Raw genomic sequence first — 57671 nt, forward strand, 5'->3', positions numbered from 1 at the left:
TCCTGCATCACCGCACGGAGCACTTCGTGCAATCCATCCGGGTTCGAAAGCAAAATGTCTTTGACGGCAGCGCTGGCGGTCTTAACTTCAGTCTTGGTCATGGCGGCGTTCCTTCGCGGGAATCAGTGACGTGAACAATCACCAGCCTGCCATGACCGCCCCCTCTCAGCGAATTTGCAGAACTCTCAGCACACTACCGGCATTGTCCGATTCCGGGGCCCAACCGCCGTTTCTGAAGATTCGAAGGGGCCGTAGATCCGGTCAGGCACTTGGCAGGTTCGCGGTATGCATTGAATTGGCTGATGATGGGTTTGGAGTCGAAGCGAGATGGATCCCACGCACTGCCTTAGAGCTTCATGGAACTACCACCCTCATCCTTGACGGGGGTTTGGCCAAACAGCGAACATCGGCTAGGCCTAAGACGATCGATCGAGGTCGACTCGCGCGACGGCGTAGGCGCCAAGCGAGATGCTTTGATCATCCAGCGGTCTTGCGGAACTTTCCATGAAGTCGGGATCGGTTGCCGCCCGCTCGAACTGCTCGGCGCCGAGAAGAGCAATGCGGGCGCTGCTCGGCGAATCCGAAAGCCGCACAGATTGCGTCTTGGCGGTAAGGTTAGCGACCCACAGGGTCACGCGGCGATCTTTTTCAGCCGCGATCGTCACGACGCCGTCACAGCCGGAAGTTCCTACGGACAGCAAGGTGGCTTCGCCGATCTTTGAGAGACCAGCCAAGACATGGAAAGCGGGATAGACCGTTGGGCCATCCTGCTGGTCATACCATGGCTGCACGAAATCAGCCTTCCTATGGATTTGGCCAAAGGGGCCGGCGAAGTCACCGAACGCGACGGCCTCGATTCCTTCGCGAGCGCAGGCCGCGAAATATCCGACAGTCCAAGCCGCATTGAACAGCCCGCGCTGACGAGGATCAATGCGCGATAGACAGACGCGAGCGTTCGCTTCATTCGGCGCAGTGGATTTTCCGTATGGGTTCTCACGGCAGCCGAGCTGGATGGGACCGATACGCAGTGGCAAGCGTTCCCCCATGAAAGCATGCGCGGAGCGGATTAGATGGGGGATTGCCTGAAGTGTCTCCATCACCGAGACATCATCTGCGGCGTGCACGCTTGGACAGGTGGTGAAGGTCACGTAGTCGAGCGCTTCGGCTGGCGGACGCTTGCGGTTGAGTTCGGTGAAGTAAGCGGCCATGCCGCCGCCCAGCGCGATGCCCGGGAAAGCCCGGCGAGCGGCGGAGTAGCTTTCGTGGAAGCTGGGCATAGTCGGCCACGGTGCTCCCGGCTGTACGGATGTCATGTCCTGCGCCGGAAAGACGGAGACAGCTTCTAGTTTGAGGCCGAGTGAGTGGACAGCATCCGCGACCGGCGCCAATTCGCCGAATGGATCGCGCGTGCCCTTGGTGACAATCTCGAGGACCACGCCAGCGCCGGTCAGCCGTGCGAGCGCGGCGTAGCTTTCTAGTTCGTCCTGGCCGTGTGCGATCCGGAGATCGACCTGGCAGACCATCCACTGCGGAGCCATTCGTCGTAGGAGCTCGGGGGTTTCGAGCGCGTGCTTTGCCTCGTCGGCGGCGACGCCGACGCCAGTGCGGGGCACTCGGCCGACCCGTCCGCCGATGGTCAGGTTGATGAGTGGATTGCGATTTTCAGACGTCCCGGCAGGGAGCGTTCCTGACACGTGAAGCCGGACGGCCTGCGTGAATTTCTGGCCCCTGGGCAGTCTGTAAGGCCACGGGCGACGCAGAGGGCGGACATATGTTTTATAGGAAGCGTCAGACCAATTGCGTTGGTCCTCCATCTCAAAGGCATCACCCTCCATGGTGCATGTCGCCCAGATCCCAGGCGCGATCTCGTGCGACAACGCCCGGATGTCGGTGAACGGACATTTTGGATCGATGTGGTCCGGAAAGAACGATAGCTCGTCGTGACCATCCTCATGCAGCACCTTTATCGGCTTGCCGGCTAAGCCCTCGATCGGATGAAGGACGACGAAGCCGGTCCGATTCGTCAAAAGGTCAGTCTCGGGCTCTGCCTCCGCCACAAACGACAGCGCACCATCGCCACGGCCTGAGACGCGCGCCCGGTAAATCAGGCGGCCGGATGTTGCAGCACATGTTGCACGGTATTCAATGGCGAACGCATCCGGCCTCTCGTCGATCCGGAGATCATCGAGAACGGGGGTACATGTTCCCCAGTTTTCGTCCCGTACAAGAAACGAGATTCCGCGCAAGACCTCGATCGTCCCGACGTGGATGTAACGCAACGCCCCATTGTCGAACGCGACCGACAAGGATCCGGCGCGCAGTGTGCGCAGCGGTGCCTCGAGCTGTTCGGTGCCACACAAGCGGACTGCCAGGGAAGCTGCCGAGGTCAAATTGCGCGCTCCGTCGTGGCGTCGAAGATCGAGGCCCGGTTCATGTTGATGTCGATCGCAAGCTTCTCGCCCGGACGGCTGACATCGTGCGCCTGCAGCTCAGCCATCACGGGCGCGCCGGCCAGTCGGAATGTCGCGTAACTGCGCGAGCCGGTCGGCTGCAGCAGGTCGATCGTTGCCTCATAGCGAAACGTGCCCTGCTCCGGCGTTGCAGTGTGCGCACGAGTGAGGTGTTCTGGCCTCAACCCGAGCAGCACCTGCTGTCCGTCCGCGACGCCCTTCAGCCCCCTGCCGCGCGCTAAAGGCAGCAGTGCATCCGCGAGCCGGATGGCAGCGGCGCCTGCGTCCAAGGCAAGGGTACCTGGCAGGAAGCTCATCCGCGGCGAACCCAGGAACCCAGCGACGAAAGTTGAGGCCGGGTGCTCGAACAACTCGAGTGGCGCGCCCTGCTGCTCTATCAACCCGTCGCGCATCAGCACGATGCGATCAGCCAACGTCATCGCTTCGATCTGGTCATGGGTGACGTAGATCATCGTTGTCGCAATGTCCTGGTGAAGGCGTTTGATTTCGCCGCGCATTTCGTCGCGGAGTTGTGCGTCGAGGTTGGACAGCGGCTCGTCGAACAAAAAGATGCGGGGGTTGCGGACTATGGCGCGGCCGATGGCGACGCGCTGGCGTTGGCCACCGGACAATTGGCGCGGAAAACGCCCCAGCAACGGAGTGATCCCAAGCATGCGTGCCGCCTCGGCCACGCGCACCTCGACCTCTGGCTTCGGCATCTTGCGAGCCTTGAGGCCGAAGCCAATGTTCTTGGCCACGTTCATATGCGGATAGAGCGCATAATCTTGAAACACCATTGCCACGTCGCGATCGCGCGGCCGGAAATCATTAACCACCTCGCCGCCAATCTCGATCGTGCCTTGTGAGCTCTCCTCCAGTCCTGCGATGGTCCTCAGCAGAGTGCTCTTGCCGCAACCGGAGGGCCCAACCAGGACAGTGAACTCGCCGTCGCGGATGTGGAGGTCAATGCCGCGCACGGCATGGAACGCGCCGTAGCGCTTGTGCAAGCCGGTAATTCTGACTTCGGCCATGCCTTCCCTTCCTATCCGCGAACGGCGCCGAGCGTCAGCCCGCGCACGAGATGTCGTTGAGCAAGCACTCCAAGGGCGATCGATGGCACAAGGGAGACGATGGCAAGGGCCGCGGCTTCGCCGTATTGCGCGCCCTGGAAGCCGATGAAGGCGCGGAAGACCGTTGGCAGCGTAAAGGCAGTTCGGCTGGTCAAGATCAGAGCGAAGAAGAACTCCGTCCAGCATGCAATGAAGGCGAAGACAGCCGCCGCGACAATGCCTGGTGCTGCCAGCGGCACGGCAACGCGCCAGAACGCCTCCCATCTCGTGCAGCCATCGACGAGGGCCGCCTCCTCCATCGACTTCGGCATGCCGCGGAAATAAGCAAACATCATCCAAACGGACACCGGCAGCGTGAAGACCGTGTAAGCTATGATCAGCCCGATATGGGTATCGTACAGCCCAACGCCGCGGTAGATAAGGAATACCGGCAGGACAATGCCGATCGGGGGCAGGAAGCGCTGCGACAGCACCCAGAAGGACAGATGCCGGCCGCCCGTGTCGTAGCGCGCCAGACTATAGGCCATCAGCGTGCCTATCAGTGCCGAAAGCACCGTGGCCGAAAGCGAAATAATCAGGCTGTTGATGAGCCCGTCGAGACCACGATAGGCGAACAGCGCAGCTTTGTAGTGGACAAGCGTCGGAGCGGCGGGGAACCAGACAGGCGGTACGGTGAGGTAGTCGTCGCTGGGCTTGATGGAGGTGTTGAACATCCAGTAGAGCGGCCACATCACGAACACCAGGAAGAACCCCAGCAGCAGAATTCGGCCGATCGGCAACGACCGGCGTTTCCTGCGGCGGGCGGGCGCGACGGCGGCCATCAGACCGGTTCTACCTTCAAGAGCCGACGCACCAGCAACGTCACGATGAGCGCCGTAAAGATCAGGAACAGCCAACTTCCTGCTGTTGCCTGCGACAGATGAAACTGCGTGAAGCCGATGGTATAAAGATAATAGGAGGCCGTGTAGGTTTGTGTTCCTGGGCCACCCCCTGTCATGATGAAAATGGTATCGAACATACGGATTGCGTCGAGCAGACGGAAGGTCAGCGCCAGCAGCATCATCGACCCGAGATGCGGGAGCGTGATCGCCCAAAAAACCTGCCAGGCGTTGACGCCGTCGAGTTCTGCCGCCTCATAGAGATTGGGTGGGATTGCGGTCAGCCCGGCGAGCAGGATGACGAACATGAACGGCGTCCACTGCCAGACATCGGCGATGATCAGCGAGACGTAGAGCCACGGGCGCTCCGTCATCCAGCCGATCGTAACCTCCTGCCCCAATAGTTGCGTCAGGACAAAGTTGGTCGGTCCAAAAGGCCGCTGTAAGAGCAGCGTCCAGGCTTGGCCAACGATGACCGGGCTGATGAACAGCGGCACGATCAGGATCGACATGATCACACCGCGGCCCGGAAAGCTGCGCACCATTGTCAGCGCCACCAGGAGGCCGAGAACGAACTCTATAGCGACGCTGATGCCCGACAGCGATGCTGTCAGCAACAGCGACCAACGTGCTACGGGATCGAACACGACCCGCTCGAAGTTCTTCAATCCGACAAAGGCGTGGCCCGGCACCTGGAAGTCGTAGTTGATGAAGGATACCACCAGCGAGAACAGAAGCGGATAGATCGACAGTGCCAATATCAGCAGCACAGCGGGGGCGACCAGCAGCCACTTGAAATGACGGTCAGCCCATTGGGCAAAGGCAGACAGCCGGGGCGGTGCGCCGGCGGCCTTCAAATGGCGGATCGTGGCTGTGGGCTGCATAGGCGTATCCAATCGCCGCTTAGCGGGGAGGTGTTGCGAGCCAAGCGCCCGCAACACCAATTGCTCCAGAGAGTCCGCCTCCCTTCAGAGGGTGACCGCCATGCCAAGTTTTTCCACCGTGTTGTCGGCGGTGGCGCCAGGCAGTTTCAAGAACTCGGTGTAGAAGCCCTTCTGCGAATCCACACCCAGTCGGTCGGTCGTCTCGTTCCACTCGGCGGCCGCCGTTTCAAGCGACGCCTTCGGATCCGCACCAGCCCACACCGCCGTGCACATGCGATCGATGCTCAAGAAGTAGTCCTGCGCGCCTGGCATGATCGGGTCGAGCAGACCGACGTTTGCCGAGTTGTTGAGGTTGGCAAGGTACTCCTTGGCACTCGGGAAGAGCGCGCCGTAGAGCTCGGACTTGAAGTGCGAAATGCGGTACGGGTCGCGTAGCGCGTAGGGCAGCATGCAACGTGCCAGCGAGACGGGTGGCGAGCATACCCACTGCATGAACAGATACGCCGCCTCAGGGTTGGGCGAGTCGGCCGACAGTGCCTTGTTGTAGCCGGTGGCATGTTCCGGATTTCCCGGAACCACGGCATAGCCGACCTTGCCGGCGATCTGGGACTGCGGAATGAAGTTGATTGCCGTGGCCGACTGCGAATAGTTCGCCGCCATACGGCCGCTAGGAGGCCAGGAATAGATCATCGCGACTTTGCCGGTCAGGAAAGCCGCCCACAAGGAGACGGCGTCGAGCTCGTTGTTGCCGGGGATCGAGGCCTTGTTTGCGGCGAGCATGTTTGTCAGCGTCTTGACGCCGGCATCCGAAACCAAACCTGCCTTCATGTCGTCGCCGAAGAGTTTTCCGCCGTTGGCCCGGTACTGCTGCAGAAAGTCGAACTGATTGCCGGGGCTGCCCGCCTTGCGGAAATGTCCCGCGCCATAGACCTTTGGCGCCATCTGGTCGGTGATGAACTGGGCGATCTGGGCATATTCTTCCCATGTCTTGGGCGGCCCAAGCTTGGCGTTGAACTTCGCCTGGTAAGCCTCCATCATTTTCGGATCCTCGAAAATGTCCTTGCGGTAGTAGAGAGCGAACATGTCGCCGTCGTCGAAGAACCCCCAGATCTTGCCCTTGTAGGTCGGCAGCGCCTTGTACAGGGGATGATAGTCCTCGAGGTCTGCCGGGTTCATGTATTTGGCGATGTAGTCGTCTAGCGGGGCGATGACGCCGCCATCGGCAAGCGACGGCGTCCAGGCCGGCGAGATGTCGAGGACGTCATAGGCACCCGAGCCGGCGATGTGCTCGGCGACTGCCTTGGAGTACTGGTCCGGGTTCGACAGCTCGACGACATTCGACTTCATCCCGGTAAGCTGCTCCCACATCGGCCCACTGAAATTGCGCGGGTCGAGTGCCTGCAGGCCAGCCTCGTAGGTCATGTTGAGGGTGACGCCCGAATGCGCCTTGGCCGCCTCCGCCGCGCGAAAGGCGGAACCGTCCGCAGGCCCTTCCTTCGATGCTTTCAGGGCTGCCGCCTGCGCCTGGCCGAGCGGCGACGTGGCGTCCGCCAATTCCAATGTTTGCTGCGCCAGCGCCCAATCGGTCATCATCCCCAGCAGCGGGCCGGACACGGCCAACATGCCGGTCATCTGACCGAAGCGGGTGATGAAAGTTCGGCGGGTGGTTTCGCCGCGCATGAAGGCGTCGACCTCTGCTTCGAGACCTGCCTGAAAGTCACGTTTTTCACGATCGTTCATAGTGCTTGGTCCTCCCATTTTCCTTTTGCTTCACTCGTCCGCCGGCGCAGCGGTCAAGCATTTCCTCCCGTAAGGTCGCCGCAAACAGGCCGCGGCGGCGCGCCGAAAATCAGTGTCCTCCTAGGTTCCAAAGCGGGCGGCGAGCCCAGAGAGCCTGGTCTTCCACAGCTCGCTCGAAAGCACCTCGCGATTGACCACGCCGCGCGGCTCGCGACCGCGCTGCACCTCCATTACCGCTTTGACGTCCGCGGCACCGTTGCCGGCAAAGCACTGGTCGGTCCAGCAAAGCGCGTGCGGCGCCAGGATGACATTGTCGAGTTTGAGGATCACATCGTCTGCCTCGGGAGGCTCTTGTTCCAGCACGTCGAGACCGGCGCCGGCGATGCGGCGCTCCTGCAGTGCTTGCGTCAGCGCTTTCTGGTCGACGATCGGGCCGCGCGCGGTGTTGATCAGGTAAGCTGTCGGCTTCATCAGGGCGATCCGCTCGGCATTGACGATGTGGTGGGTCTGGGGCGACAGGGGGCAACTCACCGACAGCACGTCGGCGCGGCGAAACAGATCCTCCAGCCCTACCAGCTCGACGCCCAGGTCGGCAGCGACCCCCTTGTCGGCAAACGGGTCATGGGCAATGAATTGCATGTCAAAGGGCTTCGCCAAGCGGAAGACCTCGGCACCGATGTTGCCGATGCCCAGCGACCCAAGCGTACGCCCGACGAGGCCGACCCCCATATGTTCGGAGCGCTTCTCAAAACCAACAGACCCTTTGCGGGTGAGCGCGTCCTTTGTCAGCAGCTTGCCGGTCAGCGCCAGGATGAAGGTGATGACGGATACGGCGACGGGCCGTCGCACGCCATCGGGCGTGATGACCAAGGCAATACCGGCTGCGGTGCATGCCTCAACGTCGACAGTGTCGTAGCCGACCCCGAAGCGGGCAACGACGGCCAGGCGGCCGCTCCTGGGGACACTCGTGGCATCGAAACGATGGGCGAGGAGGATCAGCGCATCGAAATCCTCAAGTTGGTCGGCGCGAAGCGGACTGTCTGACTCCAGGAACACCATCTCGACAGCTGTCGCATTGCGCAGCGGCTCCAGATCGAAATCCGGGTAGGTCGGCGAGCCGTCCGGCCTGCGGAAATCACCGGAAAGCGCCACCCTGAATTTCACGCTGTCCATCGTCTCCTCCGCTCCTATTGGCACCCGGCCCGGATCTTGGAAACCGCGTCGGCGATCGCGTCGTGCAGGACCCAAACGTCGCCTGAATAACAAATGAAATCGAAGCCCTGTGCGTAGAACTCGTGTCCCTGGGCGACGTTGGGCACCAAGCGTCCAAGCGATTTGTTGTGCTTCTTGGCGGCGGCAACGATTTTGGCCATTGCAGCAGTGAAAGTGGGGTGGGCGAAGTCGCCAGGAATGCCGAGCGAGACGGACAGATCGAAATGTCCGACCCACAGACAATCGACCCCGTCCAGTCCCGCGATGGCGTCAATGTTCTTGACGCCGTCGGCGGTCTCGATCAGGCAGATGAACGTCGAGCGCTTGTTGGCGGCCTCGAATTTGTCAGCGACCGAGCCCGGACGGTAACGGTCATGAGCGATCTGCAGCGCCACGCCGCGGGCGCCGGCAGGGTGGTATTTCATGGAGTTGATGATGTGCTGCGCCTGTTCGACGCTGCTCACCATCGGCGCGATCAGGCCTTCGGCGCCCATGTCCATGGCGCGGGCGAGGAAATGGTAGTCCTGCGACGGCACACGCACCATGACCGGCAGATCGGCCGCCTCGAAATAACGGATCGCACTCTTCAGCGTTTCCAAGCTAAATCCCGAATGCTCCATGTCGAAAAAGACGAAATCGCAGCCAGCGGACTTCAGGATGTGACCGATTCCCGGCGTGGCGAACTCGGCGACGAGCGTACCGAGCTTGACCCGCCTGTGAGAAGCTAACGCCCTGAGACTTGGCTCCGACATGCACTTCCTCCCGTTCGCCCCAATGGGCCAATCCGCCTATGTTCGCTTCAATGCGTGGCTTCAAGAACGAGGTCGCAGGTCGTCACCAACTTGGTCACGACGAGCGGCGCGCTCTGCGTATTGAATTCGTCGAAATGAGCGGTGCGGCAGTGGTCCTCGAATGCGGCCTCGCTATCGTAAATCTCGTAGAGCACGACCCGATCCAGTTCGCCGCGCGCCTCCGTCACGTCAAAGCGACGACAGCCGGCCTCGGTGCGCATCGAGGCGGTCGCATTGGCGTCGACAAGTTCTCGGAATCTGTCCCGGGCACCAGGCCTCAGGCGGAAATCGACCCAGACGACAAATCCGGTCATCACTTGGGCCTCGCAAGTTGCAGATACCGCTTGGCCACATATTCGAGATGGCTGCGCATGGCCGTCTCTGACGCGTCTGGATCGCGCGCGGCGACGGCCTCGAAGATTTCGCGATGAGCCTGGTAAGCCTTGCGGTCTTCACCATTGGCCAATGTGGTGCGACGCTGTTCGAGCAACCATTCAGCCAAGGCCGCGTGAATAGCTGTAAAGATCCGATTGCGGGTGATTACCGCCAGCACGTAATGGAAGTCTACGTCCGTGCGCTCGAAGCGCGCCAGATCGCCGATCGACTGCCGGTTGAGTTCGAGCGCCTCCTTGAGGCTCTCAATGTCTTCCGGGGTAGCATGCACAGCGGCGTTGCGGGCAAGACCGACCTCGAAAAACAAGCGCGCGCTCTGGAAGTCGTGAACGCCTCCCGGCGCCGAAATCATGTGCCGAGCCGGCCCTGAAAGGGCGTCAATCACGAATTGAGGAGTGGGTCGAGTGACGCGGGCACGCTCCCCCGATTTTACCTCGACAAGGCCCATTTTGCTCAGATGCAGCAGCGCCTCACGGATGGAAGGCCGCCCTACCCCGAACTGCCGCATGAGTTCCCGTTCAGATGGGAGACGGTCGGCTTCGGCCAACTCTCCCTCTCGGATCATCCGTTCGAGGTGCGCTGCCACCTCCTCCGAAAGCTTCCGCTGCTTGATCAGAACTCCGATCATGTGGCATACCTGTTATACCAGTCAGGTACGTTATGATCCCATAGCACCCTTGTCAACGATGTCTAAGCATCCGGTAGCCGAGCCGTTTAATCACTCCGCCGATGTCGAGGCGTCCTTTGCACACGCCTTCAACGTCTTCACCAAGGATATCGGTGACTTGAGGAGCGCGAGCACACTCTGCTCGGTGTTCCGATCGGGGACCGTCTTCGAACCCTGGGTCGGGTGGTCAGTTTCAACTGCGGTGTGGACCGCAGTGAGTGCCACCGGGCCGTGTGCTGGCCGAGACCTACCCAACCGCCTGCTTATGAGCCGCAACATGAGCCCTCGATGGCAAAGTAGACCTCGACCTGAGCAAGACCAGCGAATGGAAGTGGGGTTCACAGCCGAGGCGGAAAACGCGAACTCTCGCTGGTGGACCCATTTGGCAATACGCCTGCTCCATCTCGTAATCTTTTTGCGCCGCCGCAATGCCGCAAAGGAAGGTGGTGTCGGGTCAGTTCTCTCTAGGCTCCAGAGCGCTCGTCACGTTGTGCCCATCCTCGTGCGGTGGGCGGCCGCCGCTTGAGGATGCGCATTTGAAACTGGTTTTCTCAAGATCTTTTAGTCCTGAGGGCCTCAGGCGGGGGCGCTTGCCATTTAGTTATCGTCACCTGCAAATGCCGAACCCGCACTCGACGCCAATCTACGCGCTGGCCAGTTTGCGACATCTGGCTTCGGCGATTCCGCTTTCAGTAGCGACGATCATGCTGGACGGCTGATATGAGGCGCGTTCCCGCCTGGCAGCTTAGGGGCAGCAAGCAGGACGTCGGCTTTCTTGCCTCGACCTGGCCTAAGCAGTCATTCAATTCGTGGCCTCAAGCAGCTCATCCACGCTCCTCCTGAAGCGGCGTGCCATCCAGCCGATCTCGGGCTGATGTGCGTGGACGGCAGTCGTCCTTTGACCACCGCTTCTGGCGGCGCCGATTGGCGAGCCGCCTCGCCATCATTAGCTATGGAACGGAAAAGAAACCATTCAGCATCAGACTACCGCTTTTCGACGCACCTTTTCGAATATGTCGGAACGAGCGCTTGTCGCGCAGCCCACGATGCCCCCCATTGGTGAACCGGTTCCATGAAGAGTCTGACAATACGCCACCGCATCCTCGTCAGTTTCGCAGCCGTTCTGGTGGTCATGTCCGTGATAGCCCTCATCGCGTACGCCTGGTTTCTTCAGGCGGGGGAGGAGGCGACTGAGGTCGAGAAGGGCATCCTTCCGGACCTTTATCACAGTACCGAGATCATGACGGGCCAGATGGCGGCCCATAGTCTGCTTCAGGAATATGCCCTTCAGGACAACCCGTCAGACAGAAGCACGGTTGAAAACGCGATCACGACCAATCGCAACCAGGTGCAGCGGTCGATGGACGACTATGAGGCAACGATCGTCTCCGATATCGACAAGCAGAATTATGCAGCCGTCAAACAACTCGCCAACCAATTCCGTCTGGCTGAAACTGCTGTGCTGGAAACAAGCCGGGCTGCCTTGTCGAAAGGTGAAACTCCCAATGAAAGCCCAGCTATCAAGAACGAAGTAGAGCCGATCTTTGTAAAATTGCAGTCCGCTCTGCAGGCCATGGTTGAGGATCACAGAGGCGAGGCAAACAGCGCGACGCAGCGGATCAGCTCGATCGTCAGAACGGCCGAAGTCGGTTTGAGCGTTGGCTTGTTGATAGCCCTCGGGCTAGCCCTTCTTTTGGGTTACCAGCTGTTTCGCGCCATTACAGGTCCGCTCACCCGTTTGGTCGACGCGGTTCAATTGATGCGGCAAGGCGACTTCAGCGAACGGCTCGATCTGAGGCGCCGAGACGAATTCAGCGTGCTTGCCGACGGCTTCAACGCAATGGCGGACGATCTCACAACCCTCATTGGTCAGGTTCAAAGGTCCAGCATACAGGTCGGCACGTCGATAACTGAGATCGCCGCCACCTCCAAGCAACAGCAGGCAACTGCGACTGAAATCGCAGCGACCACAACAGAAATCCGAGCGACAGCCAAGGAAATCTCCGCCACATCAAACGAACTGGTCCGCACGATGAACGAGGTCTCCACAGTTGCCGAACAAACCGCTGCCGTGGCTGGCGGGGGGCAAGCGGGGCTGACCCGTATGGAAGAAACCATGCAGCAGGTCATGGAAGCGGCTGGCGCGATCAATTCCAAACTGGCGATCCTGAGCGAGAAAGCCGGCAGCATCAATCAGGTGGTGACGACCATCACCAAAGTGGCCGATCAGACGAACCTGTTGTCGCTCAACGCTTCCATCGAGGCGGAGAAGGCAGGCCAATATGGCCGGGGTTTTGCAGTGGTGGCGACGGAAATCCGAAGGCTCGCGGACCAGACAGCTGTCTCCACCTACGATATCGAGCAAATGGTCAAGGACATCCAGTCGGCAGTCGCGGCCGGGGTGATGGGCATGGACAAGTTTTCCGAGCAGGTCCGTCGGGGTATGCAGGACATCCAGCAGGTCGGCGGGCAACTCTTCGAGATCATTCAGCAGGTTCAGGGGCTGGTGCCACGTTTCGAAGTCGCCAATGAAGGCATGCAAGCACAGGCGACCGGCGCGGGGCAGATCAGCGACACGCTAACCCAGCTAAGCGAGGCAGCTCAGCAAACAGTCGAGTCCCTTCAGCAATCGACGCTCGCGATCGACGAGCTCAATCAAGTCTCAGGCGGCATGCGAAGTAGCATATCGAGGTTCAAGCTACGAGCATAGCGAGCCGGCAGTAGGATGTGACAATGCTATTCCTCGCCTTCAGCATGGGTCCGGATCGCTACTTGATCGATGTCCACAAAATTGAAGAGGTGCTGCCCTATATCGACGTGAAAGTTCTTCCGGGTGCGCCAACTGGTGTGGTGGGTTTGGTCAGCTATAACGGAATACCCATCCCCCTGATCGATGTCACCCTTCTTGCGATTGGCCGACCATCGGAGCGCCTGTTGAGCACCCGGATCGTTGTGACGCGCTATCCGGCGGATGATGGCGAGCGACGCCTGCTGGGGCTGATCGCGGAACGGGTGACGGATACGATCGAGCGAGACCCGGCCGATTTCGCGCCGTTCGGACTGGAACCAGGAACCCCGCCCTATCTTGGGCCGGTGGCTTCCGATGGTTCGGAGATCATTCAGTGGGTCAAAGTGGAAGCGCTGCTTTCGGAAGAGATTCGTACCGCTTTGCTCCGCCAGGCGGCAATAGGTGATCAATGACCGGAGCAATAGAAAAGCTCCTGACGGAAACCATTGGACTAGACAGTGCCAGCGTTGGTCCGACAGTGGTTCGTCAGGCGGTCAGAGAACGGATGGAAGCATGCCGGATAACCAACCCTCAGGCCTATAGGGAACACTTGGCCGGTTCCTCGCAGGAGCTGCAGGAGCTGATCAATGCGGTGGTGATCCCAGAGACCTGGTTCTTTCGCGACCGAGAAGCGTTCACGATGCTGGCGCGGCATGCGCGCGCGCACAAGCCTGCTCAGCCGATAAGAATCCTGAGCCTGCCATGTTCAACCGGCGAAGAGGCTTATTCGGTCGCCATGGCCATGTTCGATGCCGGCTTTGAGGCGCATGAGTTCAAGATCGATGGCGTGGACGTCAGCAGCCGCAATATCGCGACGGCTGAACGCGCCATCTATGGCCGCAATTCGTTTCGCGGCAGCCATCTCGAATTCAAGGATCGCTATTTCGAAGCGACCGAGGGCGGGTTGCGGCCTGTTGCTGGGGTGCTGAAACAGGTTCGGTTCATGGTAGGAAACCTGTTCGGTTCTCACGCGCCTTTCGGGCAAGAGGTCTATGACATCCTGCTTTGCCGCAATTTGCTGATCTATTTCAATCGAGAGCTGCAGGATCGCGCATTGATCTGCCTGAAGGACCTGCTGGCCAAAGACGGACTTCTTCTGGTCGGTCCGGCGGAAGCAGCTCTTCCAAGGGTGCATGGCTTTCTTTCCGCTGAATGGCCATTGGCCTTCGCCTTTCTGAAATCGGAGCCCGTCAAGACCACGGCGCCGAAAGTTTCGGCCGCCGTCCCGGTGCGGATGCCAAGCCCTAAGGTCAACAAGAGCGAGCCTCTTCGTCCGTTCCGACCGACAATTGGCAATGAAGGCCGCGGGCAGGCTCCGGCCAAGCCGCTTGCACGCGCCTCGGAAAGCCTCATCGCGGTTGAACGGATCGCCAATGCAGGACGCGTAAAGGAGGCACAGGAGGTCGCCCTGGCGCATCTCAGGGAGTTCGGTCCTTCCGCAGAAATCTTCTACCTGCTGGGCCTCGTCCAGGATGCGGATGGTTCTGCGCCCGAAGCCGCGCAAAGTTATCGCAAGGCGCTCTATCTCGCGCCAAATCATCGAGAAGCTCTTGTCCATCTGGCCTTGCTGCTTAGCAAGCAAGGCGACCATAACGGCGCCGAGGCGCTGGCCGGCCGGCTGGGTCGGGTCCAGAAAAGGAGCGGCAGTTGATGGCGGCTTCGACAAGGATCGCTCAGCCGGTGGAGCAGATCGAAATCAACGACTGCTGGCGGCAAATAGGCGTACGGGGTGACAAGTCATGTCCGCTACTAGAGCAGCATCTCCACTGCCGCAATTGCCCGACCTACAAGAAGATCGCACGACGCCTCCTCGACCGTGCAGCTCCCTCGGCATCTCGCGACGAATGGCCTGACAACGCTGGTCGTGCAGGGATCGATTCGGCAGACAGCGACGCGCTGCAGACGGCCGTTCTCTTCCGTTTGGGGGAGGAATGGCTGGCACTTCCGGTCGGTATTTTTCATGAAGTGGCTGAATCTCGTCGCGTTCATTCACTTCCACATCGCAGGAACAGTGCACTGCTCGGCATTGCGAATGTCCGTGGTGAATTGCTCATTTGCCTTTCCCTGGCCGAATTGCTCGGGATAGACGAGCGCAAGGAAGGGGAACAAGGCACACGAACCAAGGTATTTCGCCGCCTTGTCGTGGTAGGCGAGCGCGACAAGCGGGTTGCTTTTATGGTTGATGAGATCCACGGCTTACATCGGTACCAGGAACGCGACACTCTCGCTGTTCCGGCCATGATTGGCAAGGCACTGTCGGCCGCTACGGTTGCCGTGCTGCCATGGCAAGGACGAGCCGTTGGCTGTCTCGATCCACGACAACTGCTCACGATGCTGGATCGGAGCATCGCATGACAGATGAAGACTTCAGCCAGGTTTCGATGCTCAGCCTCTTCCAGGCCGAACTGGAGACGCAGTCACGGGCTCTAACCTCTGGACTTCTGGCACTCGAACGCGATCCTATCGCCGCCGACGCCCTGGAAGCATGCATGCGTGCCGCGCATTCTCTGAAAGGAGCTGCCCGCATCATCGACCTGATGCCCGCAGTCAAAGTTGCAAATGCGATGGAAGACTGCCTGGTCGCAGCGCAACGCGGGCATCTGAGGGTGCGACGGGAGCATATAGATGCGCTTCTGCAAGGTTCTGACCTTTTGAAATTGATCGCATCGGGATCATCGAGCGAGAGCGCCAACTCAGAAGTCGAAACCTTTCTCGCGAAGTTCGAGGGGTTGTCCCTCCCCCAGGCAAAGCCCGGGCCCCAAGATTCTGCAGCTGATTTCGCAACTCCAGATCATGCCCAGGAGCAACTGGCGACGACCTCTTCAGCGAACCTCCTCGTTGGGGCGGTACCGCAAGCCCACGGCAGCATCGGCTCTGATAGAATGGTTCGGGTGACGGCAGACAGCCTGAACCGATTGCTCGGGCTGGCTGGCGAGTCGCTGATGGAAGCTCGGCGGCTCAGGCCATTCGCTGACGGGCTGCTACGGCTGAAGCGACTTCAATCGGACCTCGCAAGTGCGTTCGACAATCTTCATGCAGTGCTGCCGCCGGTTTCAAACGATGCGGCGGTGGTGGAGGCGCTGGCTGAAGCGCAGCGAAAGCTTCGGTTGAGCCAAGCGTTCCTGGCGGAGCGTTTCGATGAGTTGGATTCAGTGGATCGGAAAGCGACCGATCTTGCCAACAGATTGTACGACGAAACGTTGGCGAGCCGGATGCGGCCTTTTGAGGACGGCGTGCGACACTATGCGAGAATGATCCGCGACCTCGGTCGTACCCTTGGCAAGCGGGTGCGACTGGAGATCGTAGGCGGCTCGACCGGCATCGACCGCGATATCCTCGAGCAGCTCGATGCCCCTTTGGGGCACCTTCTGCGCAACGCTGTAGACCATGGGCTTGAACCGCCTGAGGAGCGCCTCGCGATGGGCAAACCCGAAGAGGGGCTCATCAGGCTCGAAGCGAGGCACAATGCCGGGCTGCTGCAGATAGCCGTGGTGGACGACGGCAGGGGGATAGAGCTCTCGAAGCTGCGCGAGACCGTCGTCGCCCGGCAACTTGCAACCAGGGAAAGTGCTGAAACACTCAGCGAAAGCGAATTGCTCGCGTTTCTGTTTCTGCCAGGCTTTTCCATGAAAGCGGGCCTTACCGACGTCTCAGGTCGCGGTGTGGGGCTCGATGCAGTGCAAGCCATGACGAAGGAAGTCCGGGGAGTCGCAAGCGTCTCCTCAGAATTTGGCCACGGAACCCGATTTCAACTGCAATTGCCGCTGACACTGTCGGTCCTGCGCACGCTGCTCGTCGATGTCGATGGAGAGCCCTATGCTTTTCCACTCGCTGCCATTTCCAAGACTTTGAAACTGCAGCGGACGGAGATCAACGTCCTGCAGGGCCGGCCGCATTTTCGATTGAACGATCGACAGATCGGGCTGGTCACCGCTCGCGAGGTGCTCGATCGAGGTGAGCCCGGATCGGAACCGAACGAACTATCGGTCGTCGTCGTAGATGCGGGTCGGGGCGATGCGTACGGCCTGATCGTTGACCGTTTTCTCGGGGAACGCGAGTTAGTGATCAGACCTCTCGATCCACGGTTTGCCAAGATCAAGGACATCAGCGCAGCGGCCCTGATGGAAGATGGTTCGCCCGTTCTGATCTTCGATGTCGACGATCTGATCCGATCGGTGGAAAAGCTTGCATCGTCCAGCGGATTTCGAGCTCTTCGGCGCGCCGCGGGCGGTCCCGAAGCGAGCAGGCGCAAGCGCGTGCTCGTGATTGACGATTCACTGACGGTTCGCGAACTCCAGCGCAAGATGCTCGGCAATTACGGTTATGAGGTCGAAGTGGCGGTAGACGGCATGGACGGGTGGAATGCCGTCCGGTCTGGTCCTTTCGATCTCGTCGTCACCGACATCGACATGCCTCGCATGGATGGCATCGAGCTGGTGAGTTTGATCAGAAAGGACGCTGATCTCAAGAACACACCCATTATGATCGTTTCATACAAGGATCGGGAAGAAGATCGCGCGCGCGGGCTCGACGCAGGTGCGGACTATTATCTGACCAAGAGTAGTTTTCAGGACGAGGCGCTGATCCATGCCGTCGTGGACATGATTGGCGAGGCGGCTGAATGAGATCGAGATTGGAAGCCAGCGAATGAGAATCGGCGTAGTCAACGACATGCCGATGGCGGTTGAACTTCTGCGTCGACTGGTCCTGTCGACCGGCGAACATCAGGTCGCGTGGATCGCGACCAATGGGCGTGAGGCGGTCGAGGTCTGCAGACGTGATCTGCCGGATCTGATACTCATGGATCTAGCGATGCCAGAGATGGACGGCGTGGAAGCGACGCGCAGAATCATGGCGGAAACCCCGTGCTCAATCTTGCTGGTGACCGCCAGTATCGAAGCCAACCTCGCCGGCGTCTACGAAGCAATGGGTCATGGCGCGCTTGACGCAGTCGATATTCCGTCGGTGGGCATCGAAGGCAACGCGTCCTCGCAATCCGCCCGGCTTTTGACGAACAAGATACGAACGATAGGCAAGTTGATCGGTGATGCGCCTACCCAGGCAAAAAGGCGGATGTCACGTGCGGCTGAGCCGTCAACTCGACGCCTGATAGCAATCGGCGCCTCTGCGGGCGGGCCGGCTGCCGTTGCCGCAGTCCTGAGCGCGTTTCCCGTTGATTTTGGCGGCGCGATTGTGCTCGTCCAGCATCTCGATGCTCAGTTCGTTCCAGGCCTTGTTGATTGGCTAGGGCAGCATACGCGTCTCCCGATCCGTCCGGCGGGGGAAAGGGATAGTCCTCAAGCGGGCACCGTTCTCGTTGCCAGTTCTGCGGATCATCTGGTTTTCAAGTCAGCTCAGCAACTTGGCTACACGCCCAGCCCCAAGGACAATGTTTATCGGCCGTCCGTAGATGTGTTCTTCGAAAGTGCGGCGCAATGGTGGCCTGGCTCGGTGATTGGTGTTCTGCTCACAGGCATGGGCAGGGATGGTGCGCGCGGGCTGAGACAGCTCCGTGACAAGGGGCATCTCACAATCGCGCAGGATAGAGCAACCAGTGCCGTCTATGGCATGCCGAAGGCCGCCGCCGACATCGGCGCGGCTGTTGATATTCTTCCTTTGGGTGCGATCGGCTCACGTATAATCGAAGCCTGCGAGCGCCCCCACGTGAAAGGCCCCTTCCGATGACGCAAGAACCAGAGTTGGTCCCGCCACTCGCAGATAACTATTCATCCATGGTTCTGCTCATCGATGATCAGATCATGGTTTGCGAGGCGGTCAGGCGCGCTCTAGCCAACGAGCCCGATATATCCTTACACTTCTGCACCGACCCGTTGAGAGCGATGACGGTCGCGGATGAGGTAAAGCCAACCGTTATCCTGCAGGATCTCGTCATGCCCGGGGTGGATGGGCTACATCTGGTGCGAGAATACAGGAAGCATGCGTCGACACGCGCGGTTCCAGTCATTGTGCTGTCGAGCAAGGAAGATCCAGCCACCAAGGGCGAAGCCTTCGCTGCGGGCGCGAACGACTATCTCGTCAAACTGCCGGATCGTATCGAGTTGATTGCACGCATTCGATATCACACGCGGGCCTATCTGGATCACGTCCAGCGAGACTCGGCACACCGAGCGCTGAGGGAAAGCCAGCGACAGCTGATCAGTGCAAATCTAGAGCTTGAACGTCTGACGCGGATCGATGGCCTGACAGGTCTCGGTAACAGGCGCTATTTTGACGAATATCTGGCGGCTGAATGGAAACGCGCTTTTCGCGCACAGTCCCCACTGTCGCTGTTGATGATCGATGCCGACAACTTCAAACGATACAACGATACCTATGGCCATATGGCCGGCGACGATGTGCTCAAGCAAATCGCCCGCGTAATCCAGAGCGGTTCCGGCCGTTCCACCGATCTCGCTGCGCGGTACGGAGGCGAAGAGTTCGTCATCGTGCTGGTCGACACTATACTGGAACAATCCAGTGCGATCGCCGAGCGGCTCGTCCAGAGCGTGCGAGAGTTGAACATACCCCACGGCCCGGATCGCGTGACCATCAGCGTCGGCGTCGCAACAGCGGTGCCCACCGAGAACGAGACGCCAAACGATTTCGTCAATGCCGCCGATTTGGCTCTGTTTCGTGCCAAATCGGAGGGACGAAATCGTGTTGCGCTTCATATGTCCCGCAGCTAGAGAAGCTCACATCTCAGTCAACGAAGCGCGCCCTGTTCGATTTGAGGACGACCTTGGCGAAGTCGGGCATCTCGAGACCTTGCCGCACCAGGCCATCAAGAGTTTTCTCAGCCGCCCTGATGGCGGCGAGCCGCGCCAGCACAGTCTCAGCCTCCAGGCGGGGGACCACGGCGACACCGTCGCGGTCGCCGACCAGTATGTCTCCCGGCGAGATGGTCACTCCTCCCACCACCACCGGGAATCCGACCGTGCCTGGACCATTGCGCGCAGGCGAGTTCGCAATGATCCCGGCACAGTAAACCGGCAACCCGACCGCCTCGATCCCGACAACGTCGCGCACGAGGCCGTCAGTGATGAAGCCGGCGACCCCCTTGTTGCGCGCCATGCCGAGCACGAGATCGCCAGTTACCGCCGTACCGGCAAAGCTGTCGGTGGCCGCGACGATGACATCGCCACTTGCTGCGGCATCCAGTGCTCCAAACAGGGCGAGGTTGTCGGCGGGGCCGCAGTGACAGGTCACGGCAACGCCGACCATCGTCGCAGCAGCTGGCGACAGTGGCTTGATCGCATAATGCAAGGCCCCGCGTCCCCCCATGGCGTCTACGACCTGGCTAACCGGCACGCCCGCAAAAGCACTGATGATTTCTGCTGCGGGCCGTTCGAAACGGCGCTTGATGGTGAGCAGCGGTGGGTCTTCAATCATGTAGCGGCCCCATTCCCTGAACGAACGAAACACAGTCCGGCCCGAGGTCGCGCAGGCTCCGCGCCCCCATCAGTCCCATTACCCGATCGATCTCTTTGCGATATAGTTCGAGCACGTGACGCACACCGTGCTCGCCGGCAACCGCGAGCCCCCACAACTGCGGCCGCCCGATCAGACAGCACGAGGCGCCGAGCGCCAGCGCCTTCACGACGTCGGAGCCTCGCCTGACGCCACCGTCAATCAGCACCGGTATGCGGCCGTCGACAGCTGCGACAACTGCCGGCAGCGCGTCCAGCGACGCGGCGGCGCCGTCGAGCTGACGTCCGCCGTGATTGGACACAATGATGCCGTCGATTCCGCGCGCCACAGCCTCGGCGGCTTCAGCGGGATGCAAGATGCCCTTCAGCAACAACGGTCCCGACCAAACGATGCGCAGCCAGTCGACGTCGGCCCATGAGAGTCCGGGGTCGAGCAGTGCGGCCATGCGGCCCGCCAGTGCACCGACCGTCGCCATCTCGCCGGGACGCGCGTAGTTGCCGAAGGTGAGTTTCGGGAGTCGAGTGCGCATACGCAGTAGCCACGCCGCCTTGGTGGCGGCCGCGAGCGTCCCGGCTACCCCAAAGCGCGGCGGGATTGCAAAACCGTTGCGGATGTCGCGTTCCCGATTGCCGAGCATCTGGTTGTCGATGGTGAGAACCAGCGCCTCATACCCGGAGACACTTGCCCGTTCCACCATTTCTTGAGTGAAGCCGCGATCGGTATAGACGAACACCTGCATCCACCGCGGGCCGGTTCCGGTGGCCGCTATGTCCTCCAGCGTGCATGTCGAGCCGTGGCTGGCGCAGTAGAAGGTGCCAGCGGCTGCCGCTGCTCGTGCTGCCGCGCACTCACCGTCGGGCCAGAACAGCCCGGCCAGGCCGGTTGGCGCGATGCCGAGCGGGATGGCAAGTTTCGCGCCGAAGAGGTCAAGGGAAAGGTCTCGCGTCGTTGCACCGTTGAGCGGTCGCGGCAGAATGGCAACCTCACTGAAAGCCTGCTCGTTCCGGCGCAGCGTTCGCTCATCCTCGGCACCGCCATCGGCGAAGTCGAACACCGGGCGTGGCAAAGTCCGCCGCGCGGCGACGCGGACCGCGGCCACGCTGTACAGGCGCTTCAACGCCGCCGTCGAAGCAGGCGATGCACCAACGCCACTGCTGATCAGAGCACCTGCGTTCGAGACAGTCGAGGAGCTACTCACGGTTTCTTACCGTCTATGCGACCGTGGTGCGTCGGTCCACCGCCTCCCGGAACACGCACGCGGGAGAGTGTTCCCTCAAAGGAGGGATCGCTGCCGGTCGCCAGCACGCCGGCATTTGTCACCCAAAGCATCTCGCCCAAGAAGACGCAGTTGGTCGTTGCCTTGCCGCAGACGAAGAAACCTTCCGCTGTTCCGTCCGGCCTGAGCACATGAATGCCGTTGGCGGCAATATCCGTGACATAAAGGCGGCCATCGGCTCCGACCTTCAGCCCGTCCGGGATCGGATTGGGCCCAGGCAAGCGGCCCAGGTCTTCGACGGAACCATCCGGACGCTGCCGCTTGACGCGCCCCGTATAGGACTCCCCCCAAATGATCGAGCCGTCGGCTTCGATCGCCACACCATTGGGGAAGGTCGGCTTGTCGAACCCGAGAGCAAGGTACGCACTGCCGTCGGGGTTGACGGCGAAGATGTAGCTGGGGTCCGGGTTCCCCGGGTTGTATGTGCCGGGATCGCTGAAGATAAGCCGGCCATCAGCAGCAAATACGAGATCGTTTGGACCATTGAGCCGGATGCCTGCAACTTCGGTCAGCAGGATTTCCGGCTTTCCGCCTTCGGCAACCCGCTGGATGGACGGTGTCGTCATCTCCGCGGCCCGCCAAGGTCCTGTCGTGCCGCCGTTCTGGCAGACATAGAGCAGGTCATCCGATCCGAGAACGCAGGCGTTGGGCGCTCCGGCAACATACGCGAACTGGCGAGCACTTCCGTCGCGATCTATGGCCGTCAGCTGGCTGCGATAGCTTTCGACCATGACAATTCGGCCACCGGGCAGCACCGTCGGGCCCTCGGGCCAGCCAAGGCCGGTCGCGACAACCTCGACGGCCATCTTTTCAACCTCGTTCATCGTGCGACCCCCAGAACGGCAGCCTATCAAGATTTGTCGGGTATAATCCAGCCTGGCGGTCACCGGACCCGGCGACTCAAAGATAGCTAGGCTGACGTGCGCGTTGCTGGGCCCCCTAGGCCGGCCCCCCACCCCGGCGCCGGTGAACCCCGACGGGCGGAGGCCTATGGCTACAGCGCGAGCCGATCGGTGTCTACATAGCTCGGTAGCACTGGCTTGCTCCTCCAGGTTGCGTGGCAGGATTAGGTGCTGCTGAGGCCAGCGTGCAAGGACCAAGTGCAGGTGGAGAAGGTTGAATCTCAGTTCCTCTCACTCTAACACTCACAAAGTCCAACAATTCTCTGCTCCGCTGCCAGGCGCTCTTGAGCCGAGCGTTTGCAGGGCGTGCGTGTGGCCAAAAGCTGGGGAGCGCCGCAGCGTCCAGGCGTGCAAATTGCTCTCTGAACGCCGATCCTTCTCCGAAGCTGGGGAGTAGCCCCAAAATCCAACAGCAATATCATGCCTCAACGGCGGTTTTGCCACTACCAGTTTTGCGGTTCGCTCGCTTGTCAAAAGGGACAGTCTTTCGGGTCACGATCCGGAGTGGGTTTGCCAAGGCTCCCGGAATCGAGGTGGCCCACTTTTGCGTCGGGGCTCCGCCACTCTTCAGATCAACAGCAACCAGCACCAATACGCACCAATCACCATTTGCACAGCGAACGCGGTGAACCTGAGACTGACCGCGAGTTGGCTGGTTGAGACGAGGTGGATCACCGACTGCACTATACGTGCGCCTAACATCGTGGAGGCCAAGGGATCCGTGACATCTGTCTTTGAAATGATGATCGCGACTCCGAGCAGACCTCCGAAGATTGGAAGCCCTTCAATGCAGTTGGCGTGGGCACGGGCTAACCTCCGCATAAACGGGGAGAGGGCTCGGTTATCTGGCGTAAAGCCGTTTGCCGGGACTTGCCCAGAGATCACCAGGTAGCTCCGGATAACTTCCATCACGATCAGCAGGGCCAGCGCCCACGAGATGAAGCCAGTCAATGCGTAAGCACTCGCCGACATGTGCCCTCCCCGTTGCTAGCACTCTAGGTCGTTGTAGCCGATCAACTAGTCTAATGCTATTCGACGAGGAGGGGCGGCCTGTAGTGGGGCCGAAACGGAATAGCAGCTTTTGGACGTTGTGCCCGGAATAGCTGCCGTTCAGCCAATCAGCAGTGATTGACCGCTTTCGCCCTTTAGCGACCCTTCCGCGCCAGATCAGTCGGTGCTTGAAGCTGCCATTCGCAGAGTGAACGCGGCGTCGAGCATGGTCAGAAAGGCGCGCACGGCGGGGTTGGCGCGTCGGCTTGCCGGCCAGAGCACGGTGACATTGTTTCGCTCGACCGCGAACGTGGACAGCACTGGGACCAGTTCGCCGCGCTTCACATAGGGAGCCGCCATGAAGGAGGCGCCTATGCCTATCCCACCGCCGGCTGCCAGCATGATGAGCACGGCATCGCTGGCATCGGCGACCACACCGGAATTGGGCACGATCTCGATTTCACGGTCGCCAATCCGGAAGGGCCAGCGAAAGGCCTGGCCTGTGCTCTGATATCGAAGGTTGACGGTGTCGTGCCCTTCCAGGTGATCGGGATGGGTCGGTGTGCCGCGTTCCTCGAGATAGGCTGGCGAGGCGAAGCAGCAAAGCCGATGGGGTGCGAGCTTGCGTGATAGTAGCCGGGTGTCAGCCAGATCACCGATGCGTATGGCGACATCGATCCCTTCCTCGATCATGTCCACCAACTGGTCACCCAGCCTGAGATCGACGATCAGGTTCGGATGGAGCCGACGGAAAGCCGGTAAAGCCGGAGCAATCAGGTGGAGTCCGATCGGCAGCGACGCGGCCACGCGCAACGTGCCCGATGGTTCGGAGCGCGCGGTCATTGCCGCCTGCTCTATTTCCTCCGCCTCGCGTAGCAGACGCAGCGCGCGCTCATGCAGGTCGCGCCCTTCGGGCGTGAAGGTGAGCGAGCGCGTTGTACGGGTAAACAGCGACACTCCTAAATGCCGCTCGAGCCGCTGGACGCTCTTGCTGACCGCCGACGGGGAAATCGACAGCGCGCGCGCCGCTGCCGTGTAGCTGCCCAGCGATCCCGCACGCGCGAAGGCGATGATGCCAGTGAGCCGATCCAAAGTGATATGTTCCGCCATGGCATTACTTAACCGCCATCGGCACCGATTATCAACCGGCGGTCATGCCGCTAGATTCGCTCCAATGACATGGATGAGCGGAGATTTCACCAATGAGCGATAAGATGAAGGCAGTCCGTCTGCACGCATTCGGTGGTCCCGAGATGCTGGTGTACGAAGACGCGCCTAGGCCGGGTGTGAAGCCCGGCGAGGTGCTTGTCCGAGTCCAGGCGGCCGGGCTTAATCCGCCCGACTGGTATCTGCGGGATGGCTATCGCGCACTGCCGCCAGAATGGCGACCCAACGCGTCCTTCCCACTGATTCTCGGCACGGACGTGTCGGGCGTCATTGAAGCGGTTGGCGCTGACGTCGCTGAGTTCAGCATCGGTGACGAGGTCTACGCAATGGTTCGCTTCCCCGATAACTTGATGACGGGTAGCAATGCCTACGCGCATTATGTCAGTGTGCCGGCATCGCATGTTGCGTTGAAACCAGCCGGCATCGACCATATTCATGCGGCTGGTGCGCCGATGTCGCTTCTGACGGCATGGCAGTTCTTGATCGAACTTGGCCACGACGAGCCGAATCCGTTCCAGCCCTTACCGCATGAGCCGGTGCCCCTCGACGGCAAGACGGTGCTCATCAACGGCGCCGGAGGCGGTGTCGGGCATCTGGCCGTCCAGTTGGCGAAATGGCGGGGCGCGCGCGTCATCGCGGTGACATCGGCCAAGAACAAGGCGCTGATGCGCGATCTCGGCGTGGATCAATTCATCGACTACAAGACAACCGCGGCGGAAGATGTCGTCCGAGACGTCGACCTTGTCCTCGACGCGGTGGGCGGCGCGGGCATGGAGCGCTTCTTCCATGTTCTGAAGCCGGGCGGCGCGCTGTTCCTGGTCAACCCACTGGGCTTCGCTGGTCACGAAGAGACAGAGAGGCTGGGGATCACGGTCTCATCCACACAGGTTCGATCCAATGGCGCGCAGTTGGCAAAAGCCGCCCGCCTGCTCGACGACGGCCTTGTGCGTGTCGTCATCGACAGCACATTCCCGCTGGCCGAGGCATCGCGCGCACATGAGCGCGCCGCCGACGGCAGTATTCAAGGCAAGATCGTGCTGGCCGTCTGAATTGTTGCTTTCAGTCCGACCGACCATCGGGAGTGCAGACGATCGGGCGGGATTACGCCGTTTAGCCGACGAAGACCACCGACCGACGTCCGGCTGAATCGTGCTCGACTACAAGTGCCGCGATGGCTGCCGCGATCTTCACGCCGCCTTGCACTGACGGTTCGATAGGATGGCGAAGTCCGCGTCCTCATTCGATACCAAGCGCAGGTCGACGAGCGGCAAACCGCGCGAGAACGCCGCCCGGGTGATGACGTCGTTGAGGACCGTCAGGGCAGTTGCGGCAAGTCTACGACGCTGTGGGTCGGGAAAGCGCGCCTGGTAGATCGTGCAGATAGCGGTGGGTAGGTTTTGGCCCAGCGCCCCCTCGAGCATCGTACAGTAGTCGTGCTCGAATTCCTCCCGGACATCGCTGATCCTGTCCAGAACCTCGGCCACCGAACGGGCCCCCTGCTCCAGAATCCCTGCATGACGAAGAGCATCATTGCCACCGACGCTGACGACAAGATGGCTAGCATCCTGGGGGAGCCGTTCAAGCTGCCGCTCGACGCCGCTTGTGACGGCGCCGTCGACGGCGTTTAGCGTTGCACGCCACCCCTCCGGCAAGCGCTCCCGCAGCTGCCGCACTACGTCAGGCCCGCGCGCGACATAGGCAGCGTTGTCAAAGATCGAATCCCCGAGAAGGACGACGTGTGGCATCGGATGCTCCGTTGAGGCCTCTGCCAATGCTGCATCAGCAGAGGAGGTAAGGTGGTGGGTTGTGACCGCGGCAGCGAGCACGGTCAGGAGATCACGGCGAATCAGGCCACCTACAGAACGGAACGGCATCTCAGCCGTCCAGGAACGCCAGAAGCGCGGCATTCACCGCGCTGGCCTCTTCGCGCTGTACCCAATGCGTCGCCTTCTCGAACGTCTGCAGGCCCCGATCGTTGCAAAGGGCCAGACTGCGCTCGGCCAGGCCATATTCCAGAGCTTGGTCCTGCATCCCCCACAGTACAAGGGTCGGCGTCGTGATCCGCTCCTTCAGGCTTGGGCGGAAGCGCAGCGCCCGATACCAGTTGAGCATGCCGGTTAGCGCCCCCGGCCGTTCCCAGGCCTGCCGATACTCTGCGATTTCCTCCGCCGTGAAGGCCTCTGTTCGGCTGGATTTGATGAGCGCCCGTGCCAGCAGAGCCGAGCGCCCTGCCCCCAGAAAAGCCTCCGGCAGCAAGGGGAGCTGGAAGAAGGCCGCATAGCTGCTCCGCAGGAACTGGGTCGGAGATCGCAAGGAATGGGCAAGCAGCACCTCGGGATGGGGCGCGTTCAGGATGACGAGCCTTTCCAGGCGGTGCGGCAGCTTTGCGCCTGCGGCCCAGGCGACGATACCGCCCCAGTCATGACCGACGAGGTGAAACCTTCCGATGCCGAGCGCGTCGGCGATGGCAACGACATCGCCGACGAGCTTGGGGAGCGTGTATTCACGGATGGCTTTCGGCTTGTCACTGGTGTTGTAGCCCCTCTGGTCGGGAACGATGACCCGGAATCCGGCGGTAGCGAGCGCATCGATCTGCCGTCTCCAGCCGATCCAGAAGTCGGGAAAGCCGTGCAGGAGCATGACCGGCCTGCCTTCGGCAGGCCCAACCTGGACGACGTGAAGCCCAATGCTCCCGGTGTTGACAAACCGATGTTCAGGCGCGTGTGAGACCATCGCTGGCAACGCGGTTGTCGCCAAAGCGATCCAGCGCACATATTTTTAAATCAACGCGCGCTACCCCGACAAGATGCAAAGCTCTGCCGTTGCATCTTCCGCCAGATGGGTCATAGCAACCCAAGAACAAGTTGGGGCCGCGAGCGGACTGTCAGCTTTTAGGCTGAAGTCACGGCAAGCCGACACGCCGCTGGCGTGTGTCCGAAGCTTCGACCCAACGCCTTCAAGTGCCTATGTGTTTGCCCAGACCGAGAACATAAGCCCGATCGTCAGTGCCGTCGCTGCATATAGGGCGGGCAAAACCCGGCGGTTCACGCCCAGGCGGAGCAAGGTGTGACCAAGATGATCTGTGCCGCCGATCCAAGGTTTTCGCCCCTGCAGCAAGCGGCGACTGATTACGAAGACGGCGTCAATCAGCGGTACGGCAATCCACGCCAGGGAAGCGTCAAACCCTCTTTGCGACGCGAGTAGCACGATTGCCGCTCCGAGGAGAAGGCTGCCGCTATCGCCCATGAAAACGCGTGCCGGCGGATAGTTGAAGAATAGAAATCCCAGGCATGCTCCGACGCCCGCCATACCGAGAGCGCCGCCCAGCCCGAGGAAGGCGGCCGCGATTGCGCTCGCGGCAAGACCATCGGCATGGTCAAGCATATTGACGGCGTTGCAAGCGATCCAAATGATGATCGGAACCCACCACAGATGCGTAATGATACCGGCCAAAACAGCTGCGGCGGCCAACGCTGCTGCCTTGGCACCGGCAGAAAGAGATCGGAGGTCATCGAGCGCCCCGATCAAACAGAAGGCTGATAGCAGGAGAGTATGTTCAACGGGGAGCCATGGTGACATCGCGATCAGCATGGCGGGCCCCGCGAGCCGGGGAACCTCGCCTGATGTGTGCCATCGATCTTTCGTGACCTTGGAGACGGCTCCGATACGCCGCGCAAGACGCGCAAACAGCCAGACGCCGGGAACCGCGATGAGCAGGGCCCCGATGAACGGGACCAAGGAGCCAGACGTCAAGCAACCACTCGTTCGGTACGCATGTGCTCTATGCAGTCGAGGACCATCTGCCTCGTGCTTCGCACGGGTCGCCATCCGGTCATGGTTGTTAACAGGCTTGTGTCAGGTACTCGGTCGTATGTTACGGCGAACCGGTCACCAAACACCGTGCTGGATGGTTTCATGATAATGGGCGCGGTCGTCGCGGTGGCCTCAATCACCATTCTTGCAAGATTTCCAATCTGAATCGCTTCGCTTCCGCCCAAGTTGACTGGCCGGCCACGCAATGACGGGCACTGCATTGCCAGCAGCAGACCTTCGGCGGCGTCGGCAACGTGCAGGAACGCCCGCCTTTGCTCTCCATCGTCATGGACTACGAGTGGTTCACCACGCAGCGCTGCATCGACGAACACCGGCAGGACGAGGCCGGTCGCCGAGCGCTGGCGCGGTCCGGCCATGTTGAATGGTCGAACGATCCAGGTCGGGATTCCGAATTCAAAAAACAGTCCCGCCACTAAATGTTCGATCGCGGCCTTGGCAGCTGCGTAGCCCCATCTCGGTCGCAGGTCCGTCGTCACCGGATCGGATTCCGTGATTGGCCTGTCCCGGCCGGAGCCGTAGACTTCTGAACTCGACGTGTAAAGCAGCGGACGTCGGTGTACTCTGCACGCCTCCACGATCGCACAGCCTGATTCGAGAATGCGGCTGGTGACGGCAAAACGCTCCATGTGGGCAAGCTGAACGCCGATCGGACTCGCCAGGTGGAAGACTGCATCGGCCAACCCGACCTCATTGTGGACCGCCGCGCCGTATGCCGGATCGCCAACCCTGAAAGTGCGGATCGTCAGCCGGGAATTGCCGGTGGGCAGATTGGGCAGCAGCCCGTTCGAGAGATCGTCGATGACGGTTACGGTGCAATGGCGGGCGAGCAAAAGATCGACAAGCGCCGACCCTACGAAGCCTGCTCCGCCAGTAACCAGCACATGTGTGTGCTGGCCAAATTCGACCAAGTCCGCGCTATGGTTGTCCAAGGTTGCCACGTCCTCCCACGGGAGCGTCATCTATACAGTCGAGGATGGGGCAAACAACCACTTTCATATCAAGGCTGGCGAGTTTTCGTCGCCCTCGATATCATCAGCGAACAAACACCCACCCGAAATCCTGCCAGTTCTCCGTCCTTTGGTCACCAGACCATAGCTGATTCTGGCACATCCCCACCAATGTGGAGATTTCCGTCGTTCTGGCCGAAACAAATTGTGGGGGTATCTCCACGTTTCTCGCAATGCAACTTGCACCTCCAACAGCGAGTGCCGCCACTGCATAACTCAGGCCATCGACTCATATCGCGCAATTAGGCTAAGAGGCCGAGGGACTGTTCCGGGGGGGAGCTTTGAAGTCCGACTATCGCCCAGATATTGACGGGTTGCGCGCTATCGCAGTGGTCGCAGTGGTTTTTTTCCATTTTGACGTGCCCGGTTTTCGGGGCGGCTTTGCTGGCGTTGATGTCTTCCTTGTTATCTCCGGTTACCTGATCACGCGCCTTTTAATGGCTGAAGGCGGCGGACTGTCCCTTGTGGAATTCTACGGCAGACGCATGCGTCGAATATTGCCGGCGATGCTGGTGATGATCTGCTTCTCACTCGTTGCCGGCTGGTTTCTGTTGCTGCCGGGCGACTATGAAGGTCTGGGACGCAGTGCGGCATATTCCACGTTCGGATTGGGAAACTATTATTTCCTTTGGAATACCGGCTATTTCGATCGCGAGGCGGCGCTGCTGCCGCTGCTTCATCTCTGGTCGCTCGGCGTCGAAGAGCAGTTCTATCTCGTATGGCCGCTGTTGCTTCTGGTTGCCAACCGGCTGTCACGCGGCCGCCAGCTCCCCGTTGTCGCGCTGATCTGCATTGTTGCGCTGGTCAGCTTCTCGATCGCCCTCAATCTGGTGGAGGCCGATCCGAAGCAGGCATTCTATGTTCCCTTCAGCCGAGCCTGGGAGTTGACTATCGGCGGCCTGCTCGTCTTTGCGCCACCGAAAGGCCGCGGGCGTACGTCCAAATGGTTTGAGCTGAGCGGCCTTGGTCTTGTAGTCGCAAGCATCCTTTTTCTCTCGCCGAGCCAACCGTTTCCAGGCGTTTTCGCGCTCGGTCCTGTGATCGGGGCTGCTCTGGTCGTCTGGCCGCGGTCGCAGTCGACGATTTCGGCCGTGCTTGCGAGCGCGCCGTTGCGATCGACGGGCAGAATCTCCTACAGCCTGTATCTCTGGCATTGGCCGATCCTCGTGTTCTTTCGCCATTATATTGGCACCGCAATGCCCTCGGCGGTTGAATCGTGCGTGCTTGTAGCGGTTGCCTGGCTGGTGGCGTATCTGTCCTGGCGGTTCATCGAGGAACCCGTTCGCCGCCTGCGGGCGCCGCCATCCAGCGTGCTTCTCGCTGGTGCCGCCGCGGTGGCAATGGTTTGCCTGAGTGCCAATGCCGTGTTCGAAGCCCGTGGTTTCACCAGCAGGATCTCGAAGCAAGTCGAGGCAATGCGCAGCCTCGATGTGATGTGGGACTGGTCATGCCCGCAGATGGTCAGCATCGCTGAGTTGGGCAGTACCTTTTGCGCGTTCGGTGCGCCCTGGGACAAAGCGGCGCGCCACGCCGTGCTCTGGGGCGACAGCCATGCCGAGCATCTTGCGCCGCTGTTAGACAGCGCAGGTAAAAGAGAAAACACGGCTTTCTTTCTTTACCGCGCCTGTCCGGCCGCCTTTGGAGAAGGTGTCCACCGCGACTTTCCGGATTTGGCCGGATATCGGGAAAGCTGCTCATCGTCGCGAAAGGCCGCGGTCGCCATGCTGAAACAACGCAATGACATCTACCTCGTGGTGCTCTCCGCAGCCTGGACAAGCCTTGCCGACACCAATGTCCTTGCTGACAATGGTGAGAGGCAGACCAGCAAAGTCCTGTTGTTGCGCGATGGCCTGCGTAGCCTCATCCAGGAAGTCGAAAGGGCGGATCGGCGCGTCGCAATCATTGGCCAAGTGCCTGGTCCCGGCCTGGACCTGACTTCATGCGCAGCGATGCTCGAAAGCGGTATGCTAAGGCGTTGTTCGACCGAGATGAATAGCGAGCAAGTCTTCCGGATCTGGTCGCCTATGGTGTCCGCGCTCGCATCGCTCGTTCATGACAATAACGTCGTCTTCGTCAATCCGCTCAAAGGGATGTGTCCAGACAGACACTGCGCAACCTACGTCAATGGCGAGTTCATCTACCGAGATGGTTCGCATATACGCAGAAACCTGAAGCCCGAGACAGACGAAGCCGTCGCGCGAATGATGGGTCTCTATCCGGCCCTGAAAGGCCAGGAGCAAAACCGATTGTCGGCCGCCAACACCACCCCGTCTCAAACGGCTGGCAAGAGCAATTGAACGGGATGCGAAGCGGCCAGGCTCCGCTCTCGACCACGGCTGGAATGGCCTGTTCGGAAGACAGCCGCGCGTTGCGGGTTGGAGGACAGTTCGGCAGCCCGTCATGTGCGGCAGCGGCTGGGGACGGTCACCGCACGGACATAGACGGGCTTAGAGCGGTCGCGGTGCTGGCTGTTTTGTTTTTCCACCTGAGATTCGCAGGTTTCTCCGGCGGCTTTGTCGGCGTCGATGTGTTTTTCGTAATCAGCGGCTTTTTGATCACCCGCATTGTGGCCACCGATGTGGAGGCAGGGCGTTTCAGTCTGGCGCATTTCTATTCGCGCCGGGCTCGCCGCCTGCTGCCGGCATTTTTCGCGACATTTTCCCTGTCATGCATCGCCGCGTTTCTTCTGCTTACGCCTCAACATCTGGAGACCTTCGCGAAATCGCTGATGGCATCGAGTTACGGCGTTTCGAACATCTTTTTCTGGCGCGAGTCCGGCTACTTTGATCTCGCCGCGCGGATGAAACCGCTCCTTCATACATGGTCACTCAGTGTGGAGTGGCAGTTTTATCTCGTCTGGCCGATGCTGCTTTCAGTTTTGCTTGCCGCATTCCCAGGACGAATGGTTTGGTCGATCATCACGATTGCCATTCTCAGTTTCTGGCTCATTGTCGCATTCCAGGACGGATCGTTTTGGCCGTTTGCGGGGACCCCGGCGGCGGACTGGATCGCCGACGGCCGTGCAACCGTGTTTTACAACACGCCATTTCGCGTGTTCGAGTTCGCCTGTGGCGCGGCGCTGGTCTGGCTTCCCAAGCCGCGACCTGTCCTTGTCCACGAGCTGCTCGCCTGGCTGGGCTTGGCCCTCATAGCGTTTGCAGTGTTCTCTTTCGACAGCCGTTCGGGCGCGCCCGCCTGGAACGTGCTTGCCCCTGCCACCGGCGCCGCGATGGTGTTGTCTGCGAACCGTTCGCGATTGGGAGGTTTCGCCTTGCGCAATCGCGCAGTCGGCTATCTTGGTCGCATCAGCTACTCGCTCTACCTCGTTCATTGGCCCCTGATCGTGTTTTGCGAATACGGTTTGCTTCGCCCCCTGCTTCCGACCGAAGCGCTCTTCGTCGGGCTTCTGGCCCTCGTCATGGCCATGTCGATGTTTCATTTCGTCGAGCAGCCTTTTCGCGCTGGCCATGGCTTGCTCCCCTCTTTTGGACTTGCCTTGACTGGCCTGCTCTCATGTTCCGTGGTCAGTTACGCGATGTCGGGCGGAATGCCGTGGCGTCTTCATTCCGTCGCGGGGAACGAACTTGCCAACAGCGCAGCCCTGAAGGCGATCACCGGCTCGTTGGCCTGCTTGGATTTCTGCGAGTTCGGCAACCTTCAAAGTCCAAAGAAGATACTCGTGGTCGGCGATTCGCACATCGACCAATACACGCGGGCGCTTCAAGAACTCGGCGGTCAAGAATTCCATTTCCTGCTGGCCGATGCCGGCAATTGCTATTTCGGAGCAGAGTTCCAGACCAGAACAAACGGCGCGGTCACGCGGCACTGCCGGAATGCTACCGACCAGGCGGCTCGCTGGTTGAAGGCCGGTGACATACTCGCCATTGTCCAAGCGCAGCGCTGGCCCGGATATCGCACTCTTCTCGAACGGAAAGTGGATGGTGCGCCTGTCGAGATGCCCGACCTGGCAAAACTGTATGCGACCATGCTTGGGGACTTAGCGAAACTCTATGCCGCTTTTCGCGGTCCGGTGATCCTGATCGGGCACACGCCGGACGCCAATGTGGTCTGCCATTTGAGACCGACTTACCTTTCCTTGCCCTGCCCGGTTCCCACCCGGGTGGAGAACGTCGCCTTCGACCAGGCATTCATGGTTTTCGCCAGCCATTCCAGCTTTCACCTGCTTGATCCCGGCGAAACCATCTGTTCGGCAAATGGCTGTGATGTGACGGACGGCGCAGGGCATAGCCTCTACCTGGATGAGAACCACTTCTCCATCTACGGGGCACGCCTTGTTGTTCCGAAAGTCATAGAGAGGCTTCGCGACGACTTATCCGTGGCGTCAAGGCAGACGTCGACACAATCGACCAAGCGATGATTGTGCCCAGGAGAGCAAGGCACAGCGCGCTGACTGAGAGCGGAACGGCGACTGCGTAGGTTCGTCCGTTTTGGCGAGGGTCGCTCGAATCCGTGGCCGAAAACAGCACCGCGTCCCGCCGGCGATAAGTATATTCGCCCGGGCCAACAGCCGGCCATGCGTTCGGCGCCCATTCAACTTGGTGGAGCGGGGTCCCTTCTTCACGCAGGTCTGAAGCCTTCAACAGGGGATCGAGGACAAGGTTGTCAAATTGGAAAAGGCCAGGAAATTGCGAGCGTGGTAGCAGCGTCTCGTACCCGCCTCTTGCGGTAAACATGGTCTCGTTCTGCAGCCGTCCGGTAACAAGCGACGGTGTGATGAGCAATATCGCAATGCAGCCAGCCGCAAAGGCCATCACGCCTGCATTAGCTCCAAAAGCAAAGCTGCGATGCTCGCCTTTTTTTGCTGAGGAATGTGTTTCAGTAAATCCCCGCCGCTCGGCAAGCATCCCACCAATTCCCAGCGCGACCGGAAGAAAGAGAGAGGGCGTCAGCAAGAGGTCATGCGATGTCAGCATGACCCCCACGAGTGCGACACCAAGGGCCAGATCGCCGGCGCTGCGGACATACCAGAAAGCGGAAGCGACCAGGCCGATCGGGATCAACCAGCCGATGTGCCCAAAAGCAATTGCGAAAAGGACAAGGGTGTTGTGAGGCGCGAGAGCCTGCGCCACCTCAAGGCCTTGACCGAAGAAGCCGCCTTCTCTGTACGCGAGCAGGCCTCGCTCCAGAAAGAGTGCTCTTGCCGAGATCGAATTTCTCTTGCCCTCGTCCACGAGACGTTCGCCTAGCGCCTGGATCTTGGCAGCGTTTGTGGATTGGCCTGTCGCGGACGAAGGCAGGCCGCTGAACGGAGGCGCAGATGAGGCAGTGGCTCGCGCAGGATCGGCTTGCGGAGGGTCTGATCTGATCGAAGGTTCTGCCGTGGGCTGGTCAATCGTCGCAGCCGAACTTGATTCAGCCAGAGCTTGTTGAGACGACGGCGCAACCGGGTCTAAGGCGGACGACGCAACCTCATTATGTGATGAATCGACAGCATCCGCCGCCTCATCGAGCGCCTTTCCAACCGAGATCATCCCGGCGAAGGAGTTGCCGACGGAAACGCGAAAATAAACATTTGTGGCGAGCGCGACACCGATTGTCCCCAGCAGTATTAATGCGACGGCGAGCGGGCGACCCCAGCCCCTTGGATCGAGCCTTAAACGACGGTGACCCCGAAATTGCTGCCAAATATCAACGGCAAACGGCACCGCCACGGTGCCACAGGCTGCAAGAATGTTCGAGCGGGAAAGCGTGACGAGCAGAGCGGCGCTTACGAGAACAAGGAAAGTGGCACGCCATTTTGGCGCGACGGCGCGATAGCTCGCCGCGGCGCCAAGAAGCAGGCCGGCGGCTGCCACATTCGGATTGATCGCCAGGCCGGCGGCTCTGCCAAGCGTACTGGTGAAGCCGTTGGCAAAAAGAAGGTCGAGGAAGCAGACCACCGCATTGAGCGCCGTCACCGACGCACATAGACGCAGCACCATTGCGGGCGATGAGGCGAGCATGAGGACAATCGCCCCGCCGCCAAGGAAAAGGGTAATCAGGTAACACTTTGCGACGATGCCAAGTGGATGAAGCGCAACCGGGGCAACCGCCATCGCCCCGGCGATCGCGAGCAGGAGGATCGCGCCACGCACGTCCCGACGGATTGCAAGAACGGCAATCGAAACAATCAACACGCTGCCGTAGAGGGCATGGAAAACCAGTCTGGCGAACTCGTCCCGGCCCGTAAAGAACGGCAGAAAATAGGGCATGAACCACGACTGATAGATAACTATGGCAAATGCACACAGCCCGGCGACGACACATGGCAGGATGCTGCGCGGCGTAGACGCCGAATTCACCGGGCCTTGGAAGTGAGCAATCCCGCTCATTCACTTGCCCGCGAGGTAGAGGGTTTCATAAGCGTCCACCATAGCCCTTATGGAGTAGCGTTCGCGCATCGCCCGCTGACGAAATTTTCGGTCCACTGTCTGCTCGGGCAACCGCTCGAGAACGGCAAGCAGTCCGCGGGCCAGATCGGCAGGGTCACGAGGCTTCACCAGCACACAACCCGGCATCCCCGAAACTGCCTCCGGATTTCCACCGACATTGGTGGCCACCACTGGGAGGCCTGCGGTGAGTTTTTCCATCAGGGCGTTGCAAAAGCCTTCCTCGTGGGAGGCGATCACGCCGATGTCCATGCCGGCAAGCAGGCCTGGTACGTCGTCCTGAGCCCCGAGCAGCCGAACTGTCGATCCGACGCCAAGCCGCTGGGCTTGCTCCATCAGCGCCTGCCCAATACCTCGATCTTGTCCGGCGATGAACAACCTCAGCTCCGGCCGACTTTGGCTTGCGCTTGCGAAAGCGTCGATAAGATCTTTGTGTCCCTTATAGGGAATAAGATTGGCGACGATGACGACCCCGACATCGTCAGGTTCAAGACCAAGGCTGCGCCTGATCTCATCACGGCGATGGCTGATACCATCGAAACGGCTCAGATCGAGACCATTGGCAATCACGCGCACGCGGGCGAGATCATAGCCATCCCGGGCCGCCATGTCGGCCGCGACCGCATGCGAGTTAGCGACCACCACATGTGAAAACCGATTGGCGATTCGATCCATGCGCTTCAGCCGCGGCCATCGCTCCTGGTGGTTGCCGAGACCGCGCCTGGAGGTGATGACGAGTGGGGCCAGCGCAAACCGACCTGCCAACGCGCCCAGAAAGTTGGTCAATGGCAAAAAGGCGTGAACCACGCGTGGCCGGGTCAAAATGATGCGACCAACGAGCAAAGTGATCGCGGCGCCGAGCACCAGCATTGCCTTGACGCTCGGCCGCGTCTTGGGGGCAACGCTCGATTTTTCTTCCGCCCCCGCCGCTGTCAGTGATGCGGGCAAGGGATTGGGGCGATGAAGCCCGTAGGATATTCGGATACCGGCACGATTCAGCGTTTCCGCAAGAACACCGCCCGACGAGAGGGCAAAGACCTCGACCTGCCAGCCCCGCGCCTTCAACTCCTTGGCAAGCAGCACCAGTTGGCTTTCCGTGCCTCCGAGATCGAGCGTCCCGATAATGAAGAGCACGTTGCGACGGGTCCTTCTCAGGCGCGCGGTGGAAGGCGCGGCAACGCGCTGTCGGCTTTCAGCATTAGTCAACGCAAGGTCTTCTCGCAGCGTCGCTCACCCCTCCGCCTGTTCTCGCCCGTCCCGCTTCCACATAGCGTCCAGAGCCGGCAAGAAGAAGTCGTATTGCGCATACAATCCACAAAAGGTCACGAGCCGGCAAGATCAGCTCCAGCCTGCCGCGCAGCAGACGGGCTGCGTCCTTCACGATGCCGCAGCATCATCCCGAACGTGGCAAGCACCATTCCGGTTGCCAGGAGGGCGAGTGGCGGTGCCCATTTGAGCCGCTCGAACTTTGCCTCGTATGCACGCACGCCGTCGAGGTCCTCTATGGTGCCAGCCGGTTGCCAAGCCCCACCATAAGCCGTCTTCAGCAGGGGCAACATCGGCGCGAATTGCGCGTAGTAGGTGTCGATGATTGACGGCTCCCTCTGCACGTCCTCAAGCGAGCGAGGAACAAAGACGCCGTAGTCGGAATCCAGAATATTGCCGTTCGACACTACCACGGTGTGTTGGGGGACACTGTAGATCGTCGCCTCGATGCCTTGATCGGCAAGGATGGAATAGACGATTTTGGACACCTGGGAACAGAACCCATACCCCCGGGCAAGCCCTTTGCGGGGCGTTACAAACTCATAATTTTGCAGCGTTTCGCGATATTGCGGCCGGAAGCTGAGCATCCAGAGCAGGTAGTTGTCAAAAACGCTGATGCGCGTGTAGGACGTGTCGGTCGCCGCCCAGCTGTCGCCTACCGTCCAATAATGCACCATTCCACCCGCGACAGCCTTTGTCAGGCGCTCGAGATAGGCCTGCATGGGTTCGTCCGTAGCGCGGTAGAGGTCATCGACATCCACCACCTTCTGCTGGAATCCCAGCGGCCCTTCGGTTGCCTCGGCAGGTGGTGCCGGGTAAGCGCTGATCAATCCGAGCGGATAGGCCGAGACAAACAGCAGGAAAGCCGCCCCAACCCCTGCCGAGAAGAAGCCGAATGAGCACAGCAATGCAGCAGTTAAGCTTGGCCGCAACTTTTGATACCGAATCTCAAAGGCATCATTCATGGTCGAAGACTATCACCTCGTCGCGGCCGTGGCTTCTAGTCCATTGCGAGGAAATTTGTGGACGGACCACCTTCGGCGCTTCTGTGATAAATTGCCAATCGACGTCGGTTGTGGCTTGTCGTGGCCCGCTGGACGTGTGCATTGGGCCCTCTGAATACGGACATCGATTTGGCGTTGAGCGGAAACCGAGACTCGGGCAGCACTTTCGACACAATGCGGCGCTTGTGGCGGCAGGTATCGCAGCGGCGGCAAAGGCAGTTTTTCGGCCTCCTTGTCCTGATGGTGTTCGGTGCTCTGGCGGAAGCGGCCACGCTTGGTGCCTTGCTGCCGTTTCTTGCGCGCATCGCCAATCCTGAGACGGTTGGCGGACAGTCGTTTCTGGCGCGTCAGCTTGCAGGCTTTCGGCTGACCGGCTCTTCTGACAGCCTGCTCGGGCTCACGGTTTTGTTTTCCGTAGTGGCCATCGTGGCCGGTGCCGTGCGTATACTCCTCACCTGGGCCACGAATTCATACGTCTTCTCGCTGGGACATGAGGTGGGCGTGACCGTCTATGACCGAGTGCTGCGCCAGCCCTACAACTACCACGTTTCGCGCAACTCCAGTTCGGTGTTGGCGGCGCTACGACAGGTACAAGCAATCACCGCTGGCGTGATGCTGCCACTGTTGCAATCAATCAGCGGCATAATCATCGGTGTCTTCGTCGTCGCAGCGCTTTTCATACTAAGTTCGATCATCACCTTCGTTATCTTCGCGGGCTTTGGTGCGGTGTATCTCGCCATGTCGCTTGTGATCCGAAAACACCTCAAGCAGAATGCGCGGATCATCGCTAGCGCGCAGGCCGAAGGCATTCGTTCTGTACAGGAGGGGCTGGGCGGTATCCGCGATGTCATTATCAACGACACACAGCCATATTTTCTTTCCCGCTACAGCGAACTCGACCTGCGCCTGCAACGCGCCAACGCAACGAACGCGCTTGCAGCCAGCGCTCCGCGTTTCGCGATTGAAGCCGCGGGTATGGTGATCATCGCGGCCCTCGCTTATTTCCTCATCATCCGATCCAACAATGCCGGCGAGGTACTGCCAATACTTGGAACATTCGTGCTGGGAGCCCAGCGTCTGCTGCCATCGATGCAGCTTGTATACGGCAATTGGGCGTTGATACTCAGCAATCTTGCCGGCGCCGAAGTTGTGCTCCAGGCGCTGGAAGCACCACTTGGCCCCGAATGGAACGAGCCTCCAGCCAGGCGCCTGCCATTCGAACAAGCGATCATACTCAAGGACGTGTCGTTTCGTTACGCCTCCGACCAGCCGCCGATACTCGAAGGCTTCAATCTCAAAATCCCGAAGGGGACCAAGGTCGGCTTCGTAGGCAAGACCGGCAGCGGCAAGAGCACGACGGTCGATCTGATCATGGGTTTGCTGGAACCGACCAGCGGAGCGATCGAGATCGACGGGCAGACGTTGGACGGCGCTACGCGACGTGCCTGGCAAAGACAGATCGCACATGTGCCACAAAGCATATTCCTGGCGGATGCGTCCATCGCAGACAATATCGCCTTCGGCATCGACCCTGCCAGGACCGACCACGAGCGCGTCCGCAGCGCGGCGCAGCAGGCCGCGTTGGCGGACTTCATAGAAAGCTTGCCGCAGGGCTACGAGACGCGTGTTGGCGAGCGCGGCGTCCGCCTGTCGGGAGGTCAACGCCAGCGAATAGGCATCGCGAGGGCTTTGTACAAACAGGCATCTGTGCTCGTCTTCGACGAGGCGACGAGCGCTCTCGACATGGAGACCGAGGCGGCAGTCATGGAGGCGATCCGAGAACTGCCCACCGATCTGACAATATTGATCATCGCACACCGTCTCACGACAGTTGAAAGTTGCGACGAGATCGTAACCCTTGAACACCGCCAGCCGCATATCTCGACGACAACCGGCGGACAGATCGCTTGAATGCATCGCGTGGACGGGTTCGGCAACGTGCCTGATCGGGCTGGCGCCGCCGGTGCAGCAAGGCCGCCACGTCAGTTCGGTTTGGATTGCACCTTGCCAGGGTTCTGGAAGAGAAATTCCGTGCAGGCTTCACCGGTGGATATCCTGACGATTTCGAAATCGAACCGTTGCTTCAAGAAGTCGATCACGGCCTGGTCGTCGGCGAACTCCATCGGCCACCCTCCCAGCCAGTCGCGGACGTCGGTCATGTAACTCATGCCGCGACCTTTTTTCTTCTCGCGAATCTGCTTCAGGAGCATTGGCAGCCGAAGTGGATTTCTGCCAAGGCCGAAACGCCAGATGTACCAGCATTGGATCCATCGCCTTTGACGAGGGTTGGCGGCATTGTACCGACGTTTCACATTGAGCCAGAATTGCGCGGAAGGCGTTACGACATTCGACGAATAGAGAGCGATGAAGAAAAGGCCGCCAGGCCCTACCCTTCGTGCAGCATTCTCAATTGCTTGCCACATGGCGCCAGTGTGATGGAGCACGCCCCATGAATAGACCAAGCTCCAAGTGCCCAGCGCCTCAAGATAGTCGGCATCGAGAACGTCACCTCGTTCGACGGCCCAGTTCGGCGGGTCCCCGGCCAATTTGCGAAGCCTGCCGGTGGTACTTACCGAAAGAGGATCAAAGTCGAAGGAATGTATCCGATCCGCCTTTGCGTCGAAGGCGGCAAGCGAGTGTAGCCCGCTGCCGCTGCCGATATCGAGAAAATCCATTCCTTCCAGGCTCTGCTTGCCGAGGAAGGACAGAAGCTTGTCGGCCGCCACCTGCCGACGTTCAGTCGAGTAGTGTTTGTCGACGAACGACGCCCAATTGGCTCCGAACTCGTACCGATTCGACGATGGGTTGCCTGTGAATGTCATCCTGCGGCTCGGACTCCCCCTTCGATGATGCCCATCATGTCAGCTGTAACTTTCTGAATATCATAGCGCTGTTCGGCAATCGATCGGCTGTTCTTGCCCATGGATAGGGCTTCGTCGGGGTTGTCTATCAAGCGGATCATGGCTTCAGCCAACGATGTGGTGGCACCAACCGGAACCAGCAGCCCGTTGACCCCGGGCACGATTGGCGCCCGGCAACCCGGCGCATCCGTTGTGATCACCGGGCGCCCCATCGCCATGGCCTCCAGAACCGATCGCGACGTCCCCTCGCGATACGACGGAAGCACGAAGATACGCGTATCCGCGATGATGTGACGGACGTCCTCGACCGGTCCGTGATAACGGATGGCTCCGCCGGCGACTGCCTCCTCAACCTCCGATAATGGAAACCCCGAGGGGTTTGGATCCATATCTCCGACGAGGTGGAAACGGGCGTCAGGTCTGACAGCCCTAACCAGCGTCGCCGCACCCAGATATTCGGCGAGGCCTTTGTCACGCAGCAGGCGTGCAATCATCAGAAATCGCGGCTGATCGGGTAGTGGCGCGACTTTGAATCGGTCTAGATCGACTCCCGAGCCGTTGACGACATTAGCTTGGGTCCGCCCGAGCAGCCCAAGGCGACGGAAGTCGTTGCGGTCATCGTCGTTCTGGAAGGTGACCGTGGTGGCAACCCGAAGGCTTGCGGCATAGAGGAGCCGAGCCACTGCGTTTACCATCCTCCAGCGTGGTGACTTGTGCCGGTCCGTGAAGGCGTAGCCGAGGCCGGTGACAAGTGCGTGCCGTCGCTGGATCCCGGCAAGCAACGCAGCCGGCATGCCGTAGACGATCGGCTTGATTGCACAGGTCAACACCACCTGAGGCTTGAGTTTTCTTAGCCGGTTGTGGAGACGAAAAGCCAACACCGTATCGCCGAACGGAGCAATCCCGGCTCGTTCCATTGGCAATGGATGAAAGTGGACGCCGTTCTCGGCCAGCCAACGAATGGTCATGGCGTCGACCGGCGCCATGGCATGAACTTCGTACCCGGAATCGCGCAGCGCAAGAAGCAAGTGTCCCCTGGTGCTTGCGAGGGACGTTGGTTCGCTGACGATGACGACGATTCGTTTCATGCAGTCATTTCTTGGGAGATTGCTCGCGACCCATTCGACCCTTGTAGATTTTTGACACGCAAAACCCAATCATGGCGCATGTTATCCACAACATCGAGCAGATGCTTCGCCAAAAGTGTCTCAGAGTTGCTTTCGAGCGGAGACTTGCCCCTTGGCAACAGCGTGTCGTTGAATTGACGTAACGCCTACCATACAAGGACGTCGACTCACTACCTGAGGAAACCTGCCTATGTCCGAACGCATTGCTGTTATCGGCCTGGGATGGCACGCCTCGGTGAACCATCTTGTCTATGCGTCATCGAGCTCGATCTACGGCCCCAGCACGCGCATGCCGTTTGAGTGCCCGATTCGGCTGACCATTCGCTCAGCCTCTACGCCGCCATCAAGAAAGCAAACGAGCTGATGGCCCATACATACAGCCATCTGTTTGCACTGCCCACGACAGGATTACGCTTCTCCACCGTCTATGGTCCGTGGGGACGGCCAGACATGGCCCTGCTCATCTTCGCTGAGGCCATCGTCGCTGGCGAGCCGATCGACTTCTTCAACCATGGCAACATGCAGCGCGATTTCACTTATGTCGGCGATATTGTCGAAGGCATCGTCCGCGCCATGCGTCAGCCCGCGACACCCAACCCGCAGTGGGAAAGCGTCGCCGGATCCGGCGATCAGCAACGCGCCGTTCAGAATCCACAATATCGACGGCAGTTCGCCAGTTCAGCTGAACGGCTGATCGCGGTGCTGGAGAACGCGCTCCGACTAAAGGCGAACCGCAATCCCATGCCGCTGCAGCCGGGTGACGTGCCGGCAACTTTCGTCGATGTCAGTTCGCTCGAGGAGGCGACGGGATCCAGGCCGGATTCCAATAGAGGTCGGAGTTCTCCGCTTTGCGAATGGTATCGGGAGTATTATCGGGTATGATCCGCAGAGGCGGTGCCACGCAAAAAGGACGACAGGTGGGCGACAAATGAACGTGCGCTATGATTTCGGCCGCAACTGGTCCGAGCTTGCCGCGCGTTTCGAGGCCGAACATCTGGACCGGGCGTGTGAGGATCTTGGTCGACTGGCGGGTGACCTCAACGGCATGACTTTTCTGGACATCGGCTGCGGCTCGGGGCTGCATTCAGCGGCCGCACTCCGGCTCGGCGCGGCGAAAGTCACAGCACTCGATTATGACGCGGATTGCGTGGAGACGACCAGGGCCGTCCTGTCCCGGTTTGCACCCGATGCCGATTGGACCGTTGAGCGGGCCGATATCCTTGACAGATCCTCGCTGCCCACCGGCACGTTCGATGTCGTCTATTCATGGGGGGTCCTCCACCATACCGGAGATATGTGGACAGCGATCGCCAATGCGGCTGGCTTGGTCGGCCGCTCTGGGCGACTGGGTATTGCGATCTATCTTAAGACGCCGCTGTGCGGACTATGGACGGTCGAAAAGAGGTTCTACGCCTCGCATCGATGGGTACGGCCGCCGATCAAGGCGGTCTTTGTCTCGGCTTATATGGTCGCAAGGACCCTGCGCCACCGGGACCCGATATCGTTTGTAAGGAACTACCGCGCGCGCCGAGGCATGGAATTTCTGGCGGATGTCGACGACTGGCTTGGCGGCTATCCCTATCAATCCGCGTTAGCCAGCGAGTTGGAGCGGACTGTGGAAAATCTTGGGTTTCGCACGGATCGGCGTTTCAATGTGCTGCCGGGAGTTGGCCTTTTCGGCACCGGCTGTGGTGAATGGTGTTTCGAGCGGATAGATTTATAGCCACCGGCTTCTTCCCAGTCTGGTGACGCGCGGATAACTTGGGCAAGCCGATATGGAGCTGTAACGGCGGATGTGCGGTATCGTCGGCATTGTGGGTGGAGCGGCTGCGACGAGCGGCGGCGGCCATACTGTGCGTCGGATGGCCGACAACATCCGACATCGTGGACCCGACGGCGACGGGGTCTGGAGCGACGCCGAGGCGGGCGTCGCGCTCAGCCAGCGCCGCCTTGCCATCATCGACCTGTCCTCGGCTGGCGCCCAGCCAATGATCTCTCACACAGGCCGCTATGTCATTGTCTTCAATGGCGAGATCTACAATCACGGCGAGATGCGGGCGCACCTTGACCAGCAATTTGGTGTACATGCGTGGCGTGGACATTCCGATACCGAGGTCCTCCTGGTCGCAATCGAAGAGCTAGGGACCAAAAAAGCACTCGAACTGGCCGCCGGTATGTTTGCTTTTGGCGTCTGGGACCGGCGTGAAAGAACTCTGGTTCTCGGTCGCGATCGCGTGGGTGAAAAGCCGCTCTACTACGGCCGTGTCGGCAAGGCCTTCGCGTTTGCCTCGGAACTCAGCGCCTTTCAACCTCTGCCGGACTGGCGCCCGGAGATAGACCGCAATGCGTTGGCGCTGATGATGCGCCACAACTACATCCCCGCGCCCTACAGCATCTATCAGAGCATACGGAAACTGAGACCCGGCCACTTACTCGTCCTCTCCGATCCTATGAATGAGCCGCGCGTCGAAAATTACTGGCGCGCCAGCGACGTCGCAGCGCAAGGCCGGCGCGAGCCTTTCCTGGGCAGCTCTGAAGAGGTGGTCGACGAGGTCGAGCGTCATCTGCGCCGCTCACTTGAAGGGCAGATGATCGCCGACGTGCCGCTTGGCGCCTTCCTATCTGGCGGCATCGATTCTTCCGCGGTCGTGGCAGTCATGCAGTCGATCAGTGCGCGGCCGGTGCGCACCTTCACAATCGGCTTCGAGGACGTCGGCTACAACGAGGCGCACCATGCCAAGCAAGTGGCGCGCCATCTCGGCACCGATCATACAGAGCTCTATCTCAACCAGCGCGACGCGCTCGACGTGGTGCCGCAACTGTCGGGCATCTATAGCGAGCCTTTCTCCGACTCCTCGCAAATCCCGACTTTCCTCGTCTCTAAACTGGCACGTGGCAGCGTTACCGTGGCGTTGTCGGGTGACGGCGGCGACGAGTTGTTCTCAGGCTACAACCGCTACGCGCTCGCCGATGCGTTCTGGAACAAGTTGTCCCGAATTCCGGTCGGTCTGCGCCGCGCGTCTGCTAGCCTGGCGACATTGCCGTCGGCCGGCCTCTACAACAACCTCGCGGGCGGGATCATGCCGCTCCTCCCGCAACGCCTGCGCCGCGAACGCGTGGGCGACATGATCCACAAAGCCGCGTCTGTGCTTTCGCTGCGGACCATGGACGATGTCTACCGTCGCCTGTGCTCGCACTGGGATCCGACCGAGATCATCTCGGATGCGGTCGAGCCGCCAACAATGCTGACCGGCCTGGAACCGTTGCCGGATTTGCCCGGTAGCGTCGAGCGGATGATGTACATCGATCTTATGAGCTATCTACCCGACGACATACTGGTGAAGGTCGATCGCGCCGCCATGGCCGTCAGTCTTGAAACACGTGTACCGTTTCTCGACCATCGACTCATAAGCTTCGTGCTGTCGCTACCGCTCTCAATTCTGCGCGCCGGCGGCCAGACCAAGTGGCCTCTGCGACAGCTGCTTTACAGGCATCTTCCAAAAGAGCTTGTCGAACGCCCCAAGATGGGCTTCGGCGTGCCCATTGATTCCTGGTTGCGCGGCGCTTTGCGCGAATGGGCCGAGGAGTTGCTCGACGAGCGCCGGCTGCGCGAAGACGGATTCTTCCGGCCTGAAGCGATCCGGCGTGCCTGGTTCGAGCACCTCTCCGGGCACCAAAACAACCAATATCTACTCTGGGACGTGTTGATGTTCCAGTCCTGGCGGGGAGCGACCAAGGGATTTTCAAACGCGATCGCAGCGTGATGGGTGGTGAGCCCGGGCGGTTTAGTCTTTGCGGTGCCGCTCATGCCGTCGGAAGGGACGAGACGTTCGGCACTATCAGACGCGAAAGCGAGCAGCTATACGGGAGGGAGAGGGCGAACCGACGTGCGCCAGGGTCGTTCGAACCGACCCTCAGGGACCTGGAAGCCAACGAAGCAAAGGCATTGAACCCTGTTTAAATCGCTCCGTCGCCATTTCACGACTGACCAGGTCAACCAGTATTTCTCGATCGCCTGCTTCTTTTCGCCGCCGGTATTCGGTTCGGTGGTGAGCTTCGTCTTCCATGGCGGCGCGCTCTGGTCATTGGCGCTGCTGGCGGCCGGCCGGCGGCGCCTTAACATTGATCGGCCTATGCTTGCCATGACCACTGCCATCTATGCCTATTGCGCCGCCCAGATCCTGGCGTCGATCGTAAACGGGACGCTGCGGGCCGATGCCACTCATTTCTTGCCCCTGATGACCTTGCTGTTGTTCCCGATTTCCTATTCGACGTGGAGCATCATGGACAAGGAGAGCCTCGCACGCACTGCCGTTCGTGCCAGCGCCGCAGCATGTGTCGGGGCACTGGTGCTGGCCATCGTCCAATACCACTGGATTGGGATGCTGAGACCCGAAGGTGGGGCCGGAAACCCCATCGTGTTTGCCACGGTCACCTGCCTGGCCGTGATGATGTGTCTTACAGGTGCTCTGTCTGGGGTCGAGAAAGCGTGGAAGCCGCTCACGGCCGCCGCGCTTGCCGGTGTGGTGGCAACACTCTACTCGGGCTCGCGCATGGTCTGGGTGGCCTTGCTCATCGCGCTGGTAGCGGTGCTTGTGACCCATCGCGAAAGGGTCTTCCGATCAGACATGAAGCAGTTGCTGGTGATTGCCGGCGCATCGACATTGATCATCACGGCAATTACGTCTCCGATTGTCGCCGATCGCACACATGTCCTGTTCGAGGACTGGAATGCCCTCGCCGTCAACGGCGATTATACCACGCCGCTCGGGTTGCGGGTCGGGTTGTGGGACGTCGGGCTCGATGCCTTTCGCCAAGCGCCCGTTTTTGGTCACGGAATGGCCGCCGGCCGGATGCTTTCAAGGCAGGGGTTCAAACAGCGCTTTGGCGCCACCGAAGGCTTCAACCACTTTCACAACGGCTTCCTTACGGCTTTGGTGCAGGCCGGACTCGCAGGTGCGCTGACATTGGCTGCAATATTCGTCGTGACGATCCGGAATGCGACAAGAGTCCTGCGCATCAGTGCTGATCCGCTGGAACGTTTTGGCGCCACCATAATTGTGGTCACCGTCATAATATACGTTGCTGGAGGGATGACAGGCATCCTTGTCGGCCATGATATTCTCGACTCGACGCTGATGGTCTTGTTGGTTTCCGGAACATACTTGGCTTGCGGGCAGACAATTTCGCCCAAGGGTCAGTCAACAAATCAAGCGTCTGCTTTTAGGGGGCGCGAAAAGGGAGCGAATCTCCCGCCCCACCATTTTTGATCGACGGAGAAAAAAGGTGCATCACGCCCAACACCGAAATATCTCGTGCCTGCGAGTGGTGAGAGCAGAAGCGCTCTCCCGCTAAGGATCTGCAATTTGGGCGAGCAATGGGCGACGGTGGCACCAGACGCGTGACCGCGATTTCGGGGCGTATCGAATGCTGAACGGCAGCTAAAAGGCCCCGGAGGTTCTCGAAGAGATCGGCAAGAAGCCACAGGCAAAGACCTGCGCGGCTATCGTCGGCATCACGGATGAAGGCGCCGAGATCATGGAAGAATACAAGGGCGCGCCTGCACTAGATGCCGGCCTTCTAGCTGTTTCCCAAGCCCTCGAGCATTACGAGATTTCGCGCTTTTGCACGATCAACACATGGGCTTCCGAACTTGGCCGCGACGAAGCTGTGTCGCTCCTCAATCTGGCACTTGGAAAAGGCCACCGACGAGACTCTGACGCCGAGCCTACCGTTCTCTCAGGAGCCCTGGCGATCAATGCCGGGCTCCTTGTCCCAAGCTCTCGCGCTGCATTGGTGCGAAACCTTGCGCGGAGACGATATGGGAGTTCTCGAAAACACTTTTCGGGCTTGGTGAGAAAGAAGCCTGACGCGGCGCAGCGGCGACATGACGGAGGCGACCGGCGCCCGCCCGGCTATTGCCGTGCATTACAAAACGCCCAGACGTCCGGCCCTAAGGGGCTTAATCAAACGCTAGCGAAAAATTAATGATCCGAGGCAGTAACATGCCCGGCGGTTGTGTAGCTTCAGCCTGGCGGCTTGCTACAAATACGCGCGCGCAGTGCCCGTCGTCGTCAGAAGGATCGTGCACCCCCCGGACGCGTCGTCGATAAGCTGAGGATCGGAAGTTAATGACTCGCGGATTACGACGAGGAGTTCTGATAAGCATGTTTCAATTTCGCGCTTTTTCCCGCAAATTCGAGAGCGTAAGGAATTGAATCAGTCGTTGATTAATCAGGCGTTTTCGCCGGCCTGTCACGCCGGAGGTCGCGGGTTCGAGCCCCGTCACTCGCGCCATTTCTCCTCAGGAGAAATGTGACATAATCGTCTAAAATCATGGTCTTGCATGTGGAAATTCAGATCCGGTCGGATCTGAATTCGGTCTCTCCCGCAACGACGTCACCCCTTGGCCAGCAGCGCCTCGACCTCCTGCAGCGTCGGCATGGACGGCGCGGTGCCCGGCCTTGTCACCGAAATGCCGGCGACGGCGCAGGCGAAGCGGACGGCTTGCAGCGGCTCCACGCCTTTGGCGAGTGCGGCGGCCAGGCCGCCATTGAAGGCATCGCCCGCACCGGTGGTTTCGACCACCGGGCCGGCATTGACCACCGGGACATGGTCGGACCGAGCGGCCGTGTGCAGCAGCGCGCCTTTTTCGCCGAGCGTGATGATGACCCAGCCGACGCCTTTTTTGAGCAGGCTGTCGGCGGCGCGGCGGGCGTCGTCGATCGAAGAAACTTTGATGCCGGTCAGTTCCTCGGCCTCGGTTTCGTTGGGGGTCACATAGTCGCACAGCGTGTAGATGCGGTCCGGCAACTTGGCAGCGGGCGCCGGATTGAGGATGGTGGTCACCCCTGCCCCGCGCGCGATCTCGAGTGCGCGCAGTGCCGCGTCGATCGGCTGTTCGAGCTGGGTGACGAAGACGCCGGCTCCACGGATCAGGCCGGCATTGGCCTCGATGTCTTCAGACGAGATCAGCATCGCCGCACCCGGGCTGACGATGATGGCGTTGTTGCCGGTCGTCTCCTCGATGAAGATGTAGGCCGCGCCGGTATAGCTTTGCGGCGTGTCGATGACGGCGGATTTCACGCCCGCCTCTGCCCAGGTCGCCTTGGCCATGTCGGCGAAAGCATCGACGCCAAGCCGGGTCAGGAAAGTGATGTCGGCGCCGAGCTTGCCTGCCGCCACTGCCTGGTTCGAGCCCTTGCCGCCAGGTCCCAGCTTGAAGGAATTACCAAGAATGGTCTCGCCCATGCGCGGCTGTCGATCGGCCCGGTAAGCGGTGTCGGCGACGAAAACGCCCAGAATGACGACAGGCTTGCCCGACGCCATGGCCCTACTCGGCGTCCGGCGGCACGACGCCCTTGCGAAAGGCGAAGCAGCCATAGAAGCGGCGCTCCCCGGTCTGGATGACGCAATAGGCTTTCTTGGCGCGCTCGTAGAAGGCATAGCGCTCGACCGAGATCATCGGCCAGGCCTTGCCCTCGGCCTTGTCGATCTCCTTTTGCACCTCTTTTTGCACCGGCGGAATCTCGTCCGGCTTGCCGACAATCTCCATGCGCGCGGCCGCGTCGTCGACGAAAGTGTCGAGCGGATAGAGCGACAGCACCGCCTTGGCGACATCGGCCGCCGGCGCATCGATGCGCAGCAGCTTGCCGAGCACGGTCTGCTTTGCCACCGAATCGGCGGGGAAATTGGTGTCGGCGATGATCAGATCGTCGCCGTGTCCCATTGCCCTGAGCGCTTGGAGCACATCGGCATTGAGCAATGGGTTGATCCCTTTGAGCATGGCAGTCCTCGTCAAACAGTTTGGTCAAAGTCGATTGGAAATCAGAGCCGGTTGCCGGTCTCGGCGTCGAAGAGATGGACCTGGTCGAGGCGCGGCTTGAGATTGAGCGTGTCGCCGGGCTTGAAGTCGTGGCGCTCGCGAAACAGCGCCACCATCTCGCCGCTGTCGCCGAAGCGCACGAAGACCAGCGTTTCGGAACCCGTGGGTTCGACCACCGAGATCTTTGCCGGCACGCCGTCGGGATGGATTTCGAGATGCTCGGGCCGCACGCCATAGACCACGGCCTGGCCCTCCTTGGCGGCGCTGCCGGCCGCGACCGGGAACAGCGTGCCTGCTATCTCGACTTTGTCGCCCTTGCGCACCACGCCTTTGAGCAGGTTCATCGACGGCGAGCCGATGAAGCCGGCGACAAACAGATTGGCCGGCCGGTCGAACAATTCCAATGGCGCGCCGACCTGCTCGATACGGCCATCGCGCATGACGACGATCTTGTCGGCCATGGTCATGGCCTCGATCTGGTCGTGGGTGACGTAGATGGTGGTGGTCTTCAGCCGCTGGTGCAGTTCCTTGATCTCGGTGCGCATTTGCACGCGCAGCTTGGCGTCGAGATTGGAGAGCGGCTCGTCGAACAGGAAGACTTGCGGATTGCGCACGATGGCGCGGCCCATGGCGACGCGCTGGCGCTGGCCGCCGGATAGCTGGCGCGGATAACGTTTCAGGTACGGATTGAGGTCGAGAATGTCGGCGGCGCGCTTGACCCGCTCGGCGACCACGGCTGGATCGGTCTTGCGCAGCTTCAGCGCAAACGCCATGTTCTGCTCCACCGTCTTGTGCGGATAGAGCGCGTAGTTCTGGAACACCATGGCGATGTCGCGCTTGGCCGGCGGCAGATTGTTGACGATGCGCTCGCCAATGGCGATCGTGCCGCCGGACACGGTCTCCAGCCCGGCCACCATCCTGAGCAGCGTGGACTTGCCGCAGCCCGACGGGCCGACCAGCACCACGAACTGGCCATCGGCGATATCGACGCTGACCTCGTGCAGGACCTTGACGGTTCCGAACGCCTTGGCCACATTGCTGATCGCGACTTGAGCCATCGTCCCCCCTTTTCTCGCGGTGAAGCTAGCCATTGCCAACGGCAAGGGCAAGTCGGTATGTTATCGATAAAAAGCCATCGTGTTGACAAGGTAATCGATTACGCAAATATTGGCTGTTGCCAATCCGGCAGTCGGATTTTTATCCGAAAATCGGAGCTCCAGGCGACGCAGGGTGGGGTCCCACGTCCCCGTATGATAAAGGAGAACCGCCGACGTTTCGGCGTCGGAGGGATTGGCATTTTAATTCACGACTGTTGTTCTGGGAGGAATAGATGAGAGTCGGTCTGTACGAAAAACTCGTCCGCGCGGGTGCCACCCGGCGTGACATACTCAAAGGCGCGGCCTCGATGGCCGCGATCGCCGCCGCATCGGGTGCTGGGCTCGGCGCTTTCACCCGCCCGGCTGAAGCCGCCAGCGAGCTACGCTCCAAAATTCTGCAGATCCCCGGCGTCGGCAAGGGTCAGCCGACGGATGCCGATTTCCAGAAGGTCGGCGAACTCTGCCTGGAAGCCACCAAGGCCAACGTCAAGGAAGGCGAATTCGCCGGCGTCGAGCTCACCTTCATGGGCCTCAACAACCAGAACCTGCACAATGTGCTGTTCCGCGGCTTCCTGAAGCCGTGGGAGGCCTATACCGGCGCCAAGATCAGCTGGATCGACCTGGCGCAGGCCGACTACAATGCCCGCCTGCAGCAGTCGATCGCCACCGGCACCGTCGACTTCGACATCATCGAGATGGGCGCGCCCTTCGAAGGCGATGTCTGCGGCAAGGGCCTGACGTCCGAGATGCCCGACTGGGTCAAAGAGCAGATCGACATGAAGGATGTCGTGGCCTATCTGCAGCCGCCGGTCGGCACCTGGGACGGCAAGCAGTACCGGATCACCGTCGATGGCGATGCGCACAACTTCAATTACCGCACCGACGTTTTTGCCGATGCCGACCTCGCCAAGGCGTGGAAGGACGGCGGCGCGGCCACCGAATGGGGTGTGCCGAAGACCTGGCAGGAAGTCCAGGCCGTCACAAAATTCCTCAAGGGCAAGAAGTTCAAGGACCAGGACGTCTTCGGCTATCTCGATGCGCCCAAGGCCTGGGGCGGTTTCGGCTTCTACTTCCTCGGCAGCCGCGCCACCGCCTATGCCAAGCATCCCGACGACAAGGCCTGGCTGTTCGATGCCGACACGATGAAGCCGCGCATCAACAATCCGGCCTGGGTGCGCGCCATCCAGGACGTCATCGACGCGCTGCCGTCGGAGCCCGCCGACCAGATCAACGCCGACCCGAACACGACAGCCTTCCAGCAGTTCCTGGCCGGCACCGGTTCGATGGTCACCTGGTGGGGCGACGTCGGCTCCAACGTCAAGACCAACGATAGCTCGGTCATCGGCGACGTCACCGGCTTCTCGATCCTGCCGGGGTCCGACGACGTCTACAATGCCAAGACCGGCGCCTGGGACAAACTCGCCAGCGGCCCGAACTATGCGCCGAACTGCGCCTATCTCGGCTGGGGCGTCTACGTCATGGCCCGCGTCGATACGGACGAAAAGAAGAAAAAAGCGGCATGGTCGGCCGCCGCTCATCTCGGCGGCAAGGACCTGTCAATCTGGACGGCGATGTATCCGTCCGGCTTCCAGCCCTACCGCAACTCGCATTTCGACATTCCCGAATGGGTGGCGGCAGGCTACGACGAGGCGTTCATCACCTCGTATCTGAAGTCGGAAGCCGACAGCTACAACCATCCGAACGCGGCGATCGAGCCGCGCATCCCCGGCATCTTCCAGTATTATTCGGCTGCCGAGGACATTCTGGCCAACACATTCGCCGGCAAGATGAAGGCGCAGGAAGGCGCCGACGCCATTGCCGCGGCCTGGGAGAAGCTGACCGACCAGATCGGCCGCGAAAACCAGATCAAGCTCTACAAGGCCTCGCTCGGCGTGTAGGCTGATCCTATCGTGACAACAGGTCCGGCGGTGCAAGCCGCCGGACCTGACCGGCTCGGGCCGGTCGCAGGCTTGATTTTTTAAACGGACGGGGACGCGTGGCAGACCAGACCACCAATGCATGGCCGGCCAACGCCGGCCCAGCCGATCTGATCTCGCCGGCCCGCAAGCGGGCGGGTTTTGCCCTGATGGCGGCCGCCACGCTTGGCCTGCTGGCGGTGATCGCGTTTGAGATCCTCTACAAGAACGAGATCACCACGCTCGGCTTCGAGACCTGGCGTCCGATCGTCTACGCCTATGTTCTGTGGGGCGTGGCGCTCGGCATCGGCCAGGTGCTGACGCGCGGCGAGGACGGCCAGCGCGCGCTGTTCCTGCTGCCGGCGCTGCTGTTCACCATCGCCATGGTGATCTTCCCGACGCTGTTCGGCTTCTATATCGCGCTGACCGACTGGAACCTGTCGTCCTTTTCCGGCCGCAAGTTCAACGGGCTCGACAATTTCTGGCAGATGCTGGCCGATCCCTACTACCGCAACGCGCTGTTCAACATGGTGCTTTATGTGCTCGCCGTGCTGGTTGAGTATGTGATTGCCTTCGGCCTGGCGCTGCTGCTCAACGCGCAGATCCGGGCGCGCAAATTCTTCCGAGTCGTCTTCCTGATGCCGCTGATGCTGTCGCCGGTCGCGGTATCCTGGATGATCGGCAAATCGCTGATGGAGTACCGTTTCGGGCCGGCGGCGACGCTGGCGCGCCATCTCGGCTGGGAGAACCCCGCCTTCTTCTCCAACCCGATCACCGCCCGCATCTCGATCATGGTGCTCGACGGCTGGACCTTCATCCCGTTCATGATGATCATGCTGCTTGCCGGCCTGCAGGCGATGTCGCGCGACGTGCTGGAAGCGGCGCGCGTCGATGGCGCCACGCCCTGGCAGACTTTCTGGCAGGTCACCTTCCCGCTGATGCTGCCGGTGTCGGTCACGGCGGTGATCCTGCGCATCATCTTCAAGTTGAAGCTCGCCGACATCATCATCACCGTGACCTCCGGCGGGCCTGGCGGCGCCACCGATTCGGTGTCGAGCTTCATCTACCGCGAATACCGCGACCGCTCGAATGTCGGCTACGGCACCATGCTGGCGATGGCCTATCTCGTCATCATCGTCGTGTTCGTGACCTGGCTGTTGAAATTCGCCAATCGCTTCGTGCGCAACGTGAACTGACGAGGCACAATGAGCGTCCAGACCACCGACTATGCTGCCTCGGAAATCCGCTCACCGCTGGGTTTTCTGGCCAATCGCATCTTCATCTATGGCGCGCTGGCGTTCTGGGCCTTCATCTGCCTGTTCCCGATCTACTGGACCATCACCACCTCGTTCAAGACCGCGGTCGACGTCACGCAAGGACACCTCATCCCGTTCGTCGACTTCCAGCCGGACTGGAAGGGCTGGCGCTCGCTCGGCCTGTCGCCGGATTCGATCTTCCAGACCTCGACGGTGCGCGAGGAGTTTTTCAAGCGCTTCATGAATTCGGTCATCACCTCGGTCGGCGCGTCGAGCCTCGCCATCGTCATCGGCAGCCTCGCCGCCTATGGGCTGACCCGCTACCGCTATCAGTTCGCCTGGTTCAAGAACGAGGACATCTCCTTCTTCTTCCTGTCGCAGCTGATCCTGCCGCCGGTGGTGCTGGCCCTGCCCTTCCTGGTGCTCTACCGGGAAGTCGGTCTGCTCGACACACGCATCGGCCTGATCCTGCTCTACACGCTGATGGTGCTGCCGATCGTCATCTGGATCATGCGCGACCAGTTCAACTCGATCCCGGTCGAGCTCGAGGAGGCAGCGCTGGTCGACGGCCTCTCGATCTGGGGCGCTTTTTTCCGCATCGTCATGCCGATTGCGCTGCCGGGCATGGTCGCCGCTTTCATCCTGGCGATGGTGCTGTGCTGGAACGAGTATTTTTTCGCCGCGCTGCTGACCTCGACCGACGCCAAGACCATCCCGGTCATGGTGGCGAGCCAGACCGGCTCGCAAGGCATCAACTGGTGGTCGATGGCGGCGCTTGCCACCGCCGCGATCGCACCGCTGGCGGTCATCGGGATTGCGCTTGAGCGGTATCTGATCATGGGCATGACGGCGGGCGCGGTGAAGTAGGGCGAGAGGCGGCGTGCCCCTCTACTGTTGACCTCGGCGGGACAGCACCCCCCCTCTGGCCTGCCGGCCATCTCCCCCGCAAGGAGGGAGATCGGCAGCTTTGGCTGCATCGCTTTTCTTGCGACGTAGGTGATTGGCGAAAGCGGAAATGACATCTGATCTCCCCCCTTGCGGGGGAGATGTCCGGCAGGACAGAGGGGGTGTGAAGGATCGCTACAGAGCGACTTTGTCTGCTAGCGCCCCAATATCGCCCTCAGGTGATCCATGATCATCGCGACGCCCTTCTGCCCTAGCTCCGCCGAGGCCTCCGGCGCACTGGCCGTATACCACGCGGTATTCTCGCCAAAACGCCCGGCATCGACCGCTTCCGGACACAGTGCCAGCATCAATGATGTCTCGCCAACACCGGCGTGATCGAACGGATACTTCCCGTTCATGGCAGCCGACATTAGCGGGTGCACCTGCACCCAGTTGAAGAAATTCTCGCCGGCGGCGTGCCCGGCATAATAATCGGCCATCTCGTCTGAGCCCCACCAGCCCTCGCCGCGCTGCTTCTCGAGGAAGCGGAAAATCGCCTGGCGGCCGGCGGCCTTGAAGGCGAGATCGGTCGGCATGCCGGCGGCAAAGTTCTCGGTCTGGTGGTGGATGATGGCGTTGATGTTACGAAAGCCGATGCGCAGCAGGCTGTAGAACAATTCTTCGGCGAACGGCGCCAGCTGGTTGCCGCCGACCTGCACCGAGCCGTTGCCTTCAGGTGCTGCCACCACATAGCTCGCCGCACCGTAGTAGAAAGCCGGCAGGATGACGATGTCGGCCTCCTTCTCGTAGAGCTCCAGCGTCTTGACGACGGCCAGCGTGTCCATGCCGACAGCCATGTGCTCGCCGTGATATTCGAGCACGCCGAGCGGGAGAGCGACCGGCCAGTTCTCGGCGATCGCCTTGCGGATCTGGTGCGGCAACATCAGTTCGTAGCGCATGATCTATTCCATGTTGGTGTGGCGGGTGCGCATGGCCTCGGACGACTGGCCGGTCAGCGCCTTGAGCTTCAGCACCATCACCTCGAACAGCAGGAACAGCGCCCCTTCGAAGACCGAGCCCATCGGCAGCAGCGATGTCTTTTGTGGCCCCTGGTCACGCGCCATGGTCTGCGCCGGGATCAGCAAGGTGAAGTCGGCAAGCGCGACCGCACTACTGCCTGCCTCGGCGGTGAGCAAAAGCACGGTGGCGCCGGCCTGGCGGGCGACTTGCATCAAGGTAAGCACCGTCGTCGTCTCGCCCGGGCCGGAACTGACCAGGAAGACATCGGCTGGGCGAAGCGGTGGCGTGTTCATGTCGCCGACCACCGACACCTCAAGGCCAAGGTGATAGAGGCGCATGGCGAAACCCTTGAGCTGCAAGGCCTCGCGGCCGCAGCCATAGACGACGATCTTTTGCGCGCGGGCCAGGGTTTCGCAGGCGGTGTCGATGCCGGCTTCGTCGACGCGCGCCAGTACGGCGCCCAGCTCTTGCAGGGCGGTCGAAAACATATCCGAGCCGGCATTCGTCATGAGAGTCCCATCTGTCCGGCTGGGTTTGTGGCCGGTGATTTCGGGTTGCGCGCTTTCGGAAAAAGGCTTGTTTTTGTTCATGCTATCACCGCGAAAATGCCTGTCCAACGGCCATGGCGGCTTTTGCTGAGCCAGCGGCGTGATAGTGTCATGTCAGACAATCAATCCAGGAAATCAGCACGACATGAAGACACGGCATTTCGACCGCATCGGCAATGGCGGCCTCGACTTCACCGAGCTTGGCTTCGGCAGCGCGCCGCTCGGCAACCTTTACCGCGCCGTCCCCGACGCGGATGCCAACGCCACGCTGGAGGCGGCGTGGGCGACCGGCTGCCGTTACTACGACACCGCGCCGCTCTATGGCCTGGGCCTTGCCGAAACACGGCTCAATGCCTTCCTGCGCGGCAGGAAGCGCGACGATTATGTGCTGTCGAGCAAGGTCGGTCGCCTGTTGCGCGCCTGCCCGCCGGAGGAACGAACCGGCATCGGCAAGTTCTTCGACACACCGACGCGCAAGGAGGTCTACGACTACAGCTACGACGGCGTCATGCGCTCGTTCGAGGCGTCGCTGGAACGGCTTGGCGTCGACCGCATCGACATCCTTTTCGTCCATGACCTCGACATCTTCACCCATGGCAGCAAGGAGGCGTCAGACCAGCGCATCGAGGAATTCATGGCCTCGGGCTACAACGGACTGGTTGCGCTGCGCGACCAGGGCGTGATCAAGGCCTTCGGCGGCGGCATCAACGAATGGGAGGTTTGCCAGACGCTGGCGGAGCGTGGCGACTTCGACCTGTTCCTGCTGGCCGGGCGCTACACGCTGCTGGAACAGGAAGCGCTTGCCACCTTCCTGCCGCTCTGTGAGCAACGCGGCATCGGTATCGTTCTCGGCGGTCCTTACAATTCCGGCATCCTGGCGACCGGGCCGAAGCCAGGCGCCTATTACAATTACTCCGAGGCGCCAAGGGACATCATGGATCGCGTCGGGCGCATCGAGGCCGTCTGCCAGCGCCATGGCGTCAGGCTGATCGAGGCGGCG

At 60.7% G+C, this 57671-nt stretch carries 49 protein-coding genes (1 of these 49 running past the window's edge); 21 read left to right on the top strand and 28 right to left on the bottom strand.

Annotated features, from left to right (window positions below; translation table 11 throughout):
- Window positions 1-416 precede the first annotated feature (416 nt).
- The 9 genes from NKI64_RS27645 to nanR form a co-directional block, all read right to left on the bottom strand.
- Window positions 417-2390, bottom strand: coding sequence for a D-apionate lactonase family protein (locus tag NKI64_RS27645; RefSeq protein WP_352671315.1), 1974 nt, complete (start codon window positions 2388-2390; stop codon window positions 417-419).
- Window positions 2387-3481 carry an ABC transporter ATP-binding protein gene (locus NKI64_RS27650; RefSeq protein WP_352671318.1) on the bottom strand — a complete coding sequence of 365 codons (1095 nt, stop codon included), beginning with the start codon at window positions 3479-3481 and terminating at the stop codon, window positions 2387-2389. The genes NKI64_RS27645 and NKI64_RS27650 overlap by 4 nt, the downstream gene beginning before the upstream one ends.
- 11 nt (window positions 3482-3492) lie before the next feature.
- Window positions 3493-4341: a carbohydrate ABC transporter permease gene (locus NKI64_RS27655; protein ID WP_050587094.1), complete on the bottom strand. Its 849-nt coding sequence runs from the start codon at window positions 4339-4341 to the stop codon at window positions 3493-3495.
- The gene (locus NKI64_RS27660) at window positions 4341-5339 is read right to left on the bottom strand and encodes a carbohydrate ABC transporter permease (RefSeq protein ID WP_352671322.1); all 999 of its coding nucleotides are present in this window, start codon (window positions 5337-5339) and stop codon (window positions 4341-4343) included. The genes NKI64_RS27655 and NKI64_RS27660 overlap by 1 nt, the downstream gene beginning before the upstream one ends.
- A 27-nt stretch (window positions 5340-5366) precedes the next feature.
- The gene (locus NKI64_RS27665; protein ID WP_023693331.1) at window positions 5367-7022 is read right to left on the bottom strand and encodes an extracellular solute-binding protein; all 1656 of its coding nucleotides are present in this window, start codon (window positions 7020-7022) and stop codon (window positions 5367-5369) included.
- A 120-nt stretch (window positions 7023-7142) separates the two neighbouring features.
- Complete coding sequence (locus NKI64_RS27670; RefSeq protein ID WP_352671325.1) at window positions 7143-8195, bottom strand: NAD(P)-dependent oxidoreductase; 1053 nt, start codon at window positions 8193-8195, stop codon at window positions 7143-7145.
- Window positions 8196-8209: 14 nt separating this feature from the next.
- Complete coding sequence (locus NKI64_RS27675; protein WP_352671328.1) at window positions 8210-8986, bottom strand: HpcH/HpaI aldolase family protein; 777 nt, start codon at window positions 8984-8986, stop codon at window positions 8210-8212.
- 47 nt (window positions 8987-9033) lie between these two features.
- The gene (locus tag NKI64_RS27680) at window positions 9034-9339 is read right to left on the bottom strand and encodes a putative quinol monooxygenase (protein WP_352671330.1); all 306 of its coding nucleotides are present in this window, start codon (window positions 9337-9339) and stop codon (window positions 9034-9036) included.
- Window positions 9339-10046: a transcriptional regulator NanR gene (gene nanR / locus NKI64_RS27685; protein ID WP_352671333.1), complete on the bottom strand. Its 708-nt coding sequence runs from the start codon at window positions 10044-10046 to the stop codon at window positions 9339-9341. The genes NKI64_RS27680 and nanR overlap by 1 nt, the downstream gene beginning before the upstream one ends.
- A gap of 575 nt (window positions 10047-10621) precedes the next feature.
- On the opposite strand from nanR, the gene NKI64_RS27690 reads away from it, so the two are divergent.
- The 8 genes from NKI64_RS27690 (at window position 10622) to NKI64_RS27725 (ending at window position 19559) form a co-directional block, all read left to right on the top strand.
- Complete coding sequence (locus NKI64_RS27690; protein WP_156936023.1) at window positions 10622-10804, top strand: hypothetical protein; 183 nt, start codon at window positions 10622-10624, stop codon at window positions 10802-10804.
- Between the two features lie 353 nt (window positions 10805-11157).
- On the top strand, window positions 11158-12795 hold the full coding sequence (locus NKI64_RS27695) for a methyl-accepting chemotaxis protein (protein WP_023689447.1): 1638 nt from the start codon (window positions 11158-11160) through the stop codon (window positions 12793-12795).
- A 23-nt stretch (window positions 12796-12818) separates the two neighbouring features.
- Entirely contained in the window at window positions 12819-13286 is a 468-nt protein-coding gene (locus NKI64_RS27700; RefSeq protein ID WP_023689448.1) for a chemotaxis protein CheW, read from the top strand.
- Window positions 13283-14524 (top strand): CheR family methyltransferase, encoded by a 1242-nt coding sequence (locus NKI64_RS27705; protein WP_352671337.1) that lies wholly within the window; start codon window positions 13283-13285, stop codon window positions 14522-14524. Before NKI64_RS27700 ends, NKI64_RS27705 begins: the two co-directional genes overlap by 4 nt.
- The gene (locus tag NKI64_RS27710) at window positions 14524-15228 is read left to right on the top strand and encodes a chemotaxis protein CheW (protein ID WP_081726787.1); all 705 of its coding nucleotides are present in this window, start codon (window positions 14524-14526) and stop codon (window positions 15226-15228) included. The genes NKI64_RS27705 and NKI64_RS27710 overlap by 1 nt, the downstream gene beginning before the upstream one ends.
- Window positions 15225-17498: a hybrid sensor histidine kinase/response regulator gene (locus NKI64_RS27715; RefSeq protein WP_023713485.1), complete on the top strand. Its 2274-nt coding sequence runs from the start codon at window positions 15225-15227 to the stop codon at window positions 17496-17498. The genes NKI64_RS27710 and NKI64_RS27715 overlap by 4 nt, the downstream gene beginning before the upstream one ends.
- A gap of 22 nt (window positions 17499-17520) precedes the next feature.
- Window positions 17521-18558: a chemotaxis response regulator protein-glutamate methylesterase gene (locus tag NKI64_RS27720; RefSeq protein ID WP_023752935.1), complete on the top strand. Its 1038-nt coding sequence runs from the start codon at window positions 17521-17523 to the stop codon at window positions 18556-18558.
- Between the two features lie 47 nt (window positions 18559-18605).
- The gene (locus NKI64_RS27725) at window positions 18606-19559 is read left to right on the top strand and encodes a response regulator (RefSeq protein WP_023669440.1); all 954 of its coding nucleotides are present in this window, start codon (window positions 18606-18608) and stop codon (window positions 19557-19559) included.
- Between the two features lie 13 nt (window positions 19560-19572).
- Here NKI64_RS27725 and NKI64_RS27730 read toward each other — a convergent pair whose 3' ends face one another.
- From NKI64_RS27730 to NKI64_RS27750, 5 genes are all read right to left on the bottom strand, one after another.
- Window positions 19573-20295, bottom strand: a complete 723-nt coding sequence (locus NKI64_RS27730) for an RraA family protein (RefSeq protein WP_352671340.1) — start codon at window positions 20293-20295, stop codon at window positions 19573-19575.
- A complete protein-coding gene (locus NKI64_RS27735; RefSeq protein ID WP_352671343.1) occupies window positions 20255-21418 on the bottom strand; it encodes an alpha-hydroxy acid oxidase in 1164 nt (387 codons plus the stop codon). Before NKI64_RS27735 ends, NKI64_RS27730 begins: the two co-directional genes overlap by 41 nt.
- Window positions 21419-21495: 77 nt before the next feature.
- The gene (locus NKI64_RS27740) at window positions 21496-22383 is read right to left on the bottom strand and encodes an SMP-30/gluconolactonase/LRE family protein (protein WP_352671346.1); all 888 of its coding nucleotides are present in this window, start codon (window positions 22381-22383) and stop codon (window positions 21496-21498) included.
- Window positions 22384-23046: 663 nt separating this feature from the next.
- Entirely contained in the window at window positions 23047-23451 is a 405-nt protein-coding gene (locus NKI64_RS27745) for an MAPEG family protein (protein ID WP_023693320.1), read from the bottom strand.
- Window positions 23452-23646: 195 nt separating this feature from the next.
- Window positions 23647-24579 (bottom strand): LysR family transcriptional regulator, encoded by a 933-nt coding sequence (locus tag NKI64_RS27750; RefSeq protein WP_352671349.1) that lies wholly within the window; start codon window positions 24577-24579, stop codon window positions 23647-23649.
- Between the two features lie 92 nt (window positions 24580-24671).
- On the opposite strand from NKI64_RS27750, the gene NKI64_RS27755 reads away from it, so the two are divergent.
- Window positions 24672-25685 (top strand): NADP-dependent oxidoreductase, encoded by a 1014-nt coding sequence (locus NKI64_RS27755; protein WP_352671352.1) that lies wholly within the window; start codon window positions 24672-24674, stop codon window positions 25683-25685.
- A 138-nt stretch (window positions 25686-25823) separates the two neighbouring features.
- Here the strand turns inward: NKI64_RS27755 and NKI64_RS27760 are convergent, their stop codons facing one another.
- From NKI64_RS27760 to NKI64_RS27775, 4 genes are all read right to left on the bottom strand, one after another.
- Complete coding sequence (locus NKI64_RS27760; RefSeq protein ID WP_352671354.1) at window positions 25824-26510, bottom strand: SGNH/GDSL hydrolase family protein; 687 nt, start codon at window positions 26508-26510, stop codon at window positions 25824-25826.
- Window position 26511: 1 nt separating this feature from the next.
- Window positions 26512-27369: an alpha/beta fold hydrolase gene (locus NKI64_RS27765; RefSeq protein WP_352671477.1), complete on the bottom strand. Its 858-nt coding sequence runs from the start codon at window positions 27367-27369 to the stop codon at window positions 26512-26514.
- Between the two features lie 231 nt (window positions 27370-27600).
- Entirely contained in the window at window positions 27601-28227 is a 627-nt protein-coding gene (locus tag NKI64_RS27770; RefSeq protein ID WP_245260008.1) for an MraY family glycosyltransferase, read from the bottom strand.
- Between the two features lie 158 nt (window positions 28228-28385).
- The gene (locus NKI64_RS27775) at window positions 28386-29399 is read right to left on the bottom strand and encodes an NAD-dependent epimerase/dehydratase family protein (protein ID WP_196813567.1); all 1014 of its coding nucleotides are present in this window, start codon (window positions 29397-29399) and stop codon (window positions 28386-28388) included.
- A 359-nt stretch (window positions 29400-29758) separates the two neighbouring features.
- Between NKI64_RS27775 and NKI64_RS27780 the strand changes: the two genes are divergently transcribed.
- Together NKI64_RS27780 and NKI64_RS27785 are read left to right on the top strand one after the other, a co-directional pair.
- Window positions 29759-31774 (top strand): acyltransferase family protein, encoded by a 2016-nt coding sequence (locus NKI64_RS27780; protein ID WP_023734107.1) that lies wholly within the window; start codon window positions 29759-29761, stop codon window positions 31772-31774.
- Window positions 31775-31779: 5 nt separating this feature from the next.
- A complete protein-coding gene (locus NKI64_RS27785; protein WP_081726789.1) occupies window positions 31780-33855 on the top strand; it encodes an acyltransferase family protein in 2076 nt (691 codons plus the stop codon).
- Here NKI64_RS27785 and NKI64_RS27790 read toward each other — a convergent pair.
- From NKI64_RS27790 to NKI64_RS27800, 3 genes are all read right to left on the bottom strand, one after another.
- Entirely contained in the window at window positions 33785-35809 is a 2025-nt protein-coding gene (locus NKI64_RS27790) for a hypothetical protein (RefSeq protein ID WP_352671359.1), read from the bottom strand. The genes NKI64_RS27785 and NKI64_RS27790 overlap by 71 nt on opposite strands.
- On the bottom strand, window positions 35810-37072 hold the full coding sequence (locus tag NKI64_RS27795) for a glycosyltransferase (protein WP_081731240.1): 1263 nt from the start codon (window positions 37070-37072) through the stop codon (window positions 35810-35812).
- A 116-nt stretch (window positions 37073-37188) separates the two neighbouring features.
- Window positions 37189-38097 carry a hypothetical protein gene (locus tag NKI64_RS27800; RefSeq protein WP_156937208.1) on the bottom strand — a complete coding sequence of 303 codons (909 nt, stop codon included), beginning with the start codon at window positions 38095-38097 and terminating at the stop codon, window positions 37189-37191.
- A gap of 141 nt (window positions 38098-38238) precedes the next feature.
- Between NKI64_RS27800 and NKI64_RS27805 the strand changes: the two genes are divergently transcribed.
- Window positions 38239-40047, top strand: coding sequence for an ABC transporter ATP-binding protein (locus tag NKI64_RS27805; RefSeq protein WP_245260009.1), 1809 nt, complete (start codon window positions 38239-38241; stop codon window positions 40045-40047).
- A gap of 71 nt (window positions 40048-40118) precedes the next feature.
- Here NKI64_RS27805 and NKI64_RS27810 read toward each other — a convergent pair whose 3' ends face one another.
- Window positions 40119-40958, bottom strand: a complete 840-nt coding sequence (locus tag NKI64_RS27810; RefSeq protein ID WP_352671363.1) for a class I SAM-dependent methyltransferase — start codon at window positions 40956-40958, stop codon at window positions 40119-40121.
- Window positions 40955-42085 carry a glycosyltransferase family 4 protein gene (locus NKI64_RS27815; RefSeq protein ID WP_023734113.1) on the bottom strand — a complete coding sequence of 377 codons (1131 nt, stop codon included), beginning with the start codon at window positions 42083-42085 and terminating at the stop codon, window positions 40955-40957. Before NKI64_RS27815 ends, NKI64_RS27810 begins: the two co-directional genes overlap by 4 nt.
- 339 nt (window positions 42086-42424) lie before the next feature.
- Here NKI64_RS27815 and NKI64_RS27820 point away from each other — a divergent pair, with 339 nt between their 5' ends.
- The 5 genes from NKI64_RS27820 to NKI64_RS32225 all read left to right on the top strand — a co-directional run bounded on the left by NKI64_RS27820 (window position 42425) and on the right by NKI64_RS32225 (window position 48112).
- Window positions 42425-43006, top strand: coding sequence for an NAD-dependent epimerase/dehydratase family protein (locus tag NKI64_RS27820; protein ID WP_050587088.1), 582 nt, complete (start codon window positions 42425-42427; stop codon window positions 43004-43006).
- A 46-nt stretch (window positions 43007-43052) separates the two neighbouring features.
- Entirely contained in the window at window positions 43053-43847 is a 795-nt protein-coding gene (locus tag NKI64_RS27825; protein WP_023734114.1) for a class I SAM-dependent methyltransferase, read from the top strand.
- A 70-nt stretch (window positions 43848-43917) separates the two neighbouring features.
- Complete coding sequence (asnB, locus tag NKI64_RS27830) at window positions 43918-45888, top strand: asparagine synthase (glutamine-hydrolyzing) (RefSeq protein ID WP_023734115.1); 1971 nt, start codon at window positions 43918-43920, stop codon at window positions 45886-45888.
- A 285-nt stretch (window positions 45889-46173) separates the two neighbouring features.
- Window positions 46174-47394: an O-antigen ligase family protein gene (locus NKI64_RS27835; RefSeq protein ID WP_352671368.1), complete on the top strand. Its 1221-nt coding sequence runs from the start codon at window positions 46174-46176 to the stop codon at window positions 47392-47394.
- 244 nt (window positions 47395-47638) lie between these two features.
- Window positions 47639-48112: a DUF892 family protein gene (locus tag NKI64_RS32225; RefSeq protein ID WP_502901406.1), complete on the top strand. Its 474-nt coding sequence runs from the start codon at window positions 47639-47641 to the stop codon at window positions 48110-48112.
- Between the two features lie 411 nt (window positions 48113-48523).
- On the opposite strand, the gene rbsK is transcribed toward NKI64_RS32225, so the two are convergent.
- From rbsK to NKI64_RS27855, 3 genes are read right to left on the bottom strand one after another with little or no spacing between them, the layout of a single operon-like run.
- Window positions 48524-49453, bottom strand: a complete 930-nt coding sequence (gene rbsK, locus NKI64_RS27845; protein ID WP_023693302.1) for a ribokinase — start codon at window positions 49451-49453, stop codon at window positions 48524-48526.
- Between the two features lie 4 nt (window positions 49454-49457).
- Window positions 49458-49910 (bottom strand): RbsD/FucU family protein, encoded by a 453-nt coding sequence (locus tag NKI64_RS27850; protein WP_023693301.1) that lies wholly within the window; start codon window positions 49908-49910, stop codon window positions 49458-49460.
- Window positions 49911-49951: 41 nt separating this feature from the next.
- A complete protein-coding gene (locus tag NKI64_RS27855) occupies window positions 49952-51007 on the bottom strand; it encodes an ABC transporter ATP-binding protein (protein ID WP_023689461.1) in 1056 nt (351 codons plus the stop codon).
- 272 nt (window positions 51008-51279) lie between these two features.
- Here NKI64_RS27855 and NKI64_RS27860 point away from each other — a divergent pair, with 272 nt between their 5' ends.
- From NKI64_RS27860 to NKI64_RS27870, 3 genes are all read left to right on the top strand, one after another.
- The gene (locus NKI64_RS27860) at window positions 51280-52944 is read left to right on the top strand and encodes an ABC transporter substrate-binding protein (protein ID WP_023669429.1); all 1665 of its coding nucleotides are present in this window, start codon (window positions 51280-51282) and stop codon (window positions 52942-52944) included.
- 98 nt (window positions 52945-53042) lie between these two features.
- Window positions 53043-54158, top strand: coding sequence for a carbohydrate ABC transporter permease (locus NKI64_RS27865; RefSeq protein ID WP_352671373.1), 1116 nt, complete (start codon window positions 53043-53045; stop codon window positions 54156-54158).
- 9 nt (window positions 54159-54167) lie between these two features.
- Window positions 54168-55085, top strand: a complete 918-nt coding sequence (locus NKI64_RS27870; protein WP_023669427.1) for a carbohydrate ABC transporter permease — start codon at window positions 54168-54170, stop codon at window positions 55083-55085.
- A gap of 233 nt (window positions 55086-55318) precedes the next feature.
- Here the strand turns inward: NKI64_RS27870 and NKI64_RS27875 are convergent, their stop codons facing one another.
- Together NKI64_RS27875 and NKI64_RS27880 are read right to left on the bottom strand one after the other, a co-directional pair.
- Complete coding sequence (locus tag NKI64_RS27875) at window positions 55319-56062, bottom strand: creatininase family protein (protein WP_023689463.1); 744 nt, start codon at window positions 56060-56062, stop codon at window positions 55319-55321.
- A 3-nt stretch (window positions 56063-56065) separates the two neighbouring features.
- Complete coding sequence (locus NKI64_RS27880; RefSeq protein WP_023689464.1) at window positions 56066-56632, bottom strand: SIS domain-containing protein; 567 nt, start codon at window positions 56630-56632, stop codon at window positions 56066-56068.
- Window positions 56633-56816: 184 nt separating this feature from the next.
- Between NKI64_RS27880 and NKI64_RS27885 the strand changes: the two genes are divergently transcribed.
- A protein-coding gene (locus NKI64_RS27885; protein WP_023669424.1) for an aldo/keto reductase crosses the window boundary here: on the top strand, window positions 56817-57671 show its 5' portion. It continues 168 nt past the right edge of the window; the window shows 855 of its 1023 coding nt (coding positions 1-855); its start codon is at window positions 56817-56819; its stop codon lies off the right edge, out of view.

This window comes from Mesorhizobium sp. M0478 (genome assembly GCF_040321305.1).
Lineage (GTDB): Bacteria > Pseudomonadota > Alphaproteobacteria > Rhizobiales > Rhizobiaceae > Mesorhizobium.

Coding starts and splice junctions, on each gene's coding strand:
- NKI64_RS27750 (WP_352671349.1), bottom strand. CDS start 24,579: ATGGCGGAACATATCACTTTGGATCGGCTCACTGGCATCATCGCCTTC.
- NKI64_RS27880 (WP_023689464.1), bottom strand. CDS start 56,632: ATGACGAATGCCGGCTCGGATATGTTTTCGACCGCCCTGCAAGAGCTG.
- NKI64_RS27760 (WP_352671354.1), bottom strand. CDS start 26,510: ATGCCGTTCCGTTCTGTAGGTGGCCTGATTCGCCGTGATCTCCTGACC.
- NKI64_RS27740 (WP_352671346.1), bottom strand. CDS start 22,383: ATGGCCGTCGAGGTTGTCGCGACCGGCCTTGGCTGGCCCGAGGGCCCG.
- asnB (WP_023734115.1), top strand. CDS start 43,918: ATGTGCGGTATCGTCGGCATTGTGGGTGGAGCGGCTGCGACGAGCGGC.
- NKI64_RS27715 (WP_023713485.1), top strand. CDS start 15,225: ATGACAGATGAAGACTTCAGCCAGGTTTCGATGCTCAGCCTCTTCCAG.
- NKI64_RS27655 (WP_050587094.1), bottom strand. CDS start 4,341: ATGGCCGCCGTCGCGCCCGCCCGCCGCAGGAAACGCCGGTCGTTGCCG.
- NKI64_RS27870 (WP_023669427.1), top strand. CDS start 54,168: ATGAGCGTCCAGACCACCGACTATGCTGCCTCGGAAATCCGCTCACCG.
- NKI64_RS27875 (WP_023689463.1), bottom strand. CDS start 56,062: ATGCGCTACGAACTGATGTTGCCGCACCAGATCCGCAAGGCGATCGCC.
- NKI64_RS27720 (WP_023752935.1), top strand. CDS start 17,521: ATGAGAATCGGCGTAGTCAACGACATGCCGATGGCGGTTGAACTTCTG.
- NKI64_RS27710 (WP_081726787.1), top strand. CDS start 14,524: ATGGCGGCTTCGACAAGGATCGCTCAGCCGGTGGAGCAGATCGAAATC.
- NKI64_RS27785 (WP_081726789.1), top strand. CDS start 31,780: ATGCGAAGCGGCCAGGCTCCGCTCTCGACCACGGCTGGAATGGCCTGT.
- NKI64_RS27815 (WP_023734113.1), bottom strand. CDS start 42,085: ATGAAACGAATCGTCGTCATCGTCAGCGAACCAACGTCCCTCGCAAGC.
- NKI64_RS27800 (WP_156937208.1), bottom strand. CDS start 38,097: ATGAATGATGCCTTTGAGATTCGGTATCAAAAGTTGCGGCCAAGCTTA.
- NKI64_RS27825 (WP_023734114.1), top strand. CDS start 43,053: ATGAACGTGCGCTATGATTTCGGCCGCAACTGGTCCGAGCTTGCCGCG.
- NKI64_RS27860 (WP_023669429.1), top strand. CDS start 51,280: ATGAGAGTCGGTCTGTACGAAAAACTCGTCCGCGCGGGTGCCACCCGG.
- NKI64_RS27650 (WP_352671318.1), bottom strand. CDS start 3,481: ATGGCCGAAGTCAGAATTACCGGCTTGCACAAGCGCTACGGCGCGTTC.
- NKI64_RS27700 (WP_023689448.1), top strand. CDS start 12,819: ATGCTATTCCTCGCCTTCAGCATGGGTCCGGATCGCTACTTGATCGAT.
- NKI64_RS27725 (WP_023669440.1), top strand. CDS start 18,606: ATGGTTCTGCTCATCGATGATCAGATCATGGTTTGCGAGGCGGTCAGG.
- NKI64_RS27665 (WP_023693331.1), bottom strand. CDS start 7,022: ATGAACGATCGTGAAAAACGTGACTTTCAGGCAGGTCTCGAAGCAGAG.
- rbsK (WP_023693302.1), bottom strand. CDS start 49,453: ATGGCGTCGGGCAAGCCTGTCGTCATTCTGGGCGTTTTCGTCGCCGAC.
- NKI64_RS27850 (WP_023693301.1), bottom strand. CDS start 49,910: ATGCTCAAAGGGATCAACCCATTGCTCAATGCCGATGTGCTCCAAGCG.
- NKI64_RS27670 (WP_352671325.1), bottom strand. CDS start 8,195: ATGGACAGCGTGAAATTCAGGGTGGCGCTTTCCGGTGATTTCCGCAGG.
- NKI64_RS27755 (WP_352671352.1), top strand. CDS start 24,672: ATGAGCGATAAGATGAAGGCAGTCCGTCTGCACGCATTCGGTGGTCCC.
- NKI64_RS27855 (WP_023689461.1), bottom strand. CDS start 51,007: ATGGCTCAAGTCGCGATCAGCAATGTGGCCAAGGCGTTCGGAACCGTC.
- NKI64_RS27695 (WP_023689447.1), top strand. CDS start 11,158: ATGAAGAGTCTGACAATACGCCACCGCATCCTCGTCAGTTTCGCAGCC.
- NKI64_RS27745 (WP_023693320.1), bottom strand. CDS start 23,451: ATGTCGGCGAGTGCTTACGCATTGACTGGCTTCATCTCGTGGGCGCTG.
- nanR (WP_352671333.1), bottom strand. CDS start 10,046: ATGATCGGAGTTCTGATCAAGCAGCGGAAGCTTTCGGAGGAGGTGGCA.
- NKI64_RS27680 (WP_352671330.1), bottom strand. CDS start 9,339: ATGACCGGATTTGTCGTCTGGGTCGATTTCCGCCTGAGGCCTGGTGCC.
- NKI64_RS27810 (WP_352671363.1), bottom strand. CDS start 40,958: ATGACATTCACAGGCAACCCATCGTCGAATCGGTACGAGTTCGGAGCC.
- NKI64_RS27675 (WP_352671328.1), bottom strand. CDS start 8,986: ATGTCGGAGCCAAGTCTCAGGGCGTTAGCTTCTCACAGGCGGGTCAAG.
- NKI64_RS27765 (WP_352671477.1), bottom strand. CDS start 27,369: ATGGTCTCACACGCGCCTGAACATCGGTTTGTCAACACCGGGAGCATT.
- NKI64_RS27705 (WP_352671337.1), top strand. CDS start 13,283: ATGACCGGAGCAATAGAAAAGCTCCTGACGGAAACCATTGGACTAGAC.
- NKI64_RS27790 (WP_352671359.1), bottom strand. CDS start 35,809: ATGAGCGGGATTGCTCACTTCCAAGGCCCGGTGAATTCGGCGTCTACG.
- NKI64_RS27770 (WP_245260008.1), bottom strand. CDS start 28,227: ATGCTGATCGCGATGTCACCATGGCTCCCCGTTGAACATACTCTCCTG.